Here is a 56,728-nt window from a genome sequence, read left to right on the forward strand (position 1 = left end):
GGCGGTCATCGGTCGCCCTTCGAGAACATGGCGAGCATGCGCCGGGTGACGGCGAAGCCGCCGAAGATGTTGACGGATGCCAGCAGCACCGCGACCGCGGCGAGGATCTGCACCGGCGGGTCGGGGATCGTCACCTGCAGCATGGCCCCGACGACGATGATGCCCGAGATCGCGTTGGTGACGCTCATGAGCGGGGTGTGCAGGGCGTGGTGCACCTTGCCGATCACGTAGAACCCCACGATCACCGACAGCACCAGCACCGTCAGGTGCTGCGGCAGGGGAGCGGGCGCGACCGCCGACACCGCGAACAGTGCCGCGATGCCGAGGGCGACGAGCCCGGTGCGCCCGGCGGGCGACAGGGTGCGCTTCGGGGCGGGCGCGGGCGGCGCGGCATCGGGTGTCGTCTGTGTCGGCGCCGCGGACACCTGCACCGGCGGCGGTGGCCACATCGACTCACCGTCGCGCACGACCGTGATCGATCGCTGCACGATGTCGTCGAAGTCGAGCGTCAGCCGACCGTCCTTCTGCGGCGTGAGCAGCTTGACGAGGTTGACGAGGTTGGTGCCGTACAGCTGCGACGCCTGCGCCGGCAGACGGGATGCCAGGTCGGAGTAGCCGAGGATGACCACGCCGTTGTCGGTGACGACGCGTTGGCCGTCGACCGAGCCCTCGACATTGCCGCCCTGCGCCGCGGCCATGTCGATGATGACACTTCCCGGCTTCATACTCGCCACATCGGCGGCGGTGAGCAGGCGGGGGGCGGCGCGGCCCGGGATGAGCGCGGTCGTGATGACGACGTCGACCTCGCGCGCCTGTGCAGAGTACAGCGCCGCGGCGGCGCGGTCGTAGGCCTCGCTGGTCGCCTTGGCGTAGCCGTCGCGGGAATCCATCACCTCGTCGACGACGACCGGCAGGTACTCCCCGCCGATCGAGCGCACCTGGTCGGCGACCTCGGGGCGCGGGTCGGTGGCCCGCACGATCGCGCCGAGCGACGACGCCGCGCCGATCGCGGCGAGCCCTGCGACGCCCGCGCCGGCGACGAGCACCGTGGCCGGCGGCACCTTGCCGGCCGCCGTCACCTGCCCCGTGAAGAAGCGGCCGAACTCGTGGGCGGCTTCGACGACGGCGCGGTAGCCCGAGATGTTGGCCATGGAGCTGAGCACATCCATCGACTGGGCGCGCGAGATGCGGGGCACGGCGTCGAGGGCGAGCGCGGTGATGCCGCGCGTCTGCAGCGACTCGCGCACGTCGGGCCGCAGTGCCGGTGACAGCAGCGCGATGATGGTGGCACCGTCGGCGAGAAGCGCGACCTCGTCGGGCGTCGGCGGGTTCACCTTCAGCACGACGTCGGCCGCCCACGCCTCGGCGCGCGACACGATGCGGGCGCCGGCGTCGCGATACGCGGCATCCGGAAACGACGAAGCGACTCCCGCACCGGCCTCGACGATCACGTCGTAGCCGAGCGCGATGAGCTTCACGGTGGTCGTCGGCGTGGCGGCGACGCGGGTCTCGCCAGGCGCCTCCGCGGCGATGCCCATGCGCGTCATGCGGGCTCCTGTGCTCGAGGCGGATCTCGCGGACGCCGCCGGGTCTGGACTGTCGATCCCGACTATAGGACGCGCTGACGACACCGGCGTCGCGGGGAGGGCGTGCAAAACCGTGTCCGGACGGTGTGGCGAGCACGCACCGCGAATGCCCGCTCGGCGGCATCCGTAGACTCGGAGCCATGACCGTCGCCTCCACGCCCGCCCTCGAAGCCGACCGCCAGAACCTCATCGCCCTGATCAAGGAGGAAGCGGTCTTCCACGGCGACTTCACCCTCTCGAGCGGAGCGAAGGCCACCTATTACGTCGACATGCGCAAGCTCACCCTCGACCACCGCGCGGCCCCCGCGATCGGCCGCATCATGCTCGATCTCGTGCGCGACCTCGACGGCGTCGTCGCCGTCGGCGGACTCACCCTCGGTGCCGACCCGATCGCCAACGCGGTGATGCACGAGTCCGTGCACGCGGGCACGCCGCTGGATGCGTTCGTCGTGCGCAAGGAGCCCAAGGACCACGGCCGCGGCCGGCAGGTCGAGGGAGCCGACGTCGTCGGCAAGCGCGTCGTCGTGGTCGAGGACACCTCCACCACGGGACAGTCCGCGCTCAAGGCCGTCGAGGCGCTGCGCCGGGAGGGCGCGGAGCCGATCGCCGTCGCCGTGATCGTCGACCGCAAGACCGGGGCGCAGGCCGCGGTGGAGGCCGCCGGTCTGCAGTGGCTCGCCGCCATCGACCTCGACGACCTGGGCCTGCAGCCGCAGTAGCCGGCGGGGCCGCCGGCGCTGTCGCTGCCGCTGGCGCGTTCCCGCCGTCTGGCCGGGTCACCTCTTCGCCGGTTCGTCGGCGATCGCCGGTTCTTCGGAGGCGATGGCCCGATCCGCTCCGAAGTACGGCCGTTCTCCGAAGTTGTGGCGATGGGATGCCGCGTGTCGCGCACGCCCCCCGCGGACCGCGCGCCCGCCGCGTCTGCGCCCGGGCGTCGCGGACCGCGCCGAGCGCCGGCGGGTCAGGCCTGGAAGATCGGCAGCTGCGACGCCAGAGCCAGCAGCAGTCCGAGCAGCGTCAGCACCAGCACGGAGCGACGGTTGGTCGTCGCACCCGCAGCGGTCGCCTGGCGCGAGGATCGCACGAAGATCATGAGCGCCACCAGCAGCACCAGCAGGCCCGTCACGCCCAGCACGATCGCCATGTCAGTTCCCGCGCCCGCGCCCACGGAAGTACTGCACCACGACGATCACAAGGGTCGTCGCCGTCATCGCCGCCACCGACACCAGCAGCAGGGTCTGTTCGAACTGGTTCACGGGCGCTTCCCCTCCGCCGAGTCGGCGACGATCTTCGCGATGCGCGCTGCCTTCGTCTCGGGCCGCTTCGCCATCGCGATCTGCGTGAGGGCGTACTTGCGCGCCGAGCGGGGAAAGGCATCCCAGTTCGCGCGGGCCGCGGGCACCGCGTCGAGCGCGGCCGTCAACTCCGCCGGCTCGATGTCCGCTTCGGGGCCGTCGAACATCTCCCACGCACCCGAGGCCTTGGCGGCGTCGATCACGCGGCGGCCGGCGGCGGTCATCTCCCCGGATGCCTCCAGCTCCGCCACCCGCACCTTGTTCGTCGCCGCCCAGCCGCTGCCGGGTCGCCGGGGGGCGAACCACTGGCCGTTGCGCTCGTCGTCGAACGGACGCACGGTGCCGTCGACCCACCCGAAGCACAGCGCCTGGCGCACGGCGTCGTCGTAGCTGACCGCCTCCAGTGCCACTCCCGCCCGGGGGCGCAGCAGCCAGACGCCGGGGGTGGTGGCGTGGTGCTCTTCGAGCCAGGCCCGCCAGGCCGCGGCATCCACCGCGTGCAGGGTCGCTGCCTCGTCGAGCACACCCATCACAGCACCTCGGGCAGCTCGGTCTCGATGGGCTCGGCGCTGACGAGATCCGCGACCGAGTCGAGGATCTCGTCGGGGCGGAACGGGTGGCGCTCGATCTCGCTGCGATCGCTGATGCCGGTGAGAACGAGTACCGAGTGCAGCCCCGCCTCGATCGCGGCGACCACGTCGGTGTCCATGCGGTCGCCGATCATGCCGGTGGACTCCGAATGCGCGCCGATGCGGTTGAGTGCGGAGCGGAACATCATGGGGTTCGGCTTGCCGACGACGTAGGGCTCGCGCCCGGTGGCCTTCGTGATGAGCGCGGCGAACGCGCCTGTCGCGGGGACGACGCCGTGTGGCGTGGGGCCCGTGGAATCGGGGTTGGTGATGATGAACCGCGCCCCGTTGTTGATGAAGCGGATCGCCTTGGTGATCGCCTCGAACGAGTACTGCCGCGTCTCGCCCACCACGACGTAGTCCGGCTGCGTCTCGGTCATGATGTAGCCGGCCTCGTGCAGCGCCGTGGTGAGCCCGGCCTCGCCGATGACGAACGCGGTGCCGCCGGGCAGCTGCGAGTGCAGGAAATCGGCGGTGGCCATCGCCGAGGTGAAGATCCGCTCCTCCGGCACGTCCAGGCCCGACGCGCGCAGTCGCGCGCTGAGGTCGCGGGGCGTGAAGATCGGGTTGTTCGTCAGCACGAGGAACGGCGTTCCGGTGTCGCGCCATTGCGCGAGCAACTCCGCCGCCCCCGGGATGGGGCGGTTCTCATGGACGAGCACGCCGTCCATGTCGGTCAGCCAGCAGTCGATGTCGGCGCGGGTCCGCATGTGGCCAGCCTATCGGCGCCCGGTGGCTCTAATGTCGGGAGAGTGGCACGACGCGCAGACGACTGGGACCCCGAACGGCTTCCCGACCTCTCGGGACGCCGCTACCTGATCACCGGAACGAACAAGGGCCTGGGGTTCTTCTCCGCCCTGCAGCTGGCCGGCGCGGGCGCCCACGTCGTGATGACGGGACGCAACCCCAACCGTCTCGCCGCCGCCCGCACCGCGCTGTTGCGCAACCTTGCGGATGCCACGCCCGGCACCGTGGAGACCCTGCTGCTGGACACCAGCAATCTCGGCTCGGTGCGCGCTGCCGCCGCCACCGCCCGCGGGCGACGGGGTCTGGACGGTCTGCTGCTGAACGCGGGCGTCGTGCACCCGCCCAAGACCCGGCAGCTCACCGCGGACCGGCACGAGATGGTGCTCGCCAGCAACGTGCTCGGCCACTTCGCGCTCGCCGGCGAGCTGCTGCCGGCGCTCGCCGCCGCGGGTGGCCGCATGGTGTGGGTGGGCAGCGTCGCCACGAACCTGTGGAAGTACGATCCCATCGACCCTGAACTCGAGACCGACTACACCCCGTGGCGCGCGTACGTGCAGTCGAAGGTCATGACGGCGTCGCTGGGCTTCGAGGCCGACCGCAGGCTGCGGGCCGCCGGCGTGCCGGCCGGCAGCGTCGTGGCCCACCCCGGCTACTCCACGAGCGGCCGCACCCGTGGCATCCTCGGGGTCAACGAGCCCAGCCGCGGCACGCGCTTCACCGACAGCATCCAGGCCGCGTTCGCGCAGTCGAAGGAACGCGGCGCCTGGCCGCTCGTGCGGGCGCTCGCCGACCCCGCCGCGGAGAGCGGATCGTTCTGGGGTCCGGGCCTGGTGACCCTCGGCGCCCCGCGCCGCGCGAACCCGCCGAAGATCACGACCGATCCCGAGCGTGGCGCCCGCCTGTGGGACTTCTGCCAGACGGCGACACGCGTGGCCTGGCCGTTCGAGAAGTCCGCGCGCGCGAAGCGACGCTGGCGGGGCTGACCTCAGCTCAGGCGGTGATCCAGATCGCCTCGGGCGCGCCTTCGGGCAGTCCTACAGGCGGAGCACCGTCGATCGAGACGTGGCCGCCACCGATCACCGTGATCGTGTGGCCCACGTCGATGCCGGCATCCTCGCACGCGCGCAGCAGGGCGGCGTCGCGGTCGCTCACGCGCAGCACGCGTCCGCTGTGCCCCGCGGGGGCGCTGGCCAGCAGCACGAACGGCTCGCGGTGCACCTCGCCGTCGGCATCGGGGATCGCGTCGCCGTGCGGGTCGAACCGCGGGTGGCCGAGCCGGGCCGCGATGCCCTCCAGCAGCCGGTCGCTGATCGTGTGCTCGAGCACCTCGGCCTCGTCGTGCACCTCGTCCCACGCGTAGCCGAACTCGCGTACGAGCCACGTCTCCACCAGGCGATGCCGGCGGATCACCGCGGCCGCCCGGCGCCGTCCCGCCGCCGTCAGCGCGACCGGCCCGTACGGGCGGTGCGTCACCAGCCCCTGCGCGGCGAGCTTCTGCACCATCTCGGTGACGCTCGACGGTGCGAGCCCCAGCTCGGATGCCAGTCGCGAGGGTGTCACGGGCTCCGCCTGCCACTCGGTGTGGTGGTAGATCGTCTTGAGGTAATCGTCGACGGCGGTGGGGGAAGCGGGCACCGTTCCAGGCTACCGGGGCGCCTCAGGCCCCCGTGAGGACGAGCCAGAGCAGCAGCGCGTTGAGCGCGATGAGGAACACGGATGCCGCGACCCCCGCGATCGTCGTCCAGGCCCGGTTGCGGTGCGCACCGAGCACATCGCGCCTGGCGGTGAGGGTGACCAGCGGCACGAGCGCGAACGGGATGCCGAACGACAGCACCACCTGGCTGAGGATGAGCGCGAGAGTGGGGTCGAAGCCGATCGCGAGCACCACTAGCGCCGGGATCAGGGTGACCAGGCGCCGCAGGATCAGCGGCACGCGCACATGCAGCAGCCCGTGCATGATCTCGGCTCCCGCATAGGCGCCGACGGCGGTGCTGGCCAGGCCGCTGGCCAGCAGCCCCACCGCGAACAGCGTGGCCACGAGCGGACCGATGCCGTCGCGCAGGGCGGCGTACGCGCCCTCGAGGCTGTCGGTGCCCGGTACGCCCGCCAGTGCGGCGGCGGCCAGCAGCAGGATGCAGAGGTTCACGGTGCCGGCGACGGCCATCGCGATGGTGACGTCCCACTTCGTGGCGCGCAGGAGACGAGCGGCGGTGATGCCGCGGCGGTCGTCGAGCGTGCCGGCATCCGCCCCCGTGGTGGGGGCGAAGCGGTCGCGGCTGAGTGCGGAGTGGGCGTAGATGGCGTGCGGCATGATCGTGGCGCCGAGGATCGAGGCGGCCAGCAGCACCGAGTCGGCGCCCTCGAAACGGGGGACGAGACCGCCCACGACACCGGCGGGGTCGGGCGGGACGACGAAGACGCCGAAGACGAAACCGATCGCGATGATGAGCACGAGTCCCGCGATGACGAACTCGAAGGCCCGCGGGCCGCGACGGGACTGCAACAGCAGCAGGCCGATCGACACGACGCCGGTGATCACGCCGCCCCACACCAGGGGGATGCCGAACAGCAGGTGCAGGGCCACGGCGCCGCCGATGACCTCGGCGATGTCGGTGGCCATCGCCACGAGCTCGGCCTGCAGCCAGTACGCCCGGCGACCCCACGGGTTGCGCAGGCGCTGCCCGAGGACTTCGGGAAGGCTCTGACCGGTGACGATGCCGAGCTTGGCGGAGAGGTACTGGATGAGCCACGCCATCACGTTGCCGATCACGACGACCCACACCAGCAGGTAGCCGTAGCGGGCGCCTGCGGTCATGTTGCTGGCGACGTTGCCGGGGTCGAGATAGGCGACGCCCGCGACGATCGCCGGTCCCAGCAGCCACGCCAGCCGCGTGGCGGCGGGCCCGCGCCGCGCCGGTGCGAGCGCAGGCTGGGGCTCGGAGGAGGCGGTTTTCGGCATGCCGAAAAGTTAGCAGATATTTCGGTGCGCCGAAAAGTGGGGTCCGTGTCGTCGGTCGGCGGCGCACCCGTCGGAATTCAGGCTGTGGTGGGGGCGGGTGCCCGCGCGGCCCGTCGGGGGCGCCCGCAGCCTGAATTCCGACAGCGGCTCGGCCTCGGCGGCACGGCGCGGCACGGCGCGGCGCGGCGCGGCCTCGGCGGCGCGGCCTCGGCGGCCTCGGCGGGCCGGCGGGTCGGCGGCAGGCAAGGCGACGGCGCGGGGTGGTTAGCCTGGTTCGGTGACCGAATCCGCGCCCGCGCCCGCCGTCGACGAGGCGGAGCCGACCCTTCCGTACGGGGTCGGGCCCTGGCCCGGGGGACCGGATGCCTGGCCCGACGACCCCCGCTACGACCCCGAGCTGCTCGCGCACGGCGACCGCCGCAACGTCGTCGACGGCTACCGCTACTGGACGATGGCGGCGATCGTCGCCGATCTCGACGCGAAGCGGCATCCGTTCCACGTCGCCATCGAGAACTGGCAGCACGACATGAACATCGGCTCGATCGTGCGCAGCGCCAACGCGTTCGCCGCTGCCGAGGTGCACATCATCGGCAAGCGTCGCTGGAACCGCCGCGGCGCGATGGTCACCGACCGCTACCAGCACGTGCGCCACCACGAGGATGTCGCCGCGTTCGCGGCGTGGGCCGCCGCCGAGGAGCTGCCCATCATCGCGGTCGACAATGTGCCGGGGTCGGTCCCCGTCGACCGGGCCGAGCTCGCCGAGCGCTGCGTGCTGCTGTTCGGCCAGGAGGGACCGGGCCTCTCGCCCGAGGCGCTCGCCGCCGCCCACGGCGTGGTCGAGATCGCCCAGTACGGCTCCACCCGCTCGATCAACGCCAGCGCCGCCGCCGCGGTGGTCATGTACGAGTGGTGCCGCCGCTGGGCGTGATCAGCCGCCGACGGTGACCCACTCCGGCCGACGCACCCGCCAGCCGAGGGTGAGCAGCCGGGCGAGCATGTAGACGCCGAAGAACGCGGCCGCGAGCCAGGCGAGGCCGGCGGCGCCCGTCGGGTGCAGCACCGCGATGAGTACGAGTGCCGGCACGAACGGCACGAGGTTGAGCGCACCCGCGAGGGCGAGGTAGCGGGCGTCGCCGGCACCCATGAGCACCCCGTCGAGCACGAACACCACGCCGCACACCGGCTGCGCGATCGCGAGCACCAGCAGTGCCGGCTGCACGAGCGCGGCGACCGACGCGTCGCCGGTGAACACGAGCCCCATCACCCCCGACGTCGCCGCCACGATCGCTCCCACGACCACACCGAACCAGGCTCCCCACGCGACAGTGCGCCGCAGCACGCGTCGCACGCCGGCCTCGTCGCCCGCCCCCAGCCCTTTGCCGATGAGTGCTTGCGCCGCGATCGCGAGGGCGTCGAGCGCGAAGGCGGCGGTGGAGAAGAGCGTGAACGCGATCTGCCAGCCGGCCAGTTCGTCGGTGCCGAGCATCGTCGCCACCGCGACCGTCGCCAGCAGCGCCGCCCGCAGCGACACCGTGCGCAGGAACAGCCACCCGCCCGACCGCGCCGACCCGCGCACACCCTCGCGCTGCGGCAGTACGGATGCCGCGTGGCGGTGGGCCAGCCGGCCGACCATGACGGCGTAGGCGGCGACCATGCCCCACTGGGCGAGGACCGTGCCCACCGCGGAGCCGGCGATGCCCCACCCGAACCCATAGATGAACAGCGCGTTGAGCAGCGCGTTGGCCGCGAACCCGAGCCCGGCGATCCACAGCGGCGTGACGGTGTCCTGCATGCCGCGCAGCAGTCCGGTCGCGGCGAAGACGATGAGCATGGCCGGCAGCCCCCACATCGAGATGCCGAGATAGATCTGCGCCTGCTCGGTCACCTCGGTCGACGCGCCGAACAGCGACACGATGCCGGGTGTCGCCAGCGACCCGACCAGCGCGAGCACCGAGCCCAGCCCCAGTGCCAGCCACAGTCCGTCGATCCCCGCCCGCACCGCCGAGGAGAACTCGCCCGCGCCGAAGCGGCGTGCGACGGCCGGGGTCGTCGCGTAGGCGAGGAACACCATGAGCCCGACGATCGTCTGCAGCACGGCGCTGGCGATACCGAGCCCTGCCAGCGGCACGACGCCGAGGTGACCCACGAGCGCGGCGTCCACGATGAGGAACATCGGCTCGGCCACCAGCGCGCCCAGCGCCGGTACGGCCAGCCGCAGGATGTCGCGGTTGAGGGGGTCGGGCGTGCTCACCCGTCGAGCCTAGAGGCGCGCACCGACGCGCTCGGCGGGGCGGATGCCCACCCGGCATCCTTGGCGCCGTGTCGGTGACGGCGCATATCCTGGAAGGTATGACCGACGCTCTCCGTTCCGGTATCGCGCTCGATGAGCTGAGCACCGACATCCGCCCCCAGGACGACCTCTTCCGCTACGTCAACGGCTCGTGGCTGGAGCGCACCGAGATCCCGGACGACAAGGCGCGCTGGGGCTCGTTCCACCTCATCGCGGAGCAGGCCGAAAAGGACGTCCGCGCGATCGTCGAGGAGGCGCAGGATGCCGAACCCGGCACCGAATCGCGCAAGATCGGCGACCTGTACACGAGCTTCATGGACACCGAGCGCATCGCCGCGCTCGGTGCCGAACCGCTGCAGCCGCTGCTGGAGCAGGTCGACGCGGTCACGACGATCCCCGAGCTGCTGGCGACCGTCGGACGCCTCGAACGCGACGGCGTGGGCGGGTTCATCGGCCTGTACATCGAGCCCGACCCCGGCAACCCGCAGCGCTACGTGCCCTTCTCGGTGCAGAGCGGCCTCTCTCTCCCCGACGAGAGCTACTACCGGCTCGACAACTTCGCCGCCACGCGCACCGCGCACCGCGCGCACGTGCAGCGCATCCTCGAGCTCGCCGGTGTGGCGGATGCCGCAGACCAGGCCGATCGCGTCGTGGCGCTGGAGACCGAGCTCGCCGGACACCACTGGGACAACGTGCGCAACCGCGACGCCGTCGCCACCTACAACCTGATGTCCTGGGAGGACGTCCTCTCGCTCGTGGGCGTCGACCTCGACCCGTGGCTGGACGCCCTGGCACCCGGCCACCGCGAGGCGTTCGCCGAGGTCAACGTCAACCAGCCATCGTACCTCGAGGGCCTCGGCACGCTCCTCGTGCCCGAGCGGCTCGAGGACTGGAAGGCGTGGCTACGCTTCCACATTGTGCACGGCATGGCCGCGTTCCTCTCCGACGACTTCGTCGACGAGAACTTCTCCTTCTACGGCACGCAGCTCACCGGCGTCCCGGTGAACCGCGAGCGCTGGAAGCGCGGGGTCGGCCTGGTCGAAGCGGCCCTCGGCGAAGCGGTCGGCAAGGTCTACGTCGAACGGCACTTCCCGCCGCAGGCGAAGATCGCCATGGACGAGCTGGTCGCCCACCTCGTCGAGGCCTACCGGCAGTCCATCTCGGGCCTCGAGTGGATGAGCCCCGAGACGCGCGAGCGGGCCCTGGCGAAGCTCGACGCCTTCACGCCCAAGATCGGCTACCCGGTGAAGTGGAAGGACTACGCCACCCTCGAGATCGACCCCACGGACCTGGTTGGCAACGTGCGCCGCGCGCACGTGTGGGAGCACGACCGTCAGCTGGCCCGCGTGGGCAAGCCGGTCGACCGCGACGAGTGGTTCATGACGCCGCAGACCGTCAACGCCTACTACAACCCGCTCATGAACGAGATCGTGTTCCCCGCCGCGATCCTGCAGTATCCGTTCTTCGACGCCGAGCGGGATGCCGCGGCCAACTACGGCGGCATCGGCGCGGTGATCGGGCACGAGATCGGCCACGGCTTCGATGACCAGGGCAGCCGGTTCGACGGCGACGGGTCGCTGCGGGACTGGTGGGCCGACGCCGACCGCGCCGCCTTCGAAGAGCGCACGCAGAACCTCATCGCCCAGTACGACCAGCTCGTGCCCGAAGGGCTGGCACCCGACCACCACGTCAACGGTGCGCTCACGATCGGCGAGAACATCGGCGACCTGGGCGGTCTCGGCATCGCGCTGAAGGCCTACGCGCTGTCGCGCGGGGCGGACCTGGAGGGTGTTCCCGTCGACGCGCCCGTGATCGACGGCTTCACCGGCATCCAGCGTCTGCTGTTGAGCTGGGCGCAGATCTGGCAGCAGAAGGGCCGCGATGCCGAGACGATCCGACTCCTGACGATCGACCCGCACGCGCCCAACGAGTTCCGCTGCAACCAGATCGTGCGCAACATAGACGCGTTCTACGACGCCTTCGACGTCACCGAGGGTGACGCGCTGTGGCTGGCGCCGGAGCAACGCGTAACCATCTGGTAACCACCGGTACTCGCACCGGACGTACCATCGGTGTGAGCGCTTCGCTCTCCAGTGGAAGGACGCGCGTGGGCACCCCCGAGCCGCTACGCAGCAGTGAGAAGACGCAGTCGCGCGGTGGTCGCCGTCGGCCCCGTCGGGCGGCTGCCGCACGTCGGTCGTTCAGCGCAACCTGGAAGGCGCTCGACGAACTCGCCGCCTCCGGGGCGCGGGTGTCGATCCGCGTGGACGACCTCGACACCGGTGACACGGTCATCGTCGGCGACGATCACGAAACCCTCCCCGTCGCGGGGCTCGGCATCGTGCCGCTGCTCATCGAGACGGCGGCGGCGTTCGAAGAGGGACGGTTGGATCCGCTGGAGATCATCGACCGCGAGCAGCTGCCCGCCGTCGCGGTGTCCGGCATCTGGCAGCATCTGAAGGCGCCGGCGCTGCCCCTGGCCGACCTCGCGGTGCTCGCCTCGGGCGCCGGTGACGCGCTGGCCGCCAACGCGCTGCTGGGCAGGGTCGGTCTCGACGCGGTGCGCTCCCGGCTCGAGGCGCTGGGACTGGACGAGACCGCGCTGCTCGACGGATTCCGCAACGAACGCGGACCCGACGACGCCCCGCATGTCGCGCTCGGCACCGCGCGCGAGTTCGCGGCGCTGTTCTCGTCGCTCGTCAACGCGCAGGCCGTGTCGCCCGCGGTGAGTGCCCAGGTCTCGGAGTGGCTGAGCCTCAACGTCGACCTCACGCTCGTGGCATCCGCCACGGGCCTTGACCCCTTCGCGCACGAGGAAGACGCCCACGGGCTGCTGTTCGTCAACAAGACCGGGCGCGGCGACGGCATCCGCGCCGAGGCCGGTGTGCTGGCGGGGCCGCGCGCGGGCGTCTCGTACGCGCTGCTGGTCGCCTTCGACGACCTCTCCATCGCGCACCGGCTGCGCGTGCACGACGCCTTCCGCACGCTCGGGGTCGAGCTGATGGAATACGTGTACTGACCCGCCCCGCCCCGCCCCGCCCCGCCGCCGTCAGCCACCGAGAAACCACTTCTCGGCTGAGACACCGCGCGATGCGTGGTTTCCGAGCCGGCATGTGGTTTCTCGCCGGCACCTGGCGCGGCATGATGTCGGCATGGCGCATCCCGTGATGTTCGACCCCGACGACCCGGCGCTGGAGCGGGTGCGGGTGGTGTGCCTGGCCTACCCCGGCGCCCAGGAGCGCATCAGCCACGGCCGACCGAACTTCTACACCGTGCGCACGTTCTGCTACTTCGGCGGCGGGGAGCGCCGCGGCCCCGGCGACTGGCTTGCGCACGACCAGGCGATCATGGTGCGCCCCGATCCCGACGACGCCCCGGCGCTGCGCCAGGATGCCCGTTTCTTCGTCCCCGCCTACCTCGGCGCGTCGGGGTGGCTCGGCATCGATCTGGCGGATGCCGCATGGGACGAGATCGCCGAGCTCATCGACGCCTCGTTCCGCGTCACCGCCCCCGCCCAGCTGGTGCGGCAGCTGGCCTGACCGGCCCCCATCGCCGAGAAACCACTTCCCGGGTGAAACACCCCGCGGTGCGTGGTTTCCGAGCCGGAATGTGGTTTATCGCCGGATCGCGGCGGCGCGGCGGCGCGGCGGCGCGGCGGCGCGGGCGCGCGAGCGCGCGGGCGCGCGGCCGGGCACGTCACATGACGCTCCGTTGCGCCACGTTACGGATCGGGGCGGCGGGCGATCGGGTGGCCGAGCGCCGCCAATAGCATCGGGGTATGACTGCACGCCCGCCGTTCCGAGCCGATATCGTCGGCAGCTTCCTTCGTCCCGACCCCCTCGCCGACGCGCGCCGTCGACACGGCGAGGGCGCGCTGAGCGATGCCGAGCTGCGAGAGGTCGAAGACACCGCGATCGCGACGCTCGTGCAGCGGCAGCACGACAGCGGACTGCAGGTCGCCACCGACGGCGAGTTGCGACGCTCGTGGTGGCACTTCGACTTCTTCGGTCTGCTGAACGGCGTCGGCATCGTCGAGCTCGATCACGGCATCCAGTTCCAGGGGGTGCAGACCAAGCCCCGCGGCATCGAGATCTCCGGGCCCATCGGCTTCCCCGCCGACCACCCGTTCCTCGATCACTTCCGTGCGCTGCAGCAAGACGCCGCCGCCACCGGGGCGACGCCGAAGTTCACGATTCCGGCGCCCACCGTGCTGGACTTCCGCCTCGAGCCCGACCACATCGACGCCGCCGTCTACGGCGGCCGGGCCGCCATCACCGACGACCTGGTGCAGACCTACCGCGACGCGCTCACGGCCTTCTACGCGGCCGGCGCCCGCTACCTGCAGTTCGACGACACCGCGTGGGCGTACCTGTGTTCCGACGTCGAGCTCGCCAAGGCGCGCGGGCGCGGCATCGACACCGACGGCATCGCCGAACGCTACGCCGACCTGCTCAACCGCATCCTCGACGGCAAGCCCGCCGACCTCACCGTCACCACGCACGTCTGTCGCGGCAACTTCCGTTCCACCTGGATCTCTTCCGGCGGCTACGAGCCGGTCGCCGAGCAGCTGCTGGGCAACACCGGCTACGACGGCTACTTCCTCGAATACGACTCCGACCGGGCGGGCGGCTTCGAACCGCTCCGCTTCCTGCCCGAGGGGGAGAAGAAAGTCGTGCTCGGACTCATCACGACGAAGTCCGGCGAGCTCGAGGATGCCGACGAGGTGCGTCGCCGCATCGACGAGGCCGCGCGGCACGCACCCCTCGCGCAACTGGCGCTGAGCCCGCAGTGCGGGTTCGCCTCCACCGAGGAGGGCAACACGCTCACCGAGGACCAGCAGTGGGCCAAGGTGCGGTCGGTCGTCGAGATCGCCCGCAGCGTCTGGGGCTGAGCAGGAACGACCGGCGAGGAAGACAGGGATCATGAGCGAGACGGCGAACGCCACTGCAGTGCGGACAGGACTGTACATCGGGGGTGAGGAGCGGTTCACCGACCGGGTGCTGACTGTTGCCGACCCCGCCAAGCCGGGGGTCGTGGTGGGCACGGCCGCCGCGGCATCCGCCGACGACGTCGCCGCTGCGGTGCAGGCGGCCGCGGCCGCGTTCCCCGCGTGGGCGGCGCTGACCCCCCAGGAGCGCGCGGCGCAGATGGCCGAGGCCGTCGCCGGCATCGCGGACGAGCGCGACACCGACGCCGCGATCCTGTCGCAGGAGAACGGCAAGGTGCGCGGGGAGGCGTGGGTCGATGCGCTCGTGTTCGAGATCCGCTGGAACCTCGCCCTCATGCTCGCCGACGAGGTGGCCCGCACCCGCACGCTCGACCCCGTGCCTGGAGCGATCCCGGTGTCGACCGAGATCGCCTACCAGCCGCTCGGTGTCGTCACGGTCATCGTGCCGTTCAACTGGCCGATCGCGATCCTCGGCGCCGCGCTGCCGCACGCCCTGCTCGCCGGCAACACCGCCATCGTCAAGCCGCCGCCCTCGGCACCGCTCGCGACCACCCGGCTCGTGCAGCGCGTCGCCGAGAAGCTGCCGCCGGGCGTGCTCAACGTCGTGACAGGCGCCGACGCGGACATGGCCGACCTCATCCAGCACCGGGACGTCGCGAAGGTCTGCTTCACCGGCTCGGTAGCCGGCGGCACGCGCATCATGCAGCTCGCGGCGCCGACGCTCACCCGGGTGACCCTCGAACTCGGTGGCAACGACGCGGCGATCGTGCTCGCCGATGCCACGCTGGATGACGTGCACCTCGATCGCCTGTTCGCGGCGATCTACGACACCACCGGCCAGATCTGCATGAACGCCAAGCGCATCTTCGTGCACCGCTCCCGCCGTGACGAACTGGTGGCAGGCCTCGCCGCGCGCCTCGAACGGGTGCGCCTGGGCTACGGCCTCGACGACGGCACGACGATGGGGCCGCTGCACCAGCCGGCGCAGAAGGCCTTCGTCGACGAACTCATCCGCGAGGCGAAAGACGCCGGCGCCGACGTGCGCGAGTTCGGTGAACTGCCGGGCGGCGATCTCGCGGGCGGCAACTTCGTGCGCCCCGCGATCGTCGTCGACCCCGACCCGTCGCTGCGGATCGTGACCGAGGAGCAGTTCGGCCCGGTCATCCCGGTGCTGTCGTTCGACGACGAGTCAGAGGCCGTGCGCCTGGCCAACGACACCTGGGCGGGCCTGGGCGGGTCGGTGTGGACGGCGTCGACGGATGCCGCACAGCGCGTGGCCACGCAGCTGGTGTGCGGCTACGTCTGGATCAACGACCACGGCGCGACGCGCCTTGACCTGCGGGCGCCCTTCGGTGGCATGAAGCACTCCGGGTTCGGGCGCGAGCAGGGCATCGACGGTGTGCGGGCGTTCCAGGACACCCGGGCCATCGCGACCCTCGACCCCGACGTGCTCGCCTCGCTGGCGCACTGAGACCGGCGGATCGCGGCGGTCTCCGGTGGCATCCCGCCCCGGAGTCCGCCGCCCGCCCCGGAGCGCGCCGGAGCACCCCCGGCGCGCCGTCGTCAGAAGACGATCGTGTGGTTGCCGTGGCGGATCACGCGGTCCTGCGCGTGCCACAGCACGGCGCGGGACAGCACCTGACGTTCCACGTCGGCACCGCGGCGGGCGAGTTCGCTCGTCGTGTCGGCGTGGGTCACGCGGATGGTGTCCTGCTCGATGATCGGACCCTCGTCGAGGTCGGTCGTGACGTAGTGGCTCGTCGCGCCGATGAGCTTCACGCCCCGCTCCTTGGCCTTCTTGTACGGTTCGGCGCCGATGAAGGCGGGCAGGAACGAGTGGTGGATGTTGATCACCGGCACCCCGAGCTTCTCGAGGAAATCGGCCGACAGGATCTGCATGTAGCGGGCCAGCACGACGAAATCGACGTTGCCGACCAGAAGCTCGAGGATCTTCGCCTCGGACTCCGACTTGTCGGGACCGGGGGTGGAGGGCACGTGGAAGAACGGCACCCCGAACGAGCGCACGTCCTCGGCCGAGGTGGTGTGGTTGGACACGACCATGGGCACCGTGACCGGCAGATCGCCCCGGCGGTGCCGCCACAGCAGGTCGAGCAGGCAGTGGTCCTGCTTGGACGACAGGATCGCCATGCGCTTGGGCACCGACTGGTCGGTGAGCGACCACTGCAGGTCGAAGCCGCCGAGCGTGTGGGCGACCTCCGCCTCGATCGCGGGGCGGTCGGCGGCGAAGCCGGGGCGGTGGAAGACGACCCGCTGGAAGTACGCTCCGCCCTCGGGGTTGTCGGAGTACTGGTCGAACGCGACGATGTTGCCACCGATGCGCGTGATCATCGCCGAGACGGCCGCAACGATGCCCGGCTGGTCCTCGCCGTGCACGATCAGACAGGCGTGGGCGGGGAGCAGAGTCGGGACGTGCGCGGTCATGCTCCGATTCTGCCGTGTCCGACCGGATGCCGCGTGCACCGGCATCCCCCCGGTCGCCTCAGCGCACGCCCCTCATGAGCCGCAGCACGGGCTTGACGAACACCAGCAGCATGATGCCCACCCCGATCGCGATCAACCCGAGCGTCGTGAAGTAGGGGACTTCGTTCTCGGGGTCGTAGTACTCCGCCAACAGGCCCGAGATCGCGGTGCCGAGCGCGACCGACAGGAAGAACAGCGCGACCATCTGCGTGTGGAAGTGCTCCGGGGCGAGCTTCGTCGTCACCGACAGCCCCACGGGCGAGATCAGCAGCTCGGCGATCGTGAAGACCAGCAGGATGCCGGAGAGTGCGATGAGCGGTGTGGAGCTGGGCCCGCCGCCGGCGAAGGGGAGGAACAGCAGGAAAGCCGCCCCCATGATCATCACGCCCAGACCGAATTTCACCGGCGTCGATGGCTGGCGGCTGCCGAGTTTCGTCCACAGCCAGGCGAAGACACCCGAGAGCACGATGATGAAGATCGGGTTGATCGACTGCACCCACGACACCGGCATCTCCCAGCCGAAGAGGTCGCGGTCCAACCGCACGTCGGCATAGATCGTGACGACCGTGAACTGCTGCTGGTACAGCGACCAGAACGCCACCGAGGTGATGAACAGCGGCACGAATGCCCACACCCGGCTGCGCTCGGTCGCGTCGATGTGTCGGCTGGAGAGGATGACGACGAAGTAAGCGATGGTCGCGGCGATGGTGACGTAGATGACGATGAGCGACAGGTTCTCGGGACGGATGGTCCCGTCCGCGACCAGCAGCGCGATGACCGCGACGCCTGCCACCGCGATGCCGGCGAACAGGGGGTAGCGGTTGCGGGGGAGGGGGTTCGGGACGTGCCGCGCCGCGTCGGGCAGCGATTTGCGGCCGAACGAGTACTGCACGAGGCCCAGCGTCATGCCGAGGGCGGCGAGCCCGAAGCCCCAGTGGAAGCCGAGGGTGGACTGCAGCAGGCCCGTCAGGAGGGGACCGAGCAGCGCCCCCAGGTTGATGCCGAGGTAGAAGAGCGAGAAACCGGCATCCCGGCGCGGATCGTCCTGCCGGTAGAGCGTGCCCACGACGCTCGTCGCGTTCGCCTTCAGACCGCCCGAGCCCAGGGCGACCAGGATCAGACCGACCGTGACGCCGACGAAGCCGGGGAGGAGGGCGAGGGCGATGTGGCCGGCGACGATGACGATCGCGCTGTAGAACAGCACGCGTTCGGATCCGAGGATGCGGTCGGCGATCCAGGCACCGAGGATCGTGGAGAGGTAGACGCTGCCGCCGTACGCGCCGACGATGCCCGCGGCGACCGCGCGGTCCATGCCGAGGCCGCCCTCGGCGACGGAGTAGTACAGGTAGATGAGCAGGATGCCCTGCATGCCGTAGAAGCTGAAGCGCTCCCACATCTCCACCCCGAACACATGGGCCAGCGCCCACGGCTGTCCGAAGAACCGGGTGTCGCGGTCTGCGGTGCCGGCCGCGGCGGCGTCGATCGGACCGGTGGGTGGGCCGACCGGCACCTGCTCAGGTTCGTTCGCGCTCATGCGGACAAGGGTAAACCTCAGCGCCTGAGTGAGGGATGGGGTTCGCGCGCGGGGCGCTGCGGGATGAACGCTGCGAGGACCAGTGCGACGATCGCTGCGCCGCCACCGAGGAGGAAGGCGACGTCGAATGCCTCCGCCGTCGGAACCTGCGCGCCGGCCTGCGTGGTGGACATGCTCGCCAGCACCGCGCCGATGACGGCGGCGGCTGTGCTGGTGCCCAGCGACCGGAAGAGCGCGTTGAGTCCGTTCGAGGCACCGGTCTCGCTCTGCGGGACGCTGCGCATGATGAGCATGGGCATGGCGGCGTACCCGAATCCGATGCCGACACCCACGAGCAGGTTCGCCACGAGGATGTGCCACACCTCGCTCGACAGCAGCAGCGTGAAGCCGTAGGCGACGATCAGCGCGATGGCGCCGAGGATCAGCAGCAGCCGGGGTCCGACCGTGCGCGCCAGGCGCCCGGAGTACGGCGAGAGCACCATCATCACCAAGCCCGCCGGGGCGATCACGAGGCTGGCGGCCAGCAGTGACAGGCCGAAGCCCGCCGGGGCCGGAAGCTCCAGCAGCTGCGGGTAGGCGACGTTGGAGGCGAACAGTGAGAACCCCATCGCGAGCGAGGCGATGTTGGTCAGCAGCACGGGGCGGCGGGCGGCGACCCGCAGGTCCAGCAGCGGCTCCGCGATGCGCAGCTCGAACCAGCCCCACACCAGCAGCACCGCGAGACCGCCGAGACCGCACGCCAGCACGGCGGGCGATGTCCAGCCCCACTCGTTGCCGCGCGAGACCGCCAGCAGCACGCCGGTGAGGCCGATCGCGAGACCCGCGGCGCCGAGGTAGTCGAACCGACCGGCGGTGCGCAGCACGCTCACCGGGATGATCCACAGCACGAGACCGAAGACGACGACGCCCATGACGGCGGCCATCCAGAACAGGGCGTGCCAGTCGCTGTACTGCGTCACCAGCGCGCTCAGCGGCATGCCGAGAGCACCGCCCACGCCCATCGTCGCGCTGATGAGGGCGATCGCGGCATCCACCCGGTCTTCGTGCAGCACGTCGCGCAGGATCGAGATCGCCAGCGGCACGACACCGGTGACGGCGCCCTGCAGCGCCCGGCCGATGATGACCCCCACGATGCCCGTGGACAGCGCCGCGATCACCGAGCCGAGCACCAGCACCGCCAGCAGCACCAGCACGATGCGGCGTTTACCGTACATGTCGCCCAGCCGCCCCGCGATGGGGGTGACCACCGCGGCGGCCAGCAGCGTCGCGGTCACCACCCACGCGGTGTCGTCGCGGCTCGCGTCGAGCAGCTCGGGAAGCTTCGCCTGGATCGGCACCACGAGGGTGAACATGAACGACGAGGCCAGGCCCGCGATGGCCAGCACCGCGACGATCGCACCCTGTCGCGGCATGCGGGTGAGGCGTCTGCGTGCGTCCTCGTCCCGTCCGACCATCGGGCCAGGCTACCGCCGCGCGGCAGGGGGTCGGCGTGAGTCGTAGGGTGAGGACATGGCCGACCTCGACGACCTCACCGCGCCTCCCGGCATCGGGATCCGCCCACTCGAGACCCTCGACGAGGTGTTCGCTGCGGCGGACGTGCTGGCCGAAGTCTGGGGCGGGGACTACAGCGGCATGCCGCCGAATCTGCTGCGCGCGCTCGCGCACTCCGGCAACTATGCCGTGGGCCTGTACGACGGCGACCGCATCATCGGGGCGTCGGTGGCGTTCTTCGCCGCGCCCGCCGAGCGGTCGATGCACTCGCACGTGACCGGGGTGCTGACCGAGTACCGCGGCACCGGGCTCGGGCGCCTGCTGAAGCAGCACCAGCGGGCGTGGGCGTTCACGCGCGACGTCGGTCACATCACCTGGACCTTCGACCCGCTCATCGCCCGCAACGCCCACTTCAACCTCGTCGTGCTGGGCGCGCGGGTGAGCGAGTACCTGCCCAACCAGTACGGGCCGATGGACGACGTCATCAACCGCGGCGATGAGAGCGACCGGCTCATGGTGTCGTGGGCGCTCGCCGCCCCCGCCGCGCCTCCGGCATCCGATGCCGTCGCAGCGACCGTCGCGGTGCCCCGGGACATCGAGTCGCTGCGGTCGACGTCGCCGGCGGAAGCGGCGGCCTGGCGCACCCGCGTGCGTGCCGAGTTCGCCGAGCACCTGGCCGGCGGACTCGTCGTCGGTGGCTTCGACGACGCCCGCGGGTACCTGTTCGTGCGGGCCTGACGCCGCGGCCCCGGCCGCCGCTAGCCTGAGCGCATGCCCATCACCACGCCCGCGGCATCGGTCGCCCTGGAAGGTCTCGAACTGCGGGTGCTGCGGATGCCGCTCGTCGCCCCCTTCGCGACCTCGTTCGGCACCGAGTACGAGCGCGAGGTGATCGTCGTGCGGGCGGTGACCGCCGACGGCGACGGGTGGGGTGAGATCGTGACGCAGCAGGCGCCGCTGTACTCCAGCGAGTACACCCAGGGTGCCTGGGACGCGGCGCTGCGGTGGCTGGGCCCCGCGCTCCTGGATCGCGGCAGGATCGCGCCCGAGGAGGTCGCCGGCATCCTCGAACCGTTCAAGGGGCACCGCATGGCCAAGGCGGGCCTCGAACTCGCCGTGCTCGACGCGGCTCTCCGCAGCGAGGGGCGGCCGCTGGGCGCATATCTCGGCGCCGTGACCGATCGGGTGCCCAGCGGTGTCTCGGTGGGGATCCAGCAGGATCCGGCCGCCCTCGTGGGAGCCGTCGCGGAGTACCTCGACGCCGGCTACGTGCGCATCAAGATCAAGATCAAACCCGGTCGCGACATCGCCGACACCGCCGCCGTGCGTGAGGCGTTCGGCGGGATCCCGTTGCAGGTCGATGCGAACTCGGCGTACACGCTCGCCGACGTCGACACCCTCATCGAGCTCGACCGGTTCGACCTGCTGCTCATCGAGCAGCCGCTGCAGGAGGACGACCTCGTCGACCATGCCGTGCTCGCGGGGCGGCTGCGCACCCCGCTGTGCCTGGATGAGTCGATCGTGTCGCTCAAGGCCGCGCAGGACGCGCGGGCGCTGGGTGCGGCATCCGTCATCAACATCAAGGCGGGCCGGGTCGGTGGCTACCTCGAGGCGGTCGCGATCCATGACCTCTGCCGCGCGGCGGACATCCCGGTGTGGTGCGGCGGCATGCTCGAGACCGGCATCGGTCGCGCCGCCAACGCGGCGCTGGCCGCCCTCCCCGGCTTCACCCTGCCGGGAGACGTCTCGGCCTCGGACCGCTTCTACCCCCGTGACATCGTGACCGAGCCGATCGTGCTCGAAGACGGGCACGTGCGCGTGCCGACCGGTCCCGGCATCGGGATCGAGATCGATCCGGCGGCGCTGGAGGACTTCACCGTCGCCCGCGAGATGCTGCGGCGGTAGGTGGGGCGGTCGCCGTGCGCACAACGTCGCTGATCCGGCAGCACGGCGGGCTGAAACGGGCGAAATGGGCGGATGTCGCGACGAAATGGCGACGTTGTGCGCGGGCCGGGTACGCGACCCTCGCGCTCGCCGGTCTCACTGCGCTCGCGGGGTGCGCGCCGACGCCCGCGCCGACGCCCGCGCTCCCCGACGGCGTCACGGCGACACTGCAGCAGCTGCGGTCGGATGCCGCCGACCGCACAGCCCAGGTGCGGGTGGCCAACGACACCGACCGCGACCTCGAGATCACCCGCGTCGAGCTGCGCGACGACTGGTTCGACGGCCCCGCGGTGCGCGACCGTGACAGCACCATCGCCGCCGGCCGCACGGTCGACCTGCGCATCGACCTGCCGCCGTCGGTGTGCGACGGCGAGCCCGATACCGGCGCGCGCGAGAGCGTCGTGGTCCTCACGATGCGCGACGACACCGTGCACCGCGTCACCGCGGACGACCCGCTGGGCTTCACGGCGCGCCTGCATGAGAAGGAGTGCCTCGCCCAGGACGCCGCGGCCGTCGCCGACCTGACATGGGAGCAGTTCGTCCCCTCCGCCGCCGGCGCCCCGGCCACGCTGCGACTGCGCATCGCGCCCGCGGGCGGCGACGGGGCGCTGCGCATCGTCGAGGTGCACCCGACCAACCTGCTGCAGTTCACCGCCGGGTCGCCGGCGCCCTTCGCCGTGGGGCTCGACGTCGACGCCACCGCTCCCGCGGCATCCGTCGACGTGCCGCTGTGGCCGCTGCGCTGCGATCCGCACGCCGTGCTCGAGGACAAACGCGGCACGGTGATCACGGTCGGGGTCGACGTCGACGGCACCGCCGGGCTCATCGAGCTGCCGGCCGGCGACGAGCAGCGTGGACAGATCCTGGCGTGGGTGGCGCAGTGGTGCGGATTCGGGTGAGGTGGGGAGCCGGCGGATGCCCGCGCGAAACGTCGTCGCGCCGCCGTAGGCTGTTCCCGTGACCATGCCCCCGCCCCCGCAGCCGCCGTACGGAGCGCCGTACGGTCCCGTGCCCATGAGCCCCGCAGACGAGAAGATGTGGGCGACGCTCGTGCACATCGGCGGTCTCTTCTTCTCCTTCGTGCCGGCGCTCATCGCCTACCTCCTCCTGCGCGACCGCGGACCGTTCGTGCGCGCGCACACGGCGCAGGCACTCAACTTCCAGCTGACGGTGCTCATCGGCATCCTCGTCGGCAGCATCCTGCTGTTCGTGCTGATCGGGTTCTTCGTGCTGATCGCCGTCGGAATCCTCGATCTCGTGCTCTCGATCGTCGCCGCCGTCAAGGCGAGCCAGGGGCAGTGGTACCGCTACCCCCTGACGATCCAGTTCGTCCGCTGACGCCCCTGGCTCGGGGCAGGCTCCGAGCGCACCCCGGCTAGAATCGACGGATGCCGCCTCCTCGCGGCATCCGCGATCTCCGCGCCCGCACCACGACCATTTGGAGCCACCTGTGGCCGAGCAGTCCCGCCTCGACAAAGTCATCGCCCTGGCCCGCCACCGCGGGTTCGTCTTCCAGGCGGGTGAGATCTACGGCGGATCCCGATCGGCCTGGGACTACGGGCCGCTGGGCACCGAGCTGAAGGAGAACATCCGTCGGCAGTGGTGGCAGACGTTCGTGCGCGGCCGTGGCGACATGGTGGGGCTCGACTCCTCCATCATCCTGCCCAAGCGCGTGTGGGAGGCCTCCGGCCACGTCGCCACGTTCACCGACCCGCTCGTGGAGTGCCTGCAGTGCCACAAGCGGTTCCGCGCCGACAACCTCATCGAGGACTTCGAGTCCCGCAAGGGCCGCCCGGCCGAGAATGGGCTGGCCGACGTGCCCTGCCCCAACTGCGGCACGAAGGGCAAGTACACCGAGCCGAAGGCGTTCTCGGGTCTCGTGAAGACCTACCTCGGCGTCGTCGACGACGAGTCGGGCCTGCATTTCCTGCGTCCCGAGACCGCGCAGGGCATCTTCGTGAACTTCTCCAACGTGCTCACCGCGTCACGCAAGAAGCCGCCGTTCGGCATCGGCCAGGTCGGCAAGGCGTTCCGCAACGAGATCACCCCCGGTAACTTCATCTTCCGCACCCGCGAGTTCGAGCAGATGGAGATCGAGTTCTTCACGCCGCCGGCCGAGGCGGATCAGTGGTTCGAGCACTGGGTCGAAGCGTGCTGGGACTGGTTCGTCGACCTGGGTGTGAACCCCGACAACATGCGTCGGCTCGACGTGCCGCAGGAGGATCGCGCGCACTACTCCGCCGGCACGATCGACGTCGAGTACCGCTTCGGCTTCACCGGCAAGGAGTGGGGCGAGCTCATGGGCGTCGCCAACCGCACCGATTACGACCTGGGCAGCCACTCCGAAGCGTCCGGCCAGTCGCTGACCTACTTCGACCAGGCCACCGGCGAGAAGTACATCCCGTACGTCATCGAGCCGTCGTTCGGCCTCACCCGGGCCATGATGGCGTTCCTCGTCGACGCTTACGACGAAGAAGAGGTGCCCAACGCGAAGGGCGGCGTGGACACCCGCACCGTGCTGCGCCTTGACCCTCGTCTCGCGCCGGTGAAGGTGGCCGTGCTGCCGCTGTCGCGCAACGAGCGGCTGTCGCCGCTGGCGCGCGAGGTGGCCGACACCCTCCGCAGCAACGGCTGGAACATCGACTTCGACGACGCCGGGGCCATCGGGCGTCGCTACCGTCGCCAGGACGAGGTCGGCACGCCGCTGTGCGTCACGGTCGACTTCGACTCGCTCGACGACAACGCCGTGACGGTGCGCGACCGCGACACCATGGCGCAGGAGCGCGTGCCGCTGGAATCCCTCGAGGCGTACCTGGGCGAGCGCCTGCGCGGCGCGTAACCCCGCGGCATCCCGTCCCCCGTGTGAGAGCGGGGTGCGCGGCGTGCGCGGATGCCGCGCGGCATCCACTCACTCGTCGGCCGGTACCTCGGAGAACGCCGGTACGTCGGAGAACGCCGCTTCCTCGGAGCACAAGGCGGGGGAAGCTCCGAGGTCGCGGCGTTCTCCGAAGAGGTGGCGTCCGCAGCGTGCGCGGCTGCGGGCTCAGGCGCCCTTCGCCGCGGCGCGTGAGCCGTTGCCGGAGGCGGCAGCGGCGGCGCCGGCGGGCGCTGCGGCATCGGCTGCCCGCGCCCCGGCGAAGCCGGCCAGCATCGAGCCGAGGTCGAGGCCGGTGAGGGACTTGACCACTTCGGTCCCCTCGCCGAGCACGGTGCCGACGGTCTTGGTGATCGCCGAGGCGCCGTCGGTGGAGATGACGGTGAGCTGGTCGATGTTGCTGATCGGCTCCGCCGCGGCGCGCACGATCTCGGGCAGGCGCGAGATGATCTCCTGCGCGAGCGCGGCCTCGCCGTACTTCTTCAGCGCTTCGGCCTTCGCGTCCGTCGCGGCGGCCTCGGCGACACCCTCGGCCTGGATGGCCGCGGCGCGGGCCTCCCCCTCGGCACGGATACCGGCCGCCAGCGCCACCTGCTTGTCACGCTCGGCCTCACCGGCGAAGCGCACCGACGTCGCGGACGCCTCGGCATCTTGCACGGCGGCGACCTTGTTCGCCTCGGCCGTCTTCGTGCGCTTGTAGGCGTCGGCTTCGGTCGCGGCATTCGCGGCGTCGCGGAGCGCCGTGGCACGCTGCACCTCGGCGTACGCCTCGGCCTCGGCGGGCTTGCGCACTTCGATGTCGAGGCGCTCCTGTGTCACGCGAGCCTGCTCGATGAGCGCCTCGCGTTCCTGCTGCGCGACGAGGCGGTCCTGCTCGGCCTTCGTGAACGTTCCGGCGGCCTCGGCCTCGGCGTTGGCGCGGTCGGTCTCGGCCTTGATGGACGCCTGGCGCAGGCTCAGCGCCTTCTGCCGCTCGGCGATCTGCTCGGCCGCCTCGATGCGGGCGAACTCGCTGGCGCGCGAGGCTTCAGCCTCGCTGACCTCCGCCACCTGGCGGGCGCGGGCGGCCTCGGCGCGACCGAGGTTCGCGAGGTAGTCGCTGCCGGGGGTGGAGATGTCGCTGATGTTGAGCAGGTCCACCTGCAGGCCCTGCTCGACGAGGTCGGCCTTCGTCTCGGCGACCACCCGGTCGGACAGGCCCTTGCGGTCGGAGATGATCTGTTCGATCGTCATGTCGCCGATGATCGAGCGGAGCGACCCCTCCAGCGACTCCCGGATGATGTCGGTGAGGGTCTCCTGCTGCGAGAGGAAGCGCTGGCCGGCGCGGCGCACGCCCTCCTCGGTGCCCGACACCTTGAAGTTGATGGATGCCTTGATGGCGATCTTGATGCGGTTCTTGTCGACGCCCTCGACGGTGATGCCGATCTGGCGCTGCTCGAGCGAGATGGGGAAGCCCTGCTGCAGGATCGGCCAGACGAACGTGCGCCCGCCGATGACGACGCGCTGTCCGACCGCCTCGCCGGGCACCGGCTTGCCGGCGCCGCGGCCGACGATGATGAGCGCCTCGTTCGGGGGCACGCGGCGGATGCGGCGCGCGATGAAGGTCAGCAGTCCGAGGACGGCGATGATGAGGGCGAGGACGGCGGCGATCTGGACGATGTCGACCGGCATGGGTTTCCTTCCGTGGATCGCGGCGACCGCCGCGGGGTTAGTCGGCGACGACCTTGACGCGCGTGCCGCTGTGCTCGACGACGCGGATGCGCACGCCTTCGGGAATGGGGGCATCGGCATACGCCAGACGCCGTTCGATCTCCTGCGGGCCGTCGAGGGAGACTTCGCCCCCGGCGGGCGTGATGGGCGAGCGGCTGACGCCGGTGAGGCCGACCGCGTTGACCGGGGCGCCGTCGGAGCTGGCGGCGAGCTTGCGGATGAACAGCAGCGCCACGACGTAGGCCGCCAAGGCCAGCGCGGCGGCGATGACGTACACCCACACGTCGTCGAGCGCCGACGACGTGGTGAACACACCGCTCGCGCCGAAGACGACGGCCGCGATGCCCAGTGCCGTGCCCGAGAGGGCGCCTTCGCCGATCTCGAAGTGGTCGAACACATCACCCACGACGAGGGAGATCACGAGCACGAGAAGACCGATGCTGCCGATGATGATGAACGGCATGAGCATGGCAGGCCTCCGCGGGCTTCGGTGGTCGGGTAGCTCCTACCCTATGAGAAACCTGAGAGTCCGCGGGAGTTTTCTCAGGACGGCTTCGCGGCGGCCTCGCGTGCGGCGGCCTTGGCGGCCCTCTTGAACTCGCGCACCTGCTGCAGCGAGTCGGGCGAGACGATGTCGGCGACGCTGCGGTGCGATCCCTCCTCGCCGTAGGGCGCGGACGCCTCACGCCACCCCTCGCCGGTGTAGCCGTATTGCTTGCCGAGCAGGGCGAGGAAGATCTTGGCCTTCTGCTCACCGAAGCCGGGGAGGGCCTTCAGCCGCTTGAGCACGGTCGGGCCGTCGGGGTCGCCGTCGGTCCAGATCCCTGCGGCGTCGCCGCCGTAGGTCTCGACGACGGCGGTGCACAGCGCCTGCACCCGGCCGGCCATGGATCCGGGGAAGCGGTGCACGGCCGGAGTCTGCGAGAACAGTTCAGCGAACCGGTTCGGATCGGTGCCGGCGATCGCCGCGGCATCCAGCGTGCCGAGGCGCTCGCTGATCTTCAGCGGGCCGGCGAACGCGGTCTCCATCGGCACCTGCTGGTCGAGCAGCATGCCGATGAGCAGCGCCAGCGGGTCGCGCGTGAGCAGCTCGTCGGCGGCCGGGTCGTCGGTGATGTGCAGCGTCATAGGTCCATCGTCCCACCCCGCTTCGTCCGACCACCCGCGTGGGAGCGATCGGGGGGGGTCAGCCGGCGGCGGGGACGTCGTCGGGGAGCGCGACGGATGCCGCCTCGTCGACGTCCAGCCCGAACAGCGCCGACACGGCGGTGAAGACATCGTCGGCGCGTCCCTGCTCGGCCAACTCGTGGGCGCGCACGGTGGGGGTGTGCATGAGCACGCCCGCCAGGTGGCGCAGGGCCTGCTCGGTCGTCCCGTCGTCGCCGCGGCCGCGCGCACGGGCGATCTCCTTCTCGAGCACCTCGCCCACGTGCGCGCGCATCGCGACGACCGCGGGGGTGACGCTGCGGCGCTCGCCGGCGACGACGAAACGCTCGGCGGCGTCGGCGACGAGGCGGCGGGCGTCGTCGGTGGCCTGCAGTTCCTCCAGCGGGGCGTGCAGGCGAATGGTCTCGAGGTCGAGCAGGTCGGTGCCCGCGACGTCGGCGACGTCGTGGTCGACGTTGCGGGGCAGACCCAGGTCGATGACGAGGCGCCGGGCCGGCACGGCGCCCGGGTCGCTCGCGGCGGCACCCGCGGCGAAGGTCGCCGCCGACAGCACCGGGTGCTCGGCGCTCGTGCAGGTGATGACGAGGTCGGCGGTCGCGACGGCGCCGGCGAACGACGCCGCGGGCACCGGCCGCAGCGCGTGCCGTGCGGCGAACAGCGTCTCCCGGCCCGAGGGGGAGGCGACGGAGATGTCGGCGGCGCCGCGGTCGCGCAGCGCCGCGACGGTCGCTGCGGCGTACGAGCCGGTGCCGACCATGAGCACCCGCAGACTCGCCCAGTCGGTGACCCGGCTGTCGGCGAGTTCCAGCGACAGCCGCACGAGCGACCGGCCGGCGCGACCGAGGGCCGTGGCGTTCTTGATGCCGCGCTGCGTCTCGCTGGCGCGCTGGAAGAGGCGTTCGAGTTCGGGGGAGGTCGTGCCCTGCTCGCGGGCCTCGGTCAGGGCGCGGCGCACCTGACCGGCGATCTCGCCTTCGCCCACCACGACGGATTCGAGACCGGATGCCACGGAGAACAGGTGACGGGCGACGTCGTCGCCGGCGACCACCTCGTAGGCACCGGCCAGCTCGTCGGGGCGCACCCCCGTGGCGGACTCGATGGCCAGCAGCGCGGCCTCGACCCCGACGGCCCCCGCCGCGGTGACCGGCTCGTCCATCTCGACGTACGCCTCGAAACGATTGCAGGTGGCGACGACCACGGCTCCCTGCACGCACTCGTCGTGCCCCGCGATCGTCGCGGCGACGCGGTCGGTGTGCACACTGAGCCGTTCGAGCAATTCGAACGGTGCGGTCTTATGACTCGCGGAGACGCACAGCAGCACCATAGAAGGGTACCTGGCTCCCGCCTGGGAGAGGGTGGCGACAGCGGTGCGAGGATGGATCCATGGCCACCGCCCCCCTTCTTCGCGCCCTGCACGGCGACCGCCCGGAGCGCCCTCCCGTCTGGTTCATGCGTCAGGCGGGCCGCTCACTGCCGGAGTACCGCGAACTGCGGGTCGGCACCCGCATGCTCGACGCGTGCCTCGACCCGGAGCTCGCCGCCGAGATCACGCTGCAGCCGGTGCGCCGGCACGGGGTGGATGCCGCGGTGTTCTTCAGCGACATCGTCGTGCCGCTGCTGCTGGCCGGCATCGACGTCGAGATCCAGCCCGGCCGCGGACCGGTCTTCGCCGACCCGGTGCGCACGACCGCCGACGTCGACCGCGTCACGGCCATCGACCCGGCCGACGTCGTCGCGGCATCCGCACCCGTCGCCGAGGCGGTCGGCATCGTCGCGCGCGAGCTGGGCGACGTGCCCGTCATCGGCTTCGCCGGTGCGCCCTTCACCCTCGCGGCCTACCTCGTCGAGGGCGGCCCGTCGAAGGAGCACCTGCGCGCCCGCGGCATGATGCACGCCGACCCCGAGGCCTGGCACCGCCTGGCCGGCTGGCTCGCCCGGGTGTCGCATGCCTTCCTGCAGGTGCAGGTGGATGCCGGCGCCTCGGCCGTGCAGCTGTTCGACTCGTGGGCGGGGTCGCTGTCGGTCGCGGACTACCGCGCCCACATCGCGCCGCACTCGCACACCGCCCTCGACGGCATCACTGTGCCGCGCATCCACTTCGGTGTCGGCACCGCGCATCTGCTGCCCGACATGCGCCTGGGCGGCCTCGCCGACGCCGTCGGCGTCGACTGGCGCACGCCGCTGGACGAAGCAGCCGCGATCGTCGGCCCCGACGTCACGCTGCAGGGCAACATCGACCCGGCACTGCTCACCGCACCCTGGCCGGTGCTGTCGGCGCACGTGCGCGATGTCATCGCCCGCGGCGGTGCGGCCCGCGCGCACATCCTCAACCTCGGACACGGCGTGCCGCCCGAGACCGACCCGACGGTGCTCACCCGCATCGTCGCCCTCGCACACGGAGAGGACGTATGAGCGACATCGAAGACATCGTCGCCCACGCGCAGGAGTCGCGCATCGTCGTCATCGGCGGCGGCATGGGCGGGCTCGTCGCCGCGCTCGAATGCGCGAAGGTCGGCCTGCCGGTGACCCTGCTCGAGGCATCCGACCGCCTCGGCGGCGTCGTGCGCGCCGCCGAACTCGACGGCGTCACGGTCGACGTCGGTGCCGAGAGCTTCGCCGTGCGCGGCGGCGCCGTGTCGGAACTCGTGAGCGAACTGGGTCTGGCGGATGCCGTCGTGTCGCCTGCAGCGGGCGGCGCCTGGGTCGCCGGCCTTCCCGGCGGCGACGCGGCACCCCTGCCGGCGGGCGGCATGCTCGGCATTCCCGCGAACATCTGGGCCGACGACGTGCGACGCATCATCGGCTGGCGCGGGGTGTGGCGCGCATACGTCGACCGCCTGCGCCCGCCCCTGACCATCGGGCACGAGCGCAGCCTCGGCGCGCTCGTGCGCGGTCGCATGGGCTCGGCCGTGCTCGACCGGCTCGTGGCCCCCGTGACCACGGGGGTCTACTCGGCGCGTCCCGACGACATCGACGTCGACCTCGCCGCCCCCGGCCTGAACAACGCGCTCACCCGCACCGGGTCGCTCTCGGGTGCGGTCGCGCAGCTGCGCGGTGACAGCACCACCGCCCCCGGATCCGCCGTGCGGGGCCTGGCCGGCGGCATGACGAGCCTGGTCGACGCGCTGCGCGAGCGCCTCGACGAACTCGGCGTGGACGTGCAGCTGAACGCGCCGGCGCAGGCGATCGTGCGCGACGGTGACGAGTGGGTCGTCGAGGTCGCCGCCGCCGGCCCCGCCGCCTCCGACGGTGCGGATGCCGCGCCCGCCTCCGCGACCGCCACGGTGTCCGGCCCCGCGCCCGACGCCGGCTCGATCGAGGCGGCCATGGCCGCTCCCGTCGACCCCGCAGGCGACGCGCCGGCCACTGTGCGCCTGCCCGCGCACGCGGTCATCGTGGCCACCGGCGAGGCCGCCGCGCGGCATCTGCTGGCCCCGGTCGTGCCCAACCTCGACCCCGGCAGCGAGACCGCGCCGGTCGTGGAGGTCGTGACCCTCGTGCTCGACGCCCCCGTGCTGGACGCCCATCCCCGTGGCACCGGTGTGCTCACCGTGCCCGGCTCCCATGCCGCCAAGGCGCTCACCCACTCCACCGCGAAGTGGGAGTGGCTGCGCGAGGCGACGCCCCACCACATCGTGCGGGTCTCGTTCGGGGCCCAGGGCGAGGCGCCCGCCACCGAAGGGCTCGACGACGACGCGGCGGCCGCACTCGCGCTGTCCGAGGCCGCTGCCCTGCTGGGGGTCTCCCTCGAGCCGTCGCAGCTGCGCGCCGCGCACCGCGACCGCTACGTGCAGTCGCAGCCCGCGGCATCGCTCGGCCGCGCGTCGCTGACGGCCGCCGCCCGCGCTGCCGTGCACGCGACGGCGGGCCTCGCTGCGACCGGGGCCTGGCTGTCGGGGACGGGGCTCGCACAGGTCGTGCCCGACGCGATCGCCGAGGCCGAACGGGTGCGCCGAGCGGCGCTGTGGGGCGACGCCGCGGTCATCGACTAACCCACGACGCCCCCTGCGCGCAACCCCGGATACCCCGATCGGCATACAGGGCTAACCTGGGACCACGAAGCACCCCCATCGAGCGTGAGGAGACCCCATGCGGGGCAAAGTAGGACTCATTGTGGGGCTGGCCGCGGGCTACGTCCTGGGTACGCGCGCCGGTCGTGAACGTTACGAGCAGATCAAGGCGCAAGCCGAGAAGGTCTGGGAACTCGACCCCGTGCAGAAGCAGGTCGGCAAGGTCACCGAGCTCGGCAAGTCGGCCGTCATGGCCCTGCCCAACGCCCTGTGGGACAGTGCCGTCAAGGTCACCAAGGCCGCCACCAAGAGCGGCTCGACGCCGGGCCAGCGGCTCGACGACGCCATCGCGAGCGGCAAGGATTCGGTCGACGAGGTCGCCGAGGGCGCTCAGGCGACGGCAGGCGAGGTGCGCAAGGCGGCCCACGGCGCGATCGACGACATCCAGAAGGCCGCGGACAGCTGATATGACCACCCCCCGCGGCTTCCGGGACCGCACCGACGACAGCCTGATGACGCTGCTCGGCGAGGTGCCCGAGCTTGTGCGCAATCTGGTCCTCGCCGAGATCGACTCCGCCAAGAAGTGGGCGGCAAAGACGGGCAAGGATGCCGGTGTCGGCGGTCTGTGGTTCCTCGCCGCCTTGTTCGTGCTGTTCTGGTCGATCCCCGCCCTCGGCGCGTTCATCATCATCGGGCTCTCGTCGTGGTGGCATCCGTGGGTTTCGGCGCTCGTCGTCTTCGGCCTGATGCTGCTGGTCACCGCGGTGCTCGCGCTGCTGGGATTCCTTCGGTTCAAGCGCCTCTCGTCCCGCGATACCCCTGCCAAGGCGATCGCCACCGACGCCCAGATCGTGAAGGATGCCGCGAATGAGTTCTGACCGCCCCGTCCCCGTGCCCCGCACCGCCGTGCCGCTGGGCATCACCGACCCGGTCGACAGGGCCCGCGCCGAACTGAAGGCCGCCCTGTTCGCGATCGAGGAGAAGGCGAACGTCCCCAAGCGCGTCGGCGCGGCAACCGACCGCGGCGTCGCCGAGGCGCGACTGTTCGCCCGCCACAACCCCACCGGTGCGATCATCGCGACCGTCGGTGCGGCAGCAGCGGTGGGCCTGGCAGTGTGGGGGGTCGTGCGCCTCATCGCGCGCTGACCCCGCCGGCAAGCCACGGCACCCGAACACGTGGCGCCCGAACCGTGCCGATCGGCCGTGGTTTGCCGCGTCGCGACACGAGAGACAGACTGAGAAGATGTCCGACACCTCCTTCACGCTCTGGTCCGTGCTGCGCCGGGACCCCCACCGCCCGGTGTCCGAGCACGACGCCGGCGAGCTCGAGCAGCTCGTCGCGGACCTCGCCGAAGGCGGCACGACCGTGCGTGGGTTCTACGACGTCAGCGGTCTTCGCGCCGACGCCGATGTGATGATCTGGCTGCACGGCGCCACCGCCGAGGGCCTCCAGCACGACCTTCGCCGCCTGCGCCGCACGGGGCTCCTGCAGCCCCTGCTCCCCACCTGGAGCGCGATGGGGGTGCACCGCGACGCCGAGTTCAACCGCGCGCACGTGCCCGGGTTCCTCCGCGGCATCCCCGCCAAGCAGTGGCTGACGATCTACCCGTTCGTGCGCAGCTACGAGTGGTACCTCCTCCCCGAAGAGGAGCGCCGCGCCATGCTCGCCGACCACGGCCGCAAGGGTGCCGCGTTCACCGGTGTCACCGCCAACACCGTGGCATCCTTCGCCCTCGGCGACTGGGAGTGGCTGCTGCCCATGGAAGCCGACGAGCTGACCGACCTCGTCGACATGATGCGGGAGCTGCGCTACACCGAGGCGCGTCGCCACGTGCGCGAGGAGGTGCCCTTCTTCACCGGACGGCTCGTGACCCCCGCCGAGCTCGTCGAGGTGCTGGCATGAGGATGCCGCGATGATGCGGACGCTTCGCCTCGGCACCCGCCGCAGCAACCTCGCGATGGCGCAGTCGCAGCAGGTTGCCGACACGATCACCGCCGTGACCGGTCACCCCGTGGAGCTCGTGCCGATCGTGTCGGAGGGGGACGTGTCTCGTGCCTCGCTGTCGCAGATGGGCGGCACCGGCGTGTTCGCCACCGCCCTGCGTGAGGCGCTGCTCGCGGGGGAGTGCGACTTCCTCGTGCACTCGCTGAAGGACCTCCCCACCGCGCAGCCGCCCGAGCTCGTCATCGCCGCCACTCCGGTGCGCGAGGACGCCCGCGACGTCGTGGTCACCCGCGACGGCACCCCCCTGCACCTGCTGCGTCCCGGCGCGCTCGTGGGCACCGGGTCGCCCCGCCGTCGCGCGCAGGTGCACCGCCGCAACCCCCGCGTCGAGGTGCGGGACCTGCGCGGCAACGTCGACTCCCGGCTGCAGCGCGTGCGCGACGGCGAGCTCGATGCCGTCGTGCTCGCCGCCGCCGGCCTCGCGCGCATCGGCATCGATCTCGGCGACCTCGGCCTCGAGCCGCTCGGACTGGCCGCGTGGCCGACCGCCGCGGGGCAGGGTGCGCTCGCGGTGGAGACCACCGCCGATGCGGCTGCCGACGTGCAGGCGGCGCTCGCCCGCATCGACGACACGACCACCCGCATCGCCGTGACCGCAGAGCGCACCGTGCTCGCCGCACTGGAAGCCGGATGCCACGCCCCCGTGGGCGTGCACGCCGACCTCGCCGGCGACGATCTGCGCATCGACGCGGTCGTCTACGCGCTCGACGGGAGCAGTCGGATCGGGATGGACCGTGTCGCCGTCTTCCCTCGGGAGTATGGTGGGTCGCAGGGCAGCGGCGATGGTGCGGATGCTGCCGAAGGCGCGAACCCGATCGCGTACGCCGTACGCGCCGGGTCAGACGTCGCTCGTCGGTTGCTCGACAATGGAGCCGCCGAACTGGTACCACGAGAGTCGACCCCATGAACACCACCTCCTGGCAGTCGCAGCCGGTCAAACCGTTGACCGGCTGGCGCGTGCTGGTGCCCCGCGGCGGACCATGGGGTGACGACGTCGCCGCCACGCTGCGCGCGCAGGGTGCGACCCCGGTCATCGCCCCGCTCATCAACTTCGCGCCCTCGACCGATCAGGCGACCCTCGAGCAGGCGCTCGCCGACCTCGCCGCCGGCGTGTTCGATTGGCTGACCGTCACGAGCGCCACGACCGTCGACGTGCTCTACGCCTACCGCGCGCAGATCCCCGCCACCACGCGGGTCGCCGCCGTCGGTGAGACGACCGCTGCGGCCCTCACCGCCGTCGGCTACAAGGTCGACCTCGTGCCCGACGACGACAACTCCGCCGCCGGCATGGCCGACCAGCTGATCGCGCTCGAGGCGGAGCCGCGCGATGTGCTGACCCTCCGCAGCGAGATCGCCAAGCCCGTACTCACCGAGCGACTGACCGATGCCGGGCACCGGGTGCGCAGCGTCGTGGCCTACCGCACCGTGGGGGTGCCGGTCACCGAGAAGATCGCCGAAGATGTGCGCAGCGGCCGCATCAACGCGATCCTCATCACGAGCGGATCGGTCGCCGAACAGGTGCGCGAGCAGTTCGCCGAGATCCCCGCGACCACCGTGCTCGCCGCGATCGGTCCCCGCACAGCGCACGACGCCCGCACTCTCGGCCTTCCCGTGGACGTCGTCGCCACCGAGCAGACCGCCGCCGCCCTCATCGGCGCGGTGTCCGAGCTCGCGCTGCCGCACTCGACCGACGAGACGGTGCGGTGACCTTCCCCGCCCACCGCCCGCGGCGCCTGCGCCAGTCGCCGGCGGTGCGCCGACTCGTGCGCGAGACTCACCTCTTGCCCTCCCAGCTGGTGCTGCCCGCCTTCGTGCGCGAAGGCCTCACCGAGCCCCACCCGATCGGGTCGATGCCCGGCGTCGTGCAGCACTCGCTCGACTCGCTCCGCCGTGCCGCGGCAGAGGCGGCGACCGCGGGCGTCGGCGGCATCATGCTCTTCGGCGTCCCCGCCGTGCGCGACGCGATCGGCTCCGCCGCGGACGACCCCCGCGGCATCCTGAACGTCGCGACCGAGGCGCTCGTGGCAGAAGTGGGCGATGCGCTCGTCGTGCAGACCGACCTGTGCCTGGACGAGTTCACCGACCACGGCCACTGCGGCGTGCTGCGACCCGACGGTGTCGTCGACAACGACGCGACGCTCGAGCGCTACGCCGCGATGGCACTCGCGCAGGCCAGGGCCGGGTCGCACCTGCTGGGGCTCTCGGGGATGATGGACGGCCAGGTCGCCCACATCCGCGCGGCGCTCGAAGCCGAAGGCTTCACCGACACGCTGATCCTGGCGTACGCCGCGAAGTACGCCGGAGCCTTCTACGGCCCCTTCCGCGAAGCCGTCGACTCGCAGCTCACCGGCGACCGCCGCACGTACCAGCTCGACCCGCCCAACGCCCGTGAGGGGGTGCGTGAGGCCGTGACCGACGTCGACGAAGGTGCCGACATCGTCATGGTCAAGCCCGCGCTGCCGTACCTCGACGTGCTCGCCGCCGTGCGCGACGCCGTCGACGTGCCGGTGTGGGCCTACCAGGTGTCGGGCGAGTACGCCATGATCGAGGCCGCCGCAGCGAACGGCTGGATCGACCGCCGTGGCGCGATCAGCGAGGCGCTGGTCGCGATCCGCCGCGCCGGCGCCGACGCCGTACTCACGTACTGGGCCGTCGAGGCGGCCGGATGGCTGCGCGAGCAACGGTGACCCACCCCGTCGCCGGTCGGCGTGCCGCCGGGCGTTGTGACATCGGGCGGTGTGCCGCCGGGCCGGCGGTCTCCCGCGCCCGCAGAGAGGAAGCGACCCATGACCGACCGTAACGAGCAGCTGTTCGCCCACGCGCGCCAGGTGATCCCCGGTGGGGTGAACTCGCCCGTGCGCGCGTACGGCTCCGTCGGAGGCACGCCGCGGTTCGTGACCGCCGCACGCGGCCCCTACATCACCGATGCCGACGGTCGCGAGTACGTCGACCTCGTCGCTTCGTGGGGCCCGGCCCTCCTCGGCCACGCGCACCCCGAGGTCGTCGCGGCCGTGCAGCAGGCGGCATCCCGCGGCCTGTCGTTCGGCGCCCCGACGGGTGCCGAAGTGGAGCTGGCCGACCTCATCGCCGCACGTGTCGCCGCCGGTGACCGTCGTCCCGTACAGCGCGTGCGGCTGGTGTCGACCGGTACCGAGGCGACGATGACCGCGATCCGCCTGGCCCGTGGCTACACCGGCCGCGACCTGCTGATCAAGTTCGCCGGGCACTACCACGGGCACTCCGACGGGCTGCTGGCCGCCGCGGGGTCGGGGGTGGCGACCCTGGCGCTGCCCGGATCGGCGGGTGTGCCGGCCCCGATCGCCGCGCAGACGCTCGTGCTGCCGTACAACGACCTGGCCGCCGTCGAAGAGGCCTTCGAGCTGCACGGCGACCGCATCGCCGCCGTGATCGTCGAGGCCGCCGCTGCGAACATGGGCGTGGTGCCGCCGCTGCCCGGCTTCAACGCCGCGCTCACGGCGCTCGCGCACGACCACGGCGCGCTGCTGATCATCGACGAGGTGCTCACCGGCTTCCGGGTGCATCCCGCCGGATTCTGGGGTCTGCAGCAGCAGGCGGGCGAGGACTACACCCCCGACCTGTTCACGTTCGGCAAGGTCGTCGGCGGCGGCATGCCGCTGGCGGCGCTCGGCGGACGGGCGGACGTCATGGACATGCTCGCCCCAGTCGGGCCCGTGTACCAGGCGGGGACGCTCTCGGGCAATCCGCTGTCGGTCGCGGCGGGGATCGCGACGCTGCAGCTGGCGACGCCGGAGGTCTACGCACGGGTGGATGCCGCGGCATCCATCGTCGCCGACGCGCTCGATGCCGCCCTGACCGACGCCGGCGTCGTGCACGCGGTGCCGCGCGCGGGGTCGCTGTTCGGCGTGGCATTCCTGCCGGAGGCGCCGCGGTCATATGCCGAGGCGCTGCAGCAGCAGGCCGCACGGTACACGCCGTTCTTCCACGCGATGCTCGACGCGGGGGTGTCGCTGCCGCCGAGCGTGTACGAGGCGTGGTTCCTCACCGCCGCGCACGACGACGCCGCGCTCGCGCGCGTCCTCGACGCGCTGCCCGCCGCCGCCCGCGCCGCCGCCTGACCCGCGTCGCGGGGGTCGCGGGGGTCGCGGGCCGCGGGCCGCGCGCCGCGCTCGGGTCGCGGGGTCGCTCGGGTCGCTCGGGTCGCTCGGGTCGCGCGGGCTGCTCGGGTCGCGCGGGCTGCTCGGGTGTCGCTTCCGCACGGTCGCGCGCCGCGGCATCCGCCGTTCGCACCACCGGAGCAGCGCTTGCCCGCGCACGCGCGGGCGACGTGTACGGCGCGCTGCGGCGGCTGCGGGGGCTGGTCCGGTGGCGGATCCGCAGGGTTGCGCGAGACCGTACCCACCATTCGCGACACCGGAGCGGCCCGGGCGGTCGGCACGCGGGCGAGGCTCGGGCGGGCGGCACGCGGGCGGGGGGCGGAGCGACCGTAGGGTGGTGGGGTGGCATCCTCCCCTCGCGTCGTGGTGCTCGCCGGCGGCGTCGGCGGGTCGAAGTTCACCCTCGGCGTGCGGGAATCCCTCGCGCGACGCGGTGCCCCCGAGGCGACGGTCGTCGTCAACACCGGTGACGACCTGTGGCTGTCGGGGGTGCGACTGCAGCCCGACGTCGACTCGATCCTCTACGCGCTCGCCGGCGTCAACGACACCGAACGCGGCTGGGGCCGCGCCGGCGACACCGAACGCGTGAACCACGAACTGCAGCAGTGGGGCACCGGCTGGCCGTGGTTCACCCTCGGCGACCTCGACCTCGGCACGCACCTCGCCCGCACCGGCTGGCTGCGCGACGGCCTCACGCCCACCGCCGTGCTCGAGCGGCTGGCGCAGCGCTGGCCGCTCGGCGTGCGGATGCTCCCCATGACCGACACCGAGGTCGACACCCACGTGCGGGTCGCCGGCGGCGACGTGCTGCACTTCCAGGAATGGTGGACCCGCCACCGCGCACAACTCACCCCCGAAGCGTTCCTCAACCCCGGGATGGATGCCGCGCGCCCCGCGCCCGGAGTCGTCGAGGCGATCGCGGCCGCCGACGTCGTGCTGGTCGCGCCGTCCAACCCGGTGGTCTCCATCGGCCCGATCCTCGCGGTGCCCGGCCTCGGCGACGCCCTCGCGGCGACGTCGGCACGCATCGTGGGGGTGTCGCCGATCATCGGCGGTGCGGTCGTGCGCGGCATGGCCGACGTGTGCCTCACCGCGATCGGGGTGGCGACCTCCGCCGAAGCCGTGGCCGGGCACTACGGCTCCCGCCGCGAAGGTGGACTGCTCGACGCGTGGCTCCTCGCCGAGGAGGATGCCGCTCTCGCACCGGTCGTGGATGCCCTCGGCATGCGCGCGCGGGTCGCGCCGCTGTGGATGCGCGATGTCGCGGCATCCGCGGCGATCGTCGACGCCGCGCTGGATGCCGCGGCGGCCTGACCGCGAGCCGGGACCCCTACAGCGCCATCCGCATGACGGTGATCCCGGCGGCTGCCGACTCCGCGGCATCCCGGTGCATCCCCACCTTCTGGGCGACGCGCGCCGACGCGGCATTGTCGGGGTGCACGAGCGCCCGCAGCACGCCGAAACCGAGCGACCGGGCGAGGTCGCGGCAGGCGGTGGCCGCCTCCGCCGCATAGCCGAGACCCTGCAGCGGCGGGGTCACGTGGTATCCCACCTCCAGCACCCGGCGGTCGCCGAGCGGCTGCCACGTGAGCCCGCAGTCGCCGACGAAGCGGCCGGTGGCATCCTCCATGACCCACAGCCCCAACCCGTCGGCCGCGTAGCGCTGCCGACTGCGGGCGATCCACTCCGCCGCCTGCGCGCGGGTGCGGGGTGCCGGGTAGTACCGCATGACCTCCGGGTCGCCGAGAAGCGCCGCCATGTCCTCGAGGTCGTCGGCGCGCATCTCGCGCAGCCGCAGCCGCGCGGTGGGCGCCGGCGCGGTGTCGCCGCGTCGCGCGGCCCGCAGCAGCGTGGCCGTGCGGGGCCCGACCGTCTGCTCGCCGAGTTCGTCGAGTTGCGCGGCGGTGTCGATGTCGCGCCGCAGGCCGGATGCCGCGTCGAATTCGAGCGCGGTGGCGCCGAGCCGACGGTGTCGCTCGAACGAGTCGGGGCCGAAGCGCGAGGCCCACTCCACGTCCTCGGCGGCGGTCAGCAGTGTCGAGCCGGTGCCCTCCGCGTCGGGCACGACGGCGCGGTCGAACGCGCGGGCATCGCGCAGTGCGGCGGCGAGTTCTTCGGGGCGCAGCCCCGCGACGTCGCCCAACAGTGCGGCCCGCGCCCGGTGGGTGTGCGCGGCCATTCCCGCCGCGATCGCCGCGTTGAGCCCGCCGCCGGGATCGGCGACCACGGTCACCGGTGCCGCGGGGGCGGAGGGCACGGTCGCCACGGCATCGGTGTCGTCGGTCACCACGACCACGTGCGCGACGCCCGGGGTCTGCGCGGCGGCGTCGATCGTGTCGCGGGCGATCGCGCGCGCCAGCGCGGTGCGGTCGATTCCCGCGACCGTCAGCCGCGATTTCCCGGCCGCCGCCGGCTTCACCGGCACGACCACGACCCAGTCATCGGCCGCGCCCTGTCGGAATTCAGGCTGTGCGTCGGATTCGGCGACGGCATCCACCGCGCCCGGCCGTTCAGCCTGAATTCCGACGGGCTGCGGGGCGTGCATGCCCGCGTCCGGTCGCGGGGCCTGAATTCCGACCCCCGGGTGTGACGTCACGCGCCGAACCGGGCGCGCAGCCGCGGCAGGATCTCGTCGCCGTAGGTGCGCAGGAAGGTCTCCTGGTCGTGCCCGGGGTCATGGAACACGAGGTGACGGAACCCGAGGTCGACGTACCGCGCGATCTGCTCCACGTGCTCCTCGGGATCGGTCGACACGATGAAGCGCGACGCCGCGCGTTCGATCGGCAGCGCGTCGGCACGCCGCTGCATCTCGAGCGGGTCGTGGATGCCGGTCTTCTCCTCGGGTGACAACGCCAGCGGGGCCCAGAACCGGGTCTTCTCCAGCGCCTGCTCACGGGTATCGGCGAGCGACACCTTCACCTCGATGAGGGTGTCCACATCGTCCGCGGTGCGGCCTGCCTTCTCGAGACCTTCGTCGAGCGCGGGCAGCAGCTTGTCGGTGTACAGCGCCGGATCCTTGCCGCTGGTGGTGATCCACCCGTCGGCCATGCGGCCGGCCAGGCGGGTGGCGGCGGGGCCGGACGCGCCGATGTAGATCGGCACCGGCCGGTCGGGGCGGTCGTACACGGTGGCATCCGAGACGTGCCAGAAGCTGCCCTCGTAGGTCACGCGCTCGTCCGCCCACAGCTCGCGGATGAGGGTGATGGCCTCCTTCATGCGCTGGAAGCGCTCGGGCGGGTCGGGCCAGTCGAGGCCGAGGGTCACCTCGTTGAGCGCCTCGCCGGTGCCGACGCCGAGGATGATCCGCTCGGGGAACATCACCCCGAGCGTCGCGAAGGCCTGCGCGATGACGGCCGGGTGGTAGCGGAACGTGGGGGTGAGCACCGAGGTGCCCAGCTGCACGCGAGAGGTGCGCGCGCCCACCGCGCCGAGCCACGGCAGCGCGGCGGGAGCGTGGCCGCCCTCGTGCATCCACGGCTGGAAGTGGTCGGAGATGAACACCGAGTCGAAGCCGACGTCTTCGGCGAGCACGGCGAAGTCGGCCAGCTGTGCCGGCCCGAACTGCTCGGCCGACGCCTTGTACCCGAGGCGGATCGGAAGGGTCATGCGGGTCTCCTCTCCTCCCCGCCCCGGCGGGCGGGTGTGGTCATGAACTCCGAGCCGTCAGTGCGGGCGAGCCGCGCGCGGAATGCGTCGACAGTACCGGGCCACAGCAGCGTCAGTCGCCCGCGGTCGACGTACCAGTTGCGGCATCCGCCGGTCAGCCACGGTGTCGTGGCCGCCGCCCGAGCGATCTCGGCGGTGTAGTCCGCCTCGGCATCCGGGTGCACGCGCAGCACGCCGTCGGATGCCGCCGCGCGCTGCACGAGCGCCCGCACGGCGTACGCGGCCTGCTCCTCGAGCATGAGCACGGAGGAGTTGTGGCCGAGCGAGGCGTTGGGGCCGTCCAGTACGAACATGTTCGGGAAGTCCGAGACGACGGTCGAGGCGAACGAGGTCATTCCGCCAGCCCAGTGCTCGGCGAGGGTCTCGCCGCGTTCGCCGGTGACCAGCTCGGCGTAGGGCTGGCGCTGCGAGACGAATCCGGTGGCGAGGACGAGTGCGTCGGCGGTGTAGCGGGCCCCGGATGCCGCGACGAGCTCGGTGCCGGCGACCGCCGCGAGCGCGGAGGGCTCGAGGGTGACGGCGGGGGAGGCGACGGCCGGGTAGAAATCGTCCGACAGCAGCACGCGCTTGCATCCGAACGCATAGTCGGGGGTGAGGGCGCGGCGCAGTGCCGGGTCGGCCACGTGGTTCGCGAGGTGGGTGAGGGCGACCTCGCGGGCGGCGGCGGATGCCGCGGCATCGCCCGATCGTGACGCGTACCGCGCCTCGCCCTCGACGTACAGGGCGGCGCGGAGCGCGGCGAGCTCCTCGGGGTGGGTCGCGAAGCGATCGCGTTCGGCGTCGTCGTAGGGGTGCTCGCCACGGGGGACGATCCACGCGGGGGTGCGCTGGAACAGGGTGACGTGTGCGGCGGTCTCGGCCAGCCGCGGGACGAGCTGCACGGCGCTCGCTCCGGTGCCGACGACCGCGACGTGCGCGCCGGAGAGGTCGGTGGCGTGGTCCCACCGGGCGGAGTGGAAGATGGGGCCCGCGAACTGCTCCAACCCCGGGATCTCGGGGATCGACGGCTCGGTGAGTCGACCGCAGGCGAGCACGAGAACCTCGGCGGTGAGCGCACCGGAGGGGGTGTCGATGTGCCAGCGCGACGCCGTGGCATCCCACCGTGCGGCAAGGAGTGGGGTGGACAGCCGCAGCCGGTCGCCGAGGTCTTCGACGTCGGCGACGTGCTCGAGGTAGCGGTGGATCTCCGCGCCCGTGGCGAACAGCCCCGACCAGTGCGGGTTCGGGTGGGTCGCGAAGCCGTACAGATGTGAGGGGACGTCGCACGCGACTCCCGGGTAGGTGTTGTCGCGCCAGGTGCCGCCGACGGATGCCGCGCGCTCGAGGATCGCGAAGGAGCCGCGGCCGGCCCGCCGCAACGCGATCGCCATGCCGAGGCCGGCGAACCCGGCGCCGACGATCGCGACCTCGACGTGGTCGGTCACGACCCGCCCCGGTCCCGCTCGGGTGTCGCGTGCCCGTCGGGTGTCGCGTGCCCGCTCCGCGGGGGCTGCTCGAGTGTCACTTGCGCACGGTGTGGGCCCGCGACACCCGCCACACGCGACACCGGAGCAGCGCTGGCCGGCGCGGCGGGCGCAGCCGGCGCGGGCGGGGCGGGGCGGGGGGTGCGGTAGTCGGTCGTGCGGAGGCGGAAGGGGCGGAACAGGCGCGCCGCGATGCGCGCGGCATCGGCCGCGGGAAGCTCCTGCCCGTGCTCGATGCCCGCGGCGGGGCGCATCCGGCCGTCCAGCAGTGCACCGCCGAGGTCGTCGCCACCCGCGCGCAGCAGCACCGCGGCCGCCTCGCGCCCCACGCGCGGCCACGGGATCTGCACGTGCGGGATCGAGCCGTTGAGCGCGAGACGCGCGACGGCGGTCATCGCCCGGTGCTCGTCGATCGGGGTGCGCCCGGTCACGAGCGGCACGCCCCCGGCCGGCCCGGGAAGCGGGATCGGCACGAACTCGGTGAACCCGCCCCCGGCGCCGGCGGATGCCGCGGCCTCTTGCAGCGCGCGCAGCAGCCGCAGATGCGCGATGCGTTCGGCGGCGGTCTCGACGTGCCCGTAGAACAGCACGCTCGTGGAACGGAAGCCGTGCCGATGCGCGGCCGAGATGCCCTCGACCCACCGGTCGACTTCGAGGTCGGTGGGGAAGAGCGTGCCCCGCACCCGCTCGGTCGCGACCTTCACGCCGGTGCCGGGCACCGTGTCGACTCCGGCGTCGCGGAGCGCGGCGAGGGCGCCGTCCAGCCCGAGCCCGCCACGATCGGCGAGGTCCCAGACGTCCTGCGGGCGGTAGGCGTGCAGATGGATGCCGGGGGCCGCGGCCTTCACGGCGCGGGCGATCGCGAGGTAGCCGGACGGGTCGATCGTGTCCGGAAGCGCGCCCTGCACGCACAGCTCGGTGGCCCCGAGGGCGAGGGCATCGGCGGCGATCGCGGCGACGTCGTCGAGGTCGAACTCGTCGGGTGCGACCGCACCGCCCGGGCGCAATCCGGTGGACGTGAGGTTGCGGTTGACCACCAGGCTCACCGCCTCACCCACGGTGTAGCGCCGCACGTCGTCAGCGGTCGCGACGACCGTCTCGAGGTCGTCCCCGGTGGAGCGCAGCAGGCGTTCCCAGTCGTCGTCGCCGAGCGCGAGCGGGTCGGCGGCGGCCTGCTCGGCGAGCCGTGCGGTGGTCGCGCCGGCGGCCGGGCGCGCATAACGTCGCTGATCCGCGTCGTTCGGGCCCGAATCCGGGCCGGCGGGCGCCGAACCGGCCGGATCAGCGACATTGTGCGCGCCGCCCGCGGCCGACCCCGCACCCACGGCCGCGAGGCCCGTTGCGGGGTCGGCGAGGGCGGCGACGGGGCCGTGCATCGCGGGGTCGAGCCACTCGTCGGCGCGGCTGACGTACTCCGGGTGCGCGGTGAGGCGCTCCTGCAGTGTGAATCCGAGCGTGGCCGTGCGCGCGGCGAGGTCGTCGAGGTGCGGCCAGGGGCGCTCGGGGTTGACGTGGTCGGCAGTCACCGGCGACACCCCGCCCCAGTCGTCCGCGCCGGCCCGCACGAGCAGGTCGAACTCCATGGGATCCGACAGGTTCGGCGGCACCTGCACCCGCATGCGCGGCCCGAGCACCAGGCGGGCCACCGCGACGGCGGCCACGTACTCGTGCAGCGCGGCGTCGGGGGCGGTGCGCGCGGCCGTGCCCGGCTTCGCGCGGAAGTTCTGCACGATGACCTCCTGCACGTGGCCATGACGTTCGTGCGCCGCGCGGATGGCCACCAGCGACTCGGCACGATCGCGCAGCGTCTCGCCGATGCCGACCAGGATGCCGGTCGTGAACGGCACCCGCGCGCGCCCGGCGTCTTCGATGACCTGCAGCCGCACCGCGGGGTCCTTGTCGGGGGAGCCGAAGTGCACCTGCCCGGGTTCGGTGAACAGTCGCTCCGACGTCGTCTCGAGCATCATGCCCATCGACGGCGCGGTGGGTCGCAGCGCCACCAGTTCGTCATGGAACATCACCCCGGGGTTCAGGTGCGCCAACAGCCCTGTCTCGGCGGTGATGAGCCGCGCCATCGCTCCCACGTAGTCCAGCGTCGAGGCATAGCCATGGTCGTCGAGCCAGGTGCGTGCGGCCGGCCACCGCTCCTCCGGCCGGTCCCCGAGGGTCAGCAGCGCCTCCTTGCAGCCGTGCGCCTGCCCCTGCCGCACCACCGCGAGCACCTGCGCCTCGGTCATGAACAGCGGCTTGTGCAGCGAAGCCAACTGGCCCGGGGTGTCGACGAACACGCAGTAGTGGCAACGGTCGCGGCACAGTGTCGTGAGGGGGACGAACACCTTGCGGGAGTAAGTGATGACGCCGGGGCGTCCGGATGCCGCCAGCCCGGCATCCCGCACCCGTCCGGCGGCCCGCAGCAGACGGTCGAATGCCTCGCCGGTCGAGTGCAGCAGCACCTCGGCGGTCACGGCATCGATGCGCTCGCCGGCCTCGGCACGTGCGAGTGCGGCGTCGACGGTCGCCGCCTCGGGGGAGGGCTGCAGCAGGGTCACCGATCCAGTCTCGCACCGTCCGGCGCCGCGGGGTCCGACGAGATCGTTGCCGTCCCGTAAGCAAACACGGAGCGTTGCGCTGGCAGACTAGAACCCATGGTTACCCTCCTGCTGGATTCGACGCGGCTCGAGGTCGTGCTGTCGGCCACCGAGCGTGCGCTCGCATTCCACAAAGGGAATGTGATCGTCCCGCGGGAGACCATCGCCAAGGTTCAGCTCATCGATGACCCGTGGACGTGGGTGCGCGGCATCCAGAGCCCGGGCACGCGCATTCCCGGTGTGATCGCGATGGGCACGTGGAAGTCGGTCAACGGCGAGGACTTCGTCATCGTGCGGCGGCACCGTCCCGGGGTCGTCATCGACCTCGAAGGTCACCCCGAGTTCGACCGCGTGGTGCTGACCACACGCCACGGCCTCGCCCTCGTGCAGTCGCTGCACGTGGATGCCGGCGAGCAGCCCGCCGACGTCGTGGATCTCGCCACGGGTGCCGTCGCGACCACGGCCGATGCCGAGCCCACGCCCCCCGCGAAGAAGGCGGCGGCGAAGCCGAAGCCCGCGGCGACACCGAAGAAGCCCGCCCCTGCGAAGCCGGCCGCAAGCAAGCCGGCCGCAAGCAAGCCGGCCACAAGCAAGCCGGCCGCACGCAAGCCGGCCACGGCAAAGCCCTCCGCGACGTCGAAGACGTCGGCCACGAAGAACGGCACCGGAGCGGCATCCGCGGCACCCGCGCAGAAGCCGGCGCCCCAGCCGAAGCCGGCACCCAAGCCGAAGGCTGTGCCGAAGCCGGCGCCCGCGACCCCCGCCGCGGATGTCGCCGCACCGGGCGCCGACTCCACGCAGGCCTGACCCGCGTCCACCGTCGCACCGGCGCCCGGCGCAGAGCGACCCCGCGCGGCTAGAGCGACCCGGCGCCGCTGGATCGCCGCCGCGCCGCGCCGCTACGCGACGTCGCGCCGCCAGCTGAACAGATACGCCAGCACCATCAGTACGGCCGCGATCGCCAGCAGCACGAGGCCGCCGGCCCACCACTCCAGGGCAGACCCGCCACCGCCCATCAGCGCCTCCGCATCGAAGATGCTCGCGCCGACGAGGGCGTCGGATGCCGCGCCCGGCAGGAACCGGACGACGTCGGCGGCGCCCTCGATGAACGTCACGAGGGTGCGGGCGATGGGCTCGATGAACTGCGTGAACACCAGCACGCCCACGATGGCGACGATCTGGTTGCGCACGAGCGCTCCGACCGCGATGCCGATGAAGACCCACAGCACGAACGCCACGACCATGCGGCCGACCATCGCCCAGGTGTCGCTGTCGCCCAGCTGTGTCGCCACGCCCTGCAGCGCCAGCATCGCCGCCGACGGGCCGACCGAAGCCGCGATCCCCACGACGCCGTACAGCACACCCAGTCCTGCGCCCACGATGAGCTTCGCGCCCAGCACGCGCGAGCGCTGCGGGGTGGCGAGGAAGGTGGGGGTGAGGGTCTGGTGCCGGATCTCGGTGGTCACCATGAGCGTGCCGATGAGAAGCGGGAAGACGTATCCGATCGCCGTCGCCAGGCTGTACAGCTGCGGCGGCAGGGAGTCGGCGGGCAGCTGCGGGGCGTTGCCCGGCAACGCCCCGGTGGAGGACGCGGCGAAGAAGAACCCCAGTGCTGCGGCGGTCGAGCCGACGTAGACGACGAGCACGATCGCGAGGATCCACCAGGTCGAGGTGGAGAACTGCTTCGTGGTCTCCGACTTGACGGTGCCGACGAGGCTCATCGCGCGTCCCCTTCCCGCGTGGATTCGACAGGCGGGTCGGAAGTCCCGCCTTCGGCAGGCGCGCCCTCGACCGGCTCCGTGCCGGCCTCGGCTGCGACAGCGCCCGTCTCCCCGCTGAACGCGCTCGGATGCACACGCGTGCCGTCGGCGAGCTGCAGGAAGACCTGCTCGAGCGACGGGCCCTGGCGCTGCAGCAGCGACAGTGCGACGCCGGCGGATGCCGCGATGCGACCGATGTCGGCGGGGTCGGCGGCCTCGACGCGCAGGCCCGCGCGCAGCACCTCCGTGCCCACGCCGGCGGCCGTCAGCGCCGCCGTCAGCGCGGCGCGGTCGGGGGCGTCGACGACCGTGGTGTACTCGGCGGGGTCGACGAGCTCATCGATGGTGCCCTGGAAGACGAGGCGTCCGCGGGCGATGACCAGCAGTGAATCGACGGTCTGCTGCACCTCCGACAGCAGGTGCGACGAGACGAACACCGTGCGCCCCTCGCTGGCGAGGGCGCGCAGCAGGTCACGCATCCAGCGGATGCCCTCGGGGTCGAGCCCGTTGGTCGGCTCGTCGAGCACGAGCACTCCGGGGTCGCCCAGCAGCGCGGCGGCAAGGCCCAGTCGCTGGCGCATGCCCAGCGAGTAGCCGCCGACCTTGCGCCCCGCGGCATCGGTCAGCCCGACCAGTGCCAGGGTCTCGTCGACGCGGCGGGTCGGCACATCGGATGCCTGTGCGAGCGCGGTCAGGTGGGCGGCAGCTGAGCGCCCGGGGTGGAAGCTCGAAGCCTCCAGCGCCGAGCCCACGTTCTGCAGCGGGTGACGCAGCTGCGAGTAGGGGGTGCCACCGACGGTCGCGGCGCCCTCGGTCGCGCGGACGAGTCCCAGCAGCATGCGCATCGTGGTGGTCTTGCCGGCGCCGTTGGGCCCGAGGAAGCCGGTCACCCGGCCGGGTTCGACTCGCGCGCTGAATCGGTCGACAGCGGTCAGTGAACCGAATCGTTTCGTAAGACCCGAGAACTCGAGCGTCTGTCCGTCGGGCATGCCGATCCTCTCGTTTCCCGCCAGTCTGTCGGGGATGCGCGGCGAACGCGAGCCGATAGCGTGGGGGCGTGAGCCAGCCGAGCACCGAATCCCGCGTCCGGGCGGAGCGTCGCGACAGCGTCGGGCACGTGACGCTCGATCGCCCCCGCGCCATCAACGCCCTCGACCTCGGCATGATCGAGCAGTTGCAGACGGCGCTCGACGCCTGGCGAGACGACCCCGACGTCGCCGTCGTGCTGATGGACGGCGCCGGCGACCGCGGGTTCTGTGCGGGTGGCGACGTGCGGGGACTCTACGACCAGATCGTCGAGGGGCGCCCGGTCGACACCGGGACGTTCTTCCGCGCCGAGTACGCGCTCAACGCGGCGATCGCCGAGTACCCCAAGCCCGTGATCGTGCTGGCCGACGGCATCACGATGGGCGGCGGCATCGGCCTGGCCGGGCATGCGGCCGTCCGCATCGTGACCGAGCGCTCGCAGCTCGCCATGCCCGAGACCCGCATCGGGTTCACCCCCGATGTCGGCGGCACGTGGCTGCTCGGCCGCGCACCGGGCCGGGTGGGGGAGTACCTGGGTCTCACCGGGGCGTCGATGGATGCCGCCGACGCCATCTACGCCGGGTTCGCCGACCACCTCGTGCCGTCGGAGCACCTGTCGCAGCTGCACCATGCGCTGCAGACGCGCGCCGACCCGCACACGCCCACCGAACTGACGCTGCTGTTCGATGCCACGGCCGGTCCGAGCCGGCTCGAAGCCGATCGGGAGTGGATCGACGACGCGTTCGCCGCCGACACCGTGACCGACATCGTCGCGCGCCTGCGCGCCCGGCCCGAGACCGCGGCATCCGAGACCGCCGACCTGCTCGAGCAGCTGTCGCCCACTGCGCTGACGGTCACGCTCGCCGCCGTCCGGCGAGCGCGGGAACTGCCCGACCTGCGGGCCGCGCTCGCGCAGGAGTACGGGCTGGTGATGTGGTTCGCCCAGACCCAGCCCGACCTGGCGGAGGGCATCCGCGCGCAACTGGTCGACAAGGACCGCTCGCCCCGCTGGAACCCGGCCGCACTGGCCGACCTCGACGAGGGAATCGTCCGGGAAGCGCTCGCGTTCGTCCCCGACGTGCCGCTCTGGGCGTAGCCGCAGTCTGCTCACCGCCGCGGCTATTAGCCTGAGAGGTGGACCTGGGGAGGCAACGTGTTCGACAGTCCGCTGTCCGCGTCGGCGTACGACGTGCTCGCCGTCGACCCCGCGGCCGACGACGACGAGCTGCGCAAGGCCTACCGACTGCGGCTGCGCCAGACACACCCCGACACCGGCGGGGATGCCGCGGTGTTCGTGCAGGTGCAGCGCGCCTGGGAACTGGTGGGAACCCCCGAGGCCCGCGCCGCATACGACCGCGGCCACGGGTTCGGTGACGCGGCCGTCCCCGACTTCTCCGGCTGGAAGGCGCCCGCCGCCCGCACCGACACGCGCCCCCGCGCGCGGTCGTTCGGGCACCCGGGCGGTTGGCGGCGGGAACGGTATCTGACCCTCATCCGCGAGTGGGCGGGCCGCGGCGTGGAGCTGGCGGACCCCTACGACCCGGCGCTCGTGCGCACCGCCCCGCACGACGTGCGGCGTCTGCTGGCCGACGCGCTCGCCGAGGAGGCCACGGCGCGCGTGGTCGCCGACCTCGGCATGGGGTACACCGTGTGGCACGACGTGTCGGCACCCGGCCGTCGCGACGGCCCCGACGCCAAGCTCGACCACATCGTCCTCGGACCCAGCGGCCTGTACGCCGTGCTGTCGGAGGACTTCGGCGGGCCGGTGCGGGTGCGCCGCGGCGAGCTGATCGGCGACGGTGTCGACGGATCGCCGATCGCCGACCTGGTCGCACGGGCGCGCACCGTCGCGCGCGCCGCCGGGGTGCGCTTCAGCGGCGCCGTGGTGGTACTGCCCGACGACGACCTCGGCCAGGCGATCGAGGAGCTCGGCAAGGTGCGGGGGCTTCCCGTGGCCGTGGTCTCCCGCAGCGCCCTGGCGACGGTGCTGCGGCGGGGGATGACCGGCGCCCGCGACATCGGCGGCAACGAGCTGTTCGATGTGCGCACGCGGCTGCAGCGCACCGTGCGCTTCGTCTAGCAGCGGCATCCCGCCAGACGACCCGGACGCGGGCTGGGGGTGCGCGGTACCGTGGACGCGTGGACCCCGTCATCGCGATCTTCGTCATCCTGGGGCTTGCGGTGCTCGCGTTCATGAGTGGCAAGATCCCGCTCGCGGTCGTCGCCGTCGGGGTGACGCTGGCACTCTGGGTCACCGGCATCCAGACCCTCCCCGAGGCGTTCGCCGGGTTCGGCGACCCGACCGTGCTGTTCATCGCGTCGCTGTTCGTGGTGAGCGAGGCATTGGATGCCAGCGGCGTGACCGCCTGGGCGGGGCAGCAGGTCATCACGCGCGCCGGCGCCAACCCCCGCCGCCTGCTGGTGATCGTGGGGGCGATGGCGGCGATCCTCACCGGGTTCATCAGCATCAACGGCGCCGTCGCCGCGCTGCTGCCGGTGGTCGTGGTGGTGGCGGTGCGAGCCCGCATCGTGCCGTCGAAGATGCTCATCCCGCTCGCGTTCGCGGCGAGCGCCGGCTCGCTGCTGACCCTCACCGGCACGCCCGTGAATCCCATCGTGTCGCAGCTCGCGGTCTCGGCGGGCGGGCGGCCGTTCGGGTTCTTCGAGTTCGCGCTGGTGGGGGTGCCGCTGGTCGTGCTGACGCTCCTGCTCCTGCCGATCCTCGCGCCGCGCCTGCTCCCGGATCGCTCGGCCGACCGGTTCGAATCCGCGCCCGACCCGAGTGCGGCTGCTCGCTCGTGGCGGGAGAGCTACGACGTCGACCTGTCGACGGGGTCGTTCTTCAACGCCAGCGAGGGTGTCGCCGAGGTGCTGGTGGCACCGCGGTCCACGCTCATCGGCCGCAAGGTGTGGCCCGGCATGACCACGCGCGACGAGAACCTCGTCATCCTCGCCGCCCACCACGGTCGCGCCGACAACCCCAACGCCTCGCGCGGCTCCGGCGGCGTCGGCGAGGTGACCCTGCAAGCGGGTGACGCCGTGCTCGTGCAGGGGCCCTGGGCAGCGCTGGAGCGTTACACCCGCTCTCCCGACGTCATCGCGGTCACCCCTCCGCACGCTCTGCGGCGCACGGTGCCGCTCGGGCGGGGCGCACGCCGATCGCTCGTGATCCTCGGACTCATGGTGGTGCTGCTCGCCGCCAACATCGTCCCGCCCGCCGTGGCGGGACTGCTCGCGGCCGGTGCCCTCATCCTCACGCGCGTGGTGACCATGCCGCAGGCCTATCGGGCCATCTCGTGGACGACGGTCATCCTCATCGCGGGCATGGTGCCGCTGTCGTCGGCTTTCGTCTCCACCGGCGCCGCCGACATCGTGGCCGACGTGGTGCTGGGGTTCACCGGAGACGCGTCACCGCACCTGGCGCTGCTGGTGCTGTGCATCGTGACGATCATGCTCGGCCAGTTCATCTCGAACGTCGCGACGGTGCTCATCGTCGCGCCGATCGCGGTGTCGATCGCGGCGACGCTGGATCTCAGCGTGCAACCGTTCATGATGGCGCTCACCGTGGCCGGGGCCGCCTCGTTCTTCACCCCCATCGCCACGCCGGTGAACCTCATGGTGATGCAGCCGGGGGGCTATCGCTTCGGCGACTACTGGCGACTGGGGGCACCGCTGGCGCTGGTGTTCCTCGCCGTCGCGGTGCTCTACGTGCCGCTCGTGTGGCCCTTCTAGCCTGCGTGCCGCTCGTCGGTGGAGACGGCGGTCAGCCCGCGAGGCCGAACAGCTCCAGCGGGTGTGTGAGCCGCCACCACGGCGACGGGTCGGCGATGTCGGCTGCCAGGTGCACCTCGACGGTGTCGGTGTCGAGCGGGCCCGTCACCGTGAGGGTGCCGACCGTGGTGTCGGCGGCCCGGTCGTCGCCGACCGCGAGGTCGGATGCCACGGTGGCGGCACCGCCGTTCCAGAGCACGACCGCGGCGTCTTCCGACGTGAGCAGATCGACGCGCTCGCCCCACGCCGTCGTGACCACCCCGGCCACGGTGCCGGCGGTGACCGACGGGCGCAGCTGCAGCTCGGCCTCGAGCTGCGCCAGCAGCGCGCGGCCGGCGGCGGTGCGCGTCTCGACGTCGGGCTGTCCCATCACCGAGGCGTAGACGCGCACGGGGGTGTCGCCGATCTGCAGGTCCTTCGCCACCATCAGGTTGAAGTGCTGCCAGAGCGACCCGGTCTTGATCCCGACCACACCGGGGTCGGCCAGCAGGGCGTTGGTGTTCTCGATGAGTCCGGCGCCCGGCAGCTCCGCCGTGCGCATCTGCACGATCTCAGCGACGACGGGGTCGGCCATGGCCTTGTCGGCGAGGGCGAGCAGCGCCGCCGGGTCAGCGGTGTTGTCTTCGTCGATGCCGCTCGGGTCGACGACCGTGATGCCGGTCAGCCCCTGCGTGGACAGCCAGGTCGATGCCGCATTGGCGAACACCTCGTCGCTCGGCCACAGCGTGGCGGCGAGGCGGTCGGCGTAGTTGTTCGCGGACGCGATGAGGATGCCCTGCAGCATCTGGTACTGCGTCAGCGAGCCGCCGGCGGGCACCGGCAGCGCGGACTCGCCGCGTTCGCGGTAGGCCCAGTACGTCTGCTGGTCGGCGCCGGTGAAGCTGTACTCGGGCCCCTGCTCGCCCGGGGCGAGAGGCTGCTCCTCGAGCACCATCAGCACGGTCACGACCTTGGTCAGGCTCGCCATCGAGATGGGGTCCACGGTGGATGCCACAGTCGCGCCGATACCGTCGACCCCCACCGCGGCGCCTCCTGCTGTCGGCCACGCGGGGGCGGACGCGGGCGCCGATGCCGGTGTGATCGTCGTGGCGGTCACCAGCGGCGGCAGGGCGTGCAGCGGCCACAGCAGTGTCGTGCCGACATACAGCGCGATGACGGCGAGCACGCTGAGCAGCGGAACCAGCACGCCCGCGCGCAGCGGAGAGCGCCGAGGGCGGCGAGCGAGCAGATCGGGGTGGATGACGGCGTAGGGCGACGCGGCGGCGGCGAGGGTGACACCGGGCGCCGTCGCGGCGACGACATCGTCTTCCACCCAGCTGAGGGCGACCCGGCGGGGCGGCGTGACCGGCGCCTCGGTCGGCAGGGCGATGACCTCATCGGCGGGCGTGGCGTCGGATGGCGTGGGCTCGGCGTCGCCGGCGTCGCCGGTCACCGTGGCATCCTCGCTCGGCTCCGGGCGGGCGCCGCCGGTGGGCGTCGCCAGCCCGCGCGTGCGGCGGGCGCGGCGCGTCAAGGGGGGCGCGTCCTCGGTGGTCACCAGGCAAAACTACCCCGTGCCGTCGTGGGTATACTCAACGGCACAACCACGGGAGTCCGGTGAGCCGGGCTGAGAGGAAGCGATCCACGCTTCGACCGTCGAACCTGATCCGGATCATGCCGGCGCAGGGAGGAGATCAGAATGCACGCATCCACGTCTGCCCGCGAAACCGCGCAGGGCTCGCCCGATCGGCGTGTGCCGCTGTCCCAGCGCTGGCGCTGGCGGGTCGTCGACATCGTCGTCGCCAGCGTCATCGCCGTCGCCTGCGCCGCGGTGTTCCTACTGTGGAACGTCGGCTACGAGGGGCCCAGCGCGCTGCTCAAGCCGCTGCTGCCGGGCGTGCAGGGACTGCTCGCCGGGCCCTGGCTCATCGCCGGTGTGCTGGGTGGGCTCATCATCCGCAAGCCCGGTGCGGCGCTGTACACCGAGACGGTCGCCGCCGTCATCTCGGCGCTCGTGGGCAACCAGTGGGGCCCGCTCACGATCGCCTCCGGCCTCGTGCAGGGCCTCGGCGCCGAGCTGGTGTTCCTGCTGTTCCTCTACGGCGTATGGCGGCTGCCCGTCGCGATTCTGGCCGGTGCCGGCGCGGGCCTCGCCGCCGGCATCAACGACCGCATCCTCTGGTACCCCGGCGCCGACACCCTGTTCACGACCGTCTACATCACCTCCACCACGGTCTCGGGTGCCCTCATCGCCGGGCTCGGGGCGTGGCTGATCGCGCGGGGGCTGGCGGCGACGGGGGCGTTGAACCGGTTCGCCGCGGGGCGCGAGGTCTCCCGGCGCGTCTGACGTGCCGGCATCCACCATCTCCCCACCCGTCGCCGTCGAGGCGCGCGGGTGGGGCTGGCGCTACGCGACCCGGCAGGCGTGGGCTGCGCGCGAGCTGACGCTGCGCATCGAGCCGGGCGAGCGCGTGCTGCTGCTCGGCGCGTCGGGCTCGGGCAAGTCCACGCTGCTGCAGGGCATCGCGGGCGTCCTCGGCGGGGCCGACGAGGGCGAGCAGGAGGGTGAGCTGCGGGTCGGCGGCGAAGCCGCCGCAGCCACGCGCGGGCGCTCGGGGCTCGTGCTGCAAGACCCCGACAGCCAGACGATCCTCGCCCGCGTGGGCGATGACGTCGCCTTCGGGTGCGAGAACCTCGGCGTCCCGCCGGGGGAGATCTGGCCCCGGGTGCGGGCGGCGCTCGACGCCATGGGGCTGGGCGTGCCCCTCGACCGACCCACCTCGGCGCTCTCGGGCGGACAGAAGCAGCGTCTGGCGCTCGCCGGCGTGCTCGCCATGCGCCCGGGGATCGTGCTGCTGGACGAACCGACCGCCAACCTCGACCCCGCCGGCGTCGCCGAGGTGCGCGACGCAGTGGGTCGGGCGCTGGATGCCACCGGCGCCACCCTCATCGTCATCGAGCACCGCGTCGACGTCTGGCTGCCGTTGGTCGACCGTGTGATCGTGCTCGCCCCCGGCGGTGGGGTGCTCGCCGACGGGTCGCCGCGGGAGGTGCTCGGCCTCGGCGGCACCAGCCCGTCGCCCGCCGCGGCGGCTGCCCCCCTCGCGCCCGACCTGCCGCAACGGCTCGCCGCCGCGGGGGTGTGGGTGCCCGGCATCCCGCCGCAGGTGCCACCGCCGCCCGCCGCGGCGCCGGGGGAGGCGCTGCTGACTGCCCGCGCCCTCACGGTGGCGCGCACCGCGGGCGTCGCCGTCGCCGGTCCCCTCGACCTCGACGTACGCGCCGGCGAGGTGCTCGGGGTGGTGGGGCCCAACGGCGCGGGCAAGTCCACGCTCGGTCTCACCCTCGCGGGGCTGCTGCCGCCTGCGGACGGAGTCGTCGCGGCATCCGATGCGCTCGCCGCCGACGCCGCGCCGCGCCGTCGGCGGGCGCCGGCGGGTGTCGCGCCCATCGGGTGGTCGTCGCGGAGCCTGCTCACCCGCATCGGCACGGTCTTCCAGGATCCCGAGCATCAGCTGCTGGCGCGCACGGTGCGCGAGGAGCTCGCCGTCGGCCCGCGCGCGCTGGGACTCGACGACGACGTCATCGCCGCGCGCGTGGATGAGCTGCTGGAGCGACTGCGGCTGACGCGCCTGGCCGAGGCGAACCCGTACACGCTCTCCGGCGGCGAGAAGCGGCGGCTGACGGTCGCGGCGACCCTCGCGGCGCGGCCCCGGGTGATGGTGCTCGACGAGCCGACTTTCGGGCAGGATGCCACCACCTGGGCCGAGCTCGTGGCGATCATCGCGAGCCTGCGCGACGGCGTCGACGAACGGGGCCCGCTGGGGGTCGTCGCCGTCACCCACGACGACGCGGTGCTCGCAGCCCTGCACGCCCGGGGCTTCGAGGTGGGCACGTGAGCCCCGAGGTTGGCCGGGGGCCGATCGCGCAGCGCAACGCCGTCGCCAAGCTCGGGGCGGCGCTGCTCATCGCGCTGCCGCTCGTGGCCACGATCGACCCCGTCTCGGCGCTGGTGGCGCTGGCGCTCGAGATTCCGCTGCTGCTGGCGGCGGGGCTCAGCGCGCGCCAGTTCTGGCTGCGGACGCTCCCGCTGTGGATCGCGGCGCCCACCTCCGCCGTCACGATCGCCCTCTATGGCGCCACGAGCGGCGAGGTCTACGCCGAGTGGCTGTTCATGCGGGTGAGCGAGGGGTCGCTGCTGCTGGCGGCGGCGACGTTTTTGCGAGTGCTGGCGATCGGGCTGCCGGCGGTGGTGCTGTTCGTCACGGTGGATCCCACCGACCTCGCCGACGGGCTGGCGCAGATCGTGCGGCTGCCCGCACGGTTCGTGCTGGGCGCGCTCGCCGGGATGCGCATGCTGGGGCTGCTCGCCGACGACTGGCGGGCGCTGTCACTCGCCCGCCGCGCCCGCGGCGTGGCCGACACCGGCCGGCTGCGGCGCGCAGTGGGCACGGCGTTCGCGCTGTTCGTGCTGGCGATCCGGCGCGGATCATCCCTCGCCACGGCCATGGAGGCCCGCGCGTTCGGCGCTCCCGGCCGGCGCACGTGGGCGCGGCAGTCCCGGCTGACCGCCGCCGACGGACTGCTGCTGCTCTACGGCGCCGCGATCTCGGCGACGGCGCTGACCGTGGCGATCGCCGTCGGCACGTTCACCCCGGTGCTCGGGCG

At 72.4% G+C, this 56,728-nt stretch carries 53 protein-coding genes and 1 riboswitch (2 of these 54 cut by a window edge); of the genes, 31 read left to right on the forward strand and 22 right to left on the reverse strand.

Going from position 1 to position 56,728, the window contains the following annotated elements; all coding sequences use genetic code 11:
* A protein-coding gene (pntB, locus tag H9651_RS07775) for a Re/Si-specific NAD(P)(+) transhydrogenase subunit beta (protein WP_191718726.1) crosses the window boundary here: on the reverse strand, positions 1-9 show its start. Its footprint begins 1,392 nt before the window's first position; 9 of the gene's 1,401 nt are visible here — the first part of the coding sequence; the start codon lies at positions 7-9; its stop codon lies beyond the left edge, outside the window.
* Positions 6-1,547: a Re/Si-specific NAD(P)(+) transhydrogenase subunit alpha gene (locus H9651_RS07780; protein ID WP_191718727.1), complete on the reverse strand. Its 1,542-nt coding sequence runs from the start codon at positions 1,545-1,547 to the stop codon at positions 6-8. The genes pntB and H9651_RS07780 overlap by 4 nt, the downstream gene beginning before the upstream one ends.
* Before the next feature lie 179 nt (positions 1,548-1,726).
* On the opposite strand from H9651_RS07780, the gene pyrE reads away from it, so the two are divergent.
* The gene (gene pyrE, locus H9651_RS07785) at positions 1,727-2,305 is read left to right on the forward strand and encodes an orotate phosphoribosyltransferase (protein WP_191718728.1); all 579 of its coding nucleotides are present in this window, start codon (positions 1,727-1,729) and stop codon (positions 2,303-2,305) included.
* A gap of 242 nt (positions 2,306-2,547) precedes the next feature.
* On the opposite strand, the gene H9651_RS07790 is transcribed toward pyrE, so the two are convergent.
* The 3 genes from H9651_RS07790 to H9651_RS07800 form a co-directional block, all read right to left on the reverse strand.
* A complete protein-coding gene (locus H9651_RS07790; RefSeq protein ID WP_191718729.1) occupies positions 2,548-2,730 on the reverse strand; it encodes a hypothetical protein in 183 nt (60 codons plus the stop codon).
* A 108-nt stretch (positions 2,731-2,838) separates the two neighbouring features.
* A complete protein-coding gene (locus H9651_RS07795) occupies positions 2,839-3,411 on the reverse strand; it encodes a YdeI/OmpD-associated family protein (RefSeq protein ID WP_191718730.1) in 573 nt (190 codons plus the stop codon).
* A complete protein-coding gene (locus tag H9651_RS07800) occupies positions 3,411-4,220 on the reverse strand; it encodes an HAD-IIA family hydrolase (protein WP_191718731.1) in 810 nt (269 codons plus the stop codon). Before H9651_RS07800 ends, H9651_RS07795 begins: the two co-directional genes overlap by 1 nt.
* 42 nt (positions 4,221-4,262) lie before the next feature.
* Between H9651_RS07800 and H9651_RS07805 the strand changes: the two genes are divergently transcribed.
* On the forward strand, positions 4,263-5,240 hold the full coding sequence (locus tag H9651_RS07805) for an SDR family NAD(P)-dependent oxidoreductase (protein WP_318244804.1): 978 nt from the start codon (positions 4,263-4,265) through the stop codon (positions 5,238-5,240).
* A gap of 7 nt (positions 5,241-5,247) precedes the next feature.
* Here H9651_RS07805 and H9651_RS07810 read toward each other — a convergent pair whose 3' ends face one another.
* Complete coding sequence (locus tag H9651_RS07810) at positions 5,248-5,892, reverse strand: metal-dependent transcriptional regulator (protein ID WP_191718733.1); 645 nt, start codon at positions 5,890-5,892, stop codon at positions 5,248-5,250.
* 22 nt (positions 5,893-5,914) lie between these two features.
* Positions 5,915-7,216 (reverse strand): Nramp family divalent metal transporter, encoded by a 1,302-nt coding sequence (locus tag H9651_RS07815; RefSeq protein ID WP_191718734.1) that lies wholly within the window; start codon positions 7,214-7,216, stop codon positions 5,915-5,917.
* 277 nt (positions 7,217-7,493) lie between these two features.
* Between H9651_RS07815 and H9651_RS07820 the strand changes: the two genes are divergently transcribed.
* Positions 7,494-8,144: a TrmH family RNA methyltransferase gene (locus tag H9651_RS07820; protein ID WP_191718735.1), complete on the forward strand. Its 651-nt coding sequence runs from the start codon at positions 7,494-7,496 to the stop codon at positions 8,142-8,144.
* Here H9651_RS07820 and H9651_RS07825 read toward each other — a convergent pair whose 3' ends face one another.
* Complete coding sequence (locus tag H9651_RS07825; RefSeq protein ID WP_191718736.1) at positions 8,145-9,467, reverse strand: MATE family efflux transporter; 1,323 nt, start codon at positions 9,465-9,467, stop codon at positions 8,145-8,147.
* Positions 9,468-9,565: 98 nt separating this feature from the next.
* Between H9651_RS07825 and H9651_RS07830 the strand changes: the two genes are divergently transcribed.
* From H9651_RS07830 to H9651_RS07850, 5 genes are all read left to right on the forward strand, one after another.
* Positions 9,566-11,548 (forward strand): M13 family metallopeptidase, encoded by a 1,983-nt coding sequence (locus tag H9651_RS07830; protein WP_191718737.1) that lies wholly within the window; start codon positions 9,566-9,568, stop codon positions 11,546-11,548.
* A 65-nt stretch (positions 11,549-11,613) separates the two neighbouring features.
* Positions 11,614-12,525, forward strand: coding sequence for a serine hydrolase (locus H9651_RS07835; RefSeq protein WP_191718960.1), 912 nt, complete (start codon positions 11,614-11,616; stop codon positions 12,523-12,525).
* A 133-nt stretch (positions 12,526-12,658) separates the two neighbouring features.
* Positions 12,659-13,045, forward strand: a complete 387-nt coding sequence (locus H9651_RS07840) for an MmcQ/YjbR family DNA-binding protein (RefSeq protein WP_191718738.1) — start codon at positions 12,659-12,661, stop codon at positions 13,043-13,045.
* A 239-nt stretch (positions 13,046-13,284) separates the two neighbouring features.
* On the forward strand, positions 13,285-14,397 hold the full coding sequence (locus tag H9651_RS07845) for a 5-methyltetrahydropteroyltriglutamate--homocysteine S-methyltransferase (RefSeq protein ID WP_191718739.1): 1,113 nt from the start codon (positions 13,285-13,287) through the stop codon (positions 14,395-14,397).
* Between the two features lie 31 nt (positions 14,398-14,428).
* A complete protein-coding gene (locus H9651_RS07850) occupies positions 14,429-15,925 on the forward strand; it encodes an aldehyde dehydrogenase family protein (RefSeq protein ID WP_191718740.1) in 1,497 nt (498 codons plus the stop codon).
* 92 nt (positions 15,926-16,017) lie between these two features.
* On the opposite strand, the gene purU is transcribed toward H9651_RS07850, so the two are convergent.
* Genes purU through H9651_RS07865 form a run of 3 tightly spaced genes read right to left on the reverse strand, consistent with a single transcriptional unit; the run spans position 16,018 to position 19,881 of the window.
* Positions 16,018-16,896, reverse strand: a complete 879-nt coding sequence (gene purU / locus H9651_RS07855) for a formyltetrahydrofolate deformylase (RefSeq protein ID WP_191718741.1) — start codon at positions 16,894-16,896, stop codon at positions 16,018-16,020.
* A gap of 58 nt (positions 16,897-16,954) precedes the next feature.
* Positions 16,955-18,469 (reverse strand): peptide MFS transporter, encoded by a 1,515-nt coding sequence (locus H9651_RS07860; protein ID WP_191718742.1) that lies wholly within the window; start codon positions 18,467-18,469, stop codon positions 16,955-16,957.
* Between the two features lie 17 nt (positions 18,470-18,486).
* Complete coding sequence (locus H9651_RS07865) at positions 18,487-19,881, reverse strand: MFS transporter (RefSeq protein WP_191718961.1); 1,395 nt, start codon at positions 19,879-19,881, stop codon at positions 18,487-18,489.
* Positions 19,882-19,978: 97 nt separating this feature from the next.
* On the opposite strand from H9651_RS07865, the gene H9651_RS07870 reads away from it, so the two are divergent.
* The 5 genes from H9651_RS07870 to H9651_RS07890 all read left to right on the forward strand — a co-directional run bounded on the left by H9651_RS07870 (position 19,979) and on the right by H9651_RS07890 (position 24,743).
* Positions 19,979-20,698, forward strand: coding sequence for a GNAT family N-acetyltransferase (locus H9651_RS07870; RefSeq protein WP_191718743.1), 720 nt, complete (start codon positions 19,979-19,981; stop codon positions 20,696-20,698).
* Positions 20,699-20,731: 33 nt separating this feature from the next.
* Positions 20,732-21,865 carry an o-succinylbenzoate synthase gene (gene menC, locus H9651_RS07875; protein ID WP_191718744.1) on the forward strand — a complete coding sequence of 378 codons (1,134 nt, stop codon included), beginning with the start codon at positions 20,732-20,734 and terminating at the stop codon, positions 21,863-21,865.
* Positions 21,866-21,879: 14 nt separating this feature from the next.
* A complete protein-coding gene (locus tag H9651_RS07880; protein ID WP_191718745.1) occupies positions 21,880-22,803 on the forward strand; it encodes a hypothetical protein in 924 nt (307 codons plus the stop codon).
* Positions 22,804-22,867: 64 nt separating this feature from the next.
* Complete coding sequence (locus H9651_RS07885) at positions 22,868-23,242, forward strand: DUF4870 domain-containing protein (protein WP_225216556.1); 375 nt, start codon at positions 22,868-22,870, stop codon at positions 23,240-23,242.
* Between the two features lie 112 nt (positions 23,243-23,354).
* The gene (locus H9651_RS07890) at positions 23,355-24,743 is read left to right on the forward strand and encodes a glycine--tRNA ligase (RefSeq protein ID WP_191718746.1); all 1,389 of its coding nucleotides are present in this window, start codon (positions 23,355-23,357) and stop codon (positions 24,741-24,743) included.
* 204 nt (positions 24,744-24,947) lie between these two features.
* On the opposite strand, the gene H9651_RS07895 is transcribed toward H9651_RS07890, so the two are convergent.
* From H9651_RS07895 to H9651_RS07910, 4 genes are all read right to left on the reverse strand, one after another.
* Complete coding sequence (locus H9651_RS07895) at positions 24,948-26,450, reverse strand: flotillin family protein (RefSeq protein ID WP_191718747.1); 1,503 nt, start codon at positions 26,448-26,450, stop codon at positions 24,948-24,950.
* A gap of 37 nt (positions 26,451-26,487) precedes the next feature.
* On the reverse strand, positions 26,488-26,958 hold the full coding sequence (locus H9651_RS07900) for an NfeD family protein (protein WP_191718748.1): 471 nt from the start codon (positions 26,956-26,958) through the stop codon (positions 26,488-26,490).
* Between the two features lie 74 nt (positions 26,959-27,032).
* A complete protein-coding gene (locus H9651_RS07905; RefSeq protein ID WP_191718749.1) occupies positions 27,033-27,617 on the reverse strand; it encodes an HhH-GPD-type base excision DNA repair protein in 585 nt (194 codons plus the stop codon).
* A gap of 58 nt (positions 27,618-27,675) precedes the next feature.
* Complete coding sequence (locus H9651_RS07910; protein WP_191718750.1) at positions 27,676-28,977, reverse strand: glutamyl-tRNA reductase; 1,302 nt, start codon at positions 28,975-28,977, stop codon at positions 27,676-27,678.
* Positions 28,978-29,039: 62 nt separating this feature from the next.
* Between H9651_RS07910 and hemE the strand changes: the two genes are divergently transcribed.
* From hemE to cofD, 11 genes are all read left to right on the forward strand, one after another.
* A complete protein-coding gene (gene hemE / locus H9651_RS07915) occupies positions 29,040-30,068 on the forward strand; it encodes a uroporphyrinogen decarboxylase (RefSeq protein ID WP_191718751.1) in 1,029 nt (342 codons plus the stop codon).
* Positions 30,065-31,648, forward strand: coding sequence for a protoporphyrinogen/coproporphyrinogen oxidase (locus tag H9651_RS07920; RefSeq protein WP_191718752.1), 1,584 nt, complete (start codon positions 30,065-30,067; stop codon positions 31,646-31,648). Before hemE ends, H9651_RS07920 begins: the two co-directional genes overlap by 4 nt.
* 97 nt (positions 31,649-31,745) lie before the next feature.
* The gene (locus H9651_RS07925) at positions 31,746-32,132 is read left to right on the forward strand and encodes a hypothetical protein (RefSeq protein WP_191718753.1); all 387 of its coding nucleotides are present in this window, start codon (positions 31,746-31,748) and stop codon (positions 32,130-32,132) included.
* Position 32,133: 1 nt separating this feature from the next.
* Positions 32,134-32,544: a phage holin family protein gene (locus H9651_RS07930; RefSeq protein WP_191718754.1), complete on the forward strand. Its 411-nt coding sequence runs from the start codon at positions 32,134-32,136 to the stop codon at positions 32,542-32,544.
* Positions 32,534-32,812 carry a hypothetical protein gene (locus H9651_RS07935; RefSeq protein WP_191718755.1) on the forward strand — a complete coding sequence of 93 codons (279 nt, stop codon included), beginning with the start codon at positions 32,534-32,536 and terminating at the stop codon, positions 32,810-32,812. The genes H9651_RS07930 and H9651_RS07935 overlap by 11 nt, the downstream gene beginning before the upstream one ends.
* A gap of 97 nt (positions 32,813-32,909) precedes the next feature.
* Positions 32,910-33,569, forward strand: a complete 660-nt coding sequence (gene hemQ, locus H9651_RS07940; RefSeq protein WP_191718756.1) for a hydrogen peroxide-dependent heme synthase — start codon at positions 32,910-32,912, stop codon at positions 33,567-33,569.
* Between the two features lie 10 nt (positions 33,570-33,579).
* Complete coding sequence (hemC, locus tag H9651_RS07945) at positions 33,580-34,578, forward strand: hydroxymethylbilane synthase (protein ID WP_191718757.1); 999 nt, start codon at positions 33,580-33,582, stop codon at positions 34,576-34,578.
* Positions 34,575-35,378, forward strand: a complete 804-nt coding sequence (locus H9651_RS07950; RefSeq protein ID WP_191718758.1) for a uroporphyrinogen-III synthase — start codon at positions 34,575-34,577, stop codon at positions 35,376-35,378. The genes hemC and H9651_RS07950 overlap by 4 nt, the downstream gene beginning before the upstream one ends.
* The gene (gene hemB, locus H9651_RS07955; protein ID WP_191718759.1) at positions 35,375-36,358 is read left to right on the forward strand and encodes a porphobilinogen synthase; all 984 of its coding nucleotides are present in this window, start codon (positions 35,375-35,377) and stop codon (positions 36,356-36,358) included. Before H9651_RS07950 ends, hemB begins: the two co-directional genes overlap by 4 nt.
* A 99-nt stretch (positions 36,359-36,457) precedes the next feature.
* Complete coding sequence (gene hemL / locus H9651_RS07960) at positions 36,458-37,768, forward strand: glutamate-1-semialdehyde 2,1-aminomutase (RefSeq protein WP_191718760.1); 1,311 nt, start codon at positions 36,458-36,460, stop codon at positions 37,766-37,768.
* 381 nt (positions 37,769-38,149) lie between these two features.
* Complete coding sequence (gene cofD, locus H9651_RS07965) at positions 38,150-39,121, forward strand: 2-phospho-L-lactate transferase (protein WP_191718761.1); 972 nt, start codon at positions 38,150-38,152, stop codon at positions 39,119-39,121.
* 16 nt (positions 39,122-39,137) lie between these two features.
* On the opposite strand, the gene cofC is transcribed toward cofD, so the two are convergent.
* The 4 genes from cofC to cofG are packed head-to-tail and all read right to left on the reverse strand — an operon-like array spanning position 39,138 to position 45,476.
* A complete protein-coding gene (cofC, locus tag H9651_RS14730) occupies positions 39,138-40,352 on the reverse strand; it encodes a 2-phospho-L-lactate guanylyltransferase (RefSeq protein ID WP_225216513.1) in 1,215 nt (404 codons plus the stop codon).
* 47 nt (positions 40,353-40,399) lie between these two features.
* On the reverse strand, positions 40,400-41,413 hold the full coding sequence (gene fgd, locus H9651_RS07980) for a glucose-6-phosphate dehydrogenase (coenzyme-F420) (protein WP_191718762.1): 1,014 nt from the start codon (positions 41,411-41,413) through the stop codon (positions 40,400-40,402).
* Positions 41,410-42,897 (reverse strand): flavin-containing monooxygenase, encoded by a 1,488-nt coding sequence (locus H9651_RS07985; protein WP_191718763.1) that lies wholly within the window; start codon positions 42,895-42,897, stop codon positions 41,410-41,412. The genes fgd and H9651_RS07985 overlap by 4 nt, the downstream gene beginning before the upstream one ends.
* Positions 42,894-45,476, reverse strand: coding sequence for a 7,8-didemethyl-8-hydroxy-5-deazariboflavin synthase CofG (gene cofG / locus H9651_RS07990; protein WP_191718964.1), 2,583 nt, complete (start codon positions 45,474-45,476; stop codon positions 42,894-42,896). Before cofG ends, H9651_RS07985 begins: the two co-directional genes overlap by 4 nt.
* 105 nt (positions 45,477-45,581) lie before the next feature.
* Here cofG and H9651_RS14735 point away from each other — a divergent pair, with 105 nt between their 5' ends.
* The gene (locus H9651_RS14735) at positions 45,582-46,331 is read left to right on the forward strand and encodes a hypothetical protein (RefSeq protein ID WP_225216514.1); all 750 of its coding nucleotides are present in this window, start codon (positions 45,582-45,584) and stop codon (positions 46,329-46,331) included.
* A 92-nt stretch (positions 46,332-46,423) separates the two neighbouring features.
* On the opposite strand, the gene H9651_RS08000 is transcribed toward H9651_RS14735, so the two are convergent.
* Both H9651_RS08000 and H9651_RS08005 read right to left on the reverse strand, forming a co-directional pair.
* On the reverse strand, positions 46,424-47,245 hold the full coding sequence (locus H9651_RS08000) for an ABC-2 transporter permease (RefSeq protein ID WP_191718764.1): 822 nt from the start codon (positions 47,243-47,245) through the stop codon (positions 46,424-46,426).
* Positions 47,242-48,273, reverse strand: a complete 1,032-nt coding sequence (locus H9651_RS08005; RefSeq protein WP_191718765.1) for an ABC transporter ATP-binding protein — start codon at positions 48,271-48,273, stop codon at positions 47,242-47,244. The genes H9651_RS08000 and H9651_RS08005 overlap by 4 nt, the downstream gene beginning before the upstream one ends.
* 68 nt (positions 48,274-48,341) lie before the next feature.
* Between H9651_RS08005 and H9651_RS08010 the strand changes: the two genes are divergently transcribed.
* The 3 genes from H9651_RS08010 to H9651_RS08020 are packed head-to-tail and all read left to right on the forward strand — an operon-like array spanning position 48,342 to position 52,042.
* Entirely contained in the window at positions 48,342-49,406 is a 1,065-nt protein-coding gene (locus tag H9651_RS08010; protein WP_191718766.1) for an enoyl-CoA hydratase/isomerase family protein, read from the forward strand.
* A gap of 57 nt (positions 49,407-49,463) precedes the next feature.
* Positions 49,464-50,390: a DnaJ domain-containing protein gene (locus H9651_RS08015; protein ID WP_191718767.1), complete on the forward strand. Its 927-nt coding sequence runs from the start codon at positions 49,464-49,466 to the stop codon at positions 50,388-50,390.
* 59 nt (positions 50,391-50,449) lie between these two features.
* Complete coding sequence (locus tag H9651_RS08020; protein ID WP_318244806.1) at positions 50,450-52,042, forward strand: SLC13 family permease; 1,593 nt, start codon at positions 50,450-50,452, stop codon at positions 52,040-52,042.
* A gap of 31 nt (positions 52,043-52,073) precedes the next feature.
* Here the strand turns inward: H9651_RS08020 and H9651_RS08025 are convergent, their stop codons facing one another.
* Positions 52,074-53,618 carry a D-alanyl-D-alanine carboxypeptidase family protein gene (locus H9651_RS08025; protein ID WP_191718768.1) on the reverse strand — a complete coding sequence of 515 codons (1,545 nt, stop codon included), beginning with the start codon at positions 53,616-53,618 and terminating at the stop codon, positions 52,074-52,076.
* A gap of 38 nt (positions 53,619-53,656) precedes the next feature.
* A riboswitch (TPP riboswitch) is annotated at positions 53,657-53,766 on the forward strand.
* Here H9651_RS08025 and H9651_RS08030 point away from each other — a divergent pair.
* The 3 genes from H9651_RS08030 to H9651_RS08040 form a co-directional block, all read left to right on the forward strand.
* The gene (locus tag H9651_RS08030; RefSeq protein ID WP_191718769.1) at positions 53,760-54,407 is read left to right on the forward strand and encodes an ECF transporter S component; all 648 of its coding nucleotides are present in this window, start codon (positions 53,760-53,762) and stop codon (positions 54,405-54,407) included. It overlaps the preceding riboswitch by 7 nt.
* Before the next feature lies 1 nt (position 54,408).
* A complete protein-coding gene (locus H9651_RS08035; RefSeq protein ID WP_191718770.1) occupies positions 54,409-55,959 on the forward strand; it encodes an ABC transporter ATP-binding protein in 1,551 nt (516 codons plus the stop codon).
* Positions 55,956-56,728, forward strand: partial view of an energy-coupling factor transporter transmembrane component T family protein gene (locus H9651_RS08040; RefSeq protein WP_191718771.1) — the 5' portion only. The gene runs 4 nt beyond the window's last position; 773 of the gene's 777 nt are visible here — the first part of the coding sequence; its start codon is at positions 55,956-55,958; the stop codon falls past the right edge of the window. Before H9651_RS08035 ends, H9651_RS08040 begins: the two co-directional genes overlap by 4 nt.

It is taken from the genome of Microbacterium pullorum (genome assembly GCF_014836535.1).
In the GTDB taxonomy this organism is placed as follows: Bacteria; Actinomycetota; Actinomycetes; order Actinomycetales; family Microbacteriaceae; genus Microbacterium; species Microbacterium pullorum.

What these genes read in the sequence shown, in the direction of transcription:
- H9651_RS08005 (WP_191718765.1), bottom strand. Translation starts at nt 48,273, where the DNA reads ATGCCCGACGGACAGACGCTCGAGTTCTCGGGTCTTACGAAACGATTC.
- H9651_RS08000 (WP_191718764.1), bottom strand. Translation starts at nt 47,245, where the DNA reads ATGAGCCTCGTCGGCACCGTCAAGTCGGAGACCACGAAGCAGTTCTCC.
- H9651_RS07780 (WP_191718727.1), bottom strand. Translation starts at nt 1,547, where the DNA reads ATGACGCGCATGGGCATCGCCGCGGAGGCGCCTGGCGAGACCCGCGTC.
- purU (WP_191718741.1), bottom strand. Translation starts at nt 16,896, where the DNA reads ATGACCGCGCACGTCCCGACTCTGCTCCCCGCCCACGCCTGTCTGATC.
- H9651_RS07840 (WP_191718738.1), top strand. Translation starts at nt 12,659, where the DNA reads ATGGCGCATCCCGTGATGTTCGACCCCGACGACCCGGCGCTGGAGCGG.
- H9651_RS07935 (WP_191718755.1), top strand. Translation starts at nt 32,534, where the DNA reads ATGAGTTCTGACCGCCCCGTCCCCGTGCCCCGCACCGCCGTGCCGCTG.
- H9651_RS07860 (WP_191718742.1), bottom strand. Translation starts at nt 18,469, where the DNA reads ATGAGCGCGAACGAACCTGAGCAGGTGCCGGTCGGCCCACCCACCGGT.
- hemQ (WP_191718756.1), top strand. Translation starts at nt 32,910, where the DNA reads ATGTCCGACACCTCCTTCACGCTCTGGTCCGTGCTGCGCCGGGACCCC.
- H9651_RS07920 (WP_191718752.1), top strand. Translation starts at nt 30,065, where the DNA reads ATGAGCGACATCGAAGACATCGTCGCCCACGCGCAGGAGTCGCGCATC.
- menC (WP_191718744.1), top strand. Translation starts at nt 20,732, where the DNA reads ATGCCCATCACCACGCCCGCGGCATCGGTCGCCCTGGAAGGTCTCGAA.
- H9651_RS07850 (WP_191718740.1), top strand. Translation starts at nt 14,429, where the DNA reads ATGAGCGAGACGGCGAACGCCACTGCAGTGCGGACAGGACTGTACATC.
- H9651_RS07815 (WP_191718734.1), bottom strand. Translation starts at nt 7,216, where the DNA reads ATGCCGAAAACCGCCTCCTCCGAGCCCCAGCCTGCGCTCGCACCGGCG.
- H9651_RS08030 (WP_191718769.1), top strand. Translation starts at nt 53,760, where the DNA reads ATGCACGCATCCACGTCTGCCCGCGAAACCGCGCAGGGCTCGCCCGAT.
- H9651_RS07900 (WP_191718748.1), bottom strand. Translation starts at nt 26,958, where the DNA reads ATGCTCATGCCGTTCATCATCATCGGCAGCATCGGTCTTCTCGTGCTC.
- H9651_RS07845 (WP_191718739.1), top strand. Translation starts at nt 13,285, where the DNA reads ATGACTGCACGCCCGCCGTTCCGAGCCGATATCGTCGGCAGCTTCCTT.
- H9651_RS14735 (WP_225216514.1), top strand. Translation starts at nt 45,582, where the DNA reads ATGGTTACCCTCCTGCTGGATTCGACGCGGCTCGAGGTCGTGCTGTCG.
- H9651_RS07950 (WP_191718758.1), top strand. Translation starts at nt 34,575, where the DNA reads ATGAACACCACCTCCTGGCAGTCGCAGCCGGTCAAACCGTTGACCGGC.
- hemC (WP_191718757.1), top strand. Translation starts at nt 33,580, where the DNA reads ATGATGCGGACGCTTCGCCTCGGCACCCGCCGCAGCAACCTCGCGATG.
- H9651_RS07865 (WP_191718961.1), bottom strand. Translation starts at nt 19,881, where the DNA reads ATGCCGCGACAGGGTGCGATCGTCGCGGTGCTGGCCATCGCGGGCCTG.
- H9651_RS07830 (WP_191718737.1), top strand. Translation starts at nt 9,566, where the DNA reads ATGACCGACGCTCTCCGTTCCGGTATCGCGCTCGATGAGCTGAGCACC.
- fgd (WP_191718762.1), bottom strand. Translation starts at nt 41,413, where the DNA reads ATGACCCTTCCGATCCGCCTCGGGTACAAGGCGTCGGCCGAGCAGTTC.
- H9651_RS07870 (WP_191718743.1), top strand. Translation starts at nt 19,979, where the DNA reads ATGGCCGACCTCGACGACCTCACCGCGCCTCCCGGCATCGGGATCCGC.
- H9651_RS07925 (WP_191718753.1), top strand. Translation starts at nt 31,746, where the DNA reads ATGCGGGGCAAAGTAGGACTCATTGTGGGGCTGGCCGCGGGCTACGTC.
- H9651_RS07795 (WP_191718730.1), bottom strand. Translation starts at nt 3,411, where the DNA reads ATGGGTGTGCTCGACGAGGCAGCGACCCTGCACGCGGTGGATGCCGCG.
- H9651_RS07895 (WP_191718747.1), bottom strand. Translation starts at nt 26,450, where the DNA reads ATGCCGGTCGACATCGTCCAGATCGCCGCCGTCCTCGCCCTCATCATC.
- hemE (WP_191718751.1), top strand. Translation starts at nt 29,040, where the DNA reads ATGGCCACCGCCCCCCTTCTTCGCGCCCTGCACGGCGACCGCCCGGAG.
- pyrE (WP_191718728.1), top strand. Translation starts at nt 1,727, where the DNA reads ATGACCGTCGCCTCCACGCCCGCCCTCGAAGCCGACCGCCAGAACCTC.
- H9651_RS07905 (WP_191718749.1), bottom strand. Translation starts at nt 27,617, where the DNA reads ATGACGCTGCACATCACCGACGACCCGGCCGCCGACGAGCTGCTCACG.
- cofC (WP_225216513.1), bottom strand. Translation starts at nt 40,352, where the DNA reads ATGCACGCCCCGCAGCCCGTCGGAATTCAGGCTGAACGGCCGGGCGCG.
- H9651_RS07790 (WP_191718729.1), bottom strand. Translation starts at nt 2,730, where the DNA reads ATGGCGATCGTGCTGGGCGTGACGGGCCTGCTGGTGCTGCTGGTGGCG.
- H9651_RS07885 (WP_225216556.1), top strand. Translation starts at nt 22,868, where the DNA reads ATGCCCCCGCCCCCGCAGCCGCCGTACGGAGCGCCGTACGGTCCCGTG.
- H9651_RS07800 (WP_191718731.1), bottom strand. Translation starts at nt 4,220, where the DNA reads ATGCGGACCCGCGCCGACATCGACTGCTGGCTGACCGACATGGACGGC.
- H9651_RS07930 (WP_191718754.1), top strand. Translation starts at nt 32,134, where the DNA reads ATGACCACCCCCCGCGGCTTCCGGGACCGCACCGACGACAGCCTGATG.
- hemL (WP_191718760.1), top strand. Translation starts at nt 36,458, where the DNA reads ATGACCGACCGTAACGAGCAGCTGTTCGCCCACGCGCGCCAGGTGATC.